The organism is Halohasta litchfieldiae (assembly GCF_002788215.1).
Taxonomy (GTDB): domain Archaea; phylum Halobacteriota; class Halobacteria; order Halobacteriales; family Haloferacaceae; genus Halohasta; species Halohasta litchfieldiae.
The window spans coordinates 1-55,889 of the sequence record NZ_CP024845.1 but is presented as its reverse complement, the minus strand read 5'-3'; the positions used below and the strand labels follow the sequence as shown (position 1 = coordinate 55,889).

The 55,889-nt window shown below is 58.0% G+C and carries 51 protein-coding genes, 4 tRNA genes, 3 rRNA genes and 1 pseudogene (1 of these 59 running past the window's edge); 29 read left to right on the top strand and 30 right to left on the bottom strand.

Annotation, left to right across the window (positions count from 1 at the left end):
* A protein-coding gene (gene guaB, locus HALTADL_RS00285) for an IMP dehydrogenase (protein ID WP_089673734.1) crosses the window boundary here: on the bottom strand, positions 1 to 1,281 show its 5' portion. It extends 210 nt beyond the left edge of the window; only the first 1,281 of its 1,491 coding nucleotides appear in the window; the start codon lies at positions 1,279 to 1,281; its stop codon lies off the left edge, out of view.
* Positions 1,282 to 1,580: 299 nt separating this feature from the next.
* Here guaB and HALTADL_RS00280 point away from each other — a divergent pair, with 299 nt between their 5' ends.
* The 9 genes from HALTADL_RS00280 (at position 1,581) to HALTADL_RS00250 (ending at position 7,795) form a co-directional block, all read left to right on the top strand.
* Entirely contained in the window at positions 1,581 to 1,775 is a 195-nt protein-coding gene (locus tag HALTADL_RS00280) for a hypothetical protein (protein ID WP_089673733.1), read from the top strand.
* Positions 1,776 to 1,781: 6 nt separating this feature from the next.
* Positions 1,782 to 2,804, top strand: a complete 1,023-nt coding sequence (locus HALTADL_RS00275; protein WP_089673732.1) for a DUF5794 domain-containing protein — start codon at positions 1,782 to 1,784, stop codon at positions 2,802 to 2,804.
* A 130-nt stretch (positions 2,805 to 2,934) separates the two neighbouring features.
* A complete protein-coding gene (locus tag HALTADL_RS00270) occupies positions 2,935 to 3,159 on the top strand; it encodes a DUF5795 family protein (protein WP_089673731.1) in 225 nt (74 codons plus the stop codon).
* A gap of 72 nt (positions 3,160 to 3,231) precedes the next feature.
* Positions 3,232 to 3,410: transfer RNA gene (locus tag HALTADL_RS17075), tRNA-Trp, on the top strand.
* A gap of 239 nt (positions 3,411 to 3,649) precedes the next feature.
* Positions 3,650 to 4,501 carry a hypothetical protein gene (locus tag HALTADL_RS00265; protein WP_089673730.1) on the top strand — a complete coding sequence of 284 codons (852 nt, stop codon included), beginning with the start codon at positions 3,650 to 3,652 and terminating at the stop codon, positions 4,499 to 4,501.
* A complete protein-coding gene (locus HALTADL_RS00260; RefSeq protein WP_089673729.1) occupies positions 4,494 to 5,852 on the top strand; it encodes a YcaO-like family protein in 1,359 nt (452 codons plus the stop codon). The genes HALTADL_RS00265 and HALTADL_RS00260 overlap by 8 nt, the downstream gene beginning before the upstream one ends.
* Before the next feature lie 2 nt (positions 5,853 to 5,854).
* The gene (locus tag HALTADL_RS00255) at positions 5,855 to 6,643 is read left to right on the top strand and encodes a SagB/ThcOx family dehydrogenase (protein ID WP_089673728.1); all 789 of its coding nucleotides are present in this window, start codon (positions 5,855 to 5,857) and stop codon (positions 6,641 to 6,643) included.
* 85 nt (positions 6,644 to 6,728) lie between these two features.
* A complete protein-coding gene (locus HALTADL_RS17070; RefSeq protein ID WP_143054190.1) occupies positions 6,729 to 6,929 on the top strand; it encodes a hypothetical protein in 201 nt (66 codons plus the stop codon).
* Between the two features lie 161 nt (positions 6,930 to 7,090).
* Positions 7,091 to 7,795 (top strand): thermonuclease family protein, encoded by a 705-nt coding sequence (locus HALTADL_RS00250; protein ID WP_245708519.1) that lies wholly within the window; start codon positions 7,091 to 7,093, stop codon positions 7,793 to 7,795.
* 85 nt (positions 7,796 to 7,880) lie between these two features.
* On the opposite strand, the gene HALTADL_RS00245 is transcribed toward HALTADL_RS00250, so the two are convergent.
* On the bottom strand, positions 7,881 to 9,488 hold the full coding sequence (locus HALTADL_RS00245) for a winged helix-turn-helix domain-containing protein (RefSeq protein WP_089673727.1): 1,608 nt from the start codon (positions 9,486 to 9,488) through the stop codon (positions 7,881 to 7,883).
* Positions 9,489 to 10,638: 1,150 nt separating this feature from the next.
* On the opposite strand from HALTADL_RS00245, the gene HALTADL_RS00240 reads away from it, so the two are divergent.
* Positions 10,639 to 11,844, top strand: a complete 1,206-nt coding sequence (locus HALTADL_RS00240; RefSeq protein WP_089673726.1) for a Cdc6/Cdc18 family protein — start codon at positions 10,639 to 10,641, stop codon at positions 11,842 to 11,844.
* A 99-nt stretch (positions 11,845 to 11,943) separates the two neighbouring features.
* On the opposite strand, the gene HALTADL_RS00235 is transcribed toward HALTADL_RS00240, so the two are convergent.
* Positions 11,944 to 12,504 carry a TATA-box-binding protein gene (locus HALTADL_RS00235; RefSeq protein ID WP_089673725.1) on the bottom strand — a complete coding sequence of 187 codons (561 nt, stop codon included), beginning with the start codon at positions 12,502 to 12,504 and terminating at the stop codon, positions 11,944 to 11,946.
* A 944-nt stretch (positions 12,505 to 13,448) separates the two neighbouring features.
* Here HALTADL_RS00235 and HALTADL_RS00230 point away from each other — a divergent pair.
* From HALTADL_RS00230 to rrf, 4 genes are all read left to right on the top strand, one after another.
* A 16S ribosomal RNA gene (locus tag HALTADL_RS00230) occupies positions 13,449 to 14,921 on the top strand.
* A 174-nt stretch (positions 14,922 to 15,095) separates the two neighbouring features.
* A tRNA-Ala gene (locus HALTADL_RS00225) sits at positions 15,096 to 15,167 on the top strand.
* Between the two features lie 332 nt (positions 15,168 to 15,499).
* Positions 15,500 to 18,421 (top strand): 23S ribosomal RNA (locus tag HALTADL_RS00220).
* A 120-nt stretch (positions 18,422 to 18,541) separates the two neighbouring features.
* A 5S ribosomal RNA gene (rrf, locus tag HALTADL_RS00215) occupies positions 18,542 to 18,663 on the top strand.
* Together the 16S, 23S and 5S rRNA genes with 1 tRNA gene alongside form the textbook arrangement of a ribosomal RNA operon.
* 316 nt (positions 18,664 to 18,979) lie before the next feature.
* On the opposite strand, the gene HALTADL_RS00210 is transcribed toward rrf, so the two are convergent.
* Positions 18,980 to 19,279: a hypothetical protein gene (locus tag HALTADL_RS00210; RefSeq protein WP_089673813.1), complete on the bottom strand. Its 300-nt coding sequence runs from the start codon at positions 19,277 to 19,279 to the stop codon at positions 18,980 to 18,982.
* A 162-nt stretch (positions 19,280 to 19,441) separates the two neighbouring features.
* Between HALTADL_RS00210 and HALTADL_RS00205 the strand changes: the two genes are divergently transcribed.
* Positions 19,442 to 20,632 carry a redox-regulated ATPase YchF gene (locus tag HALTADL_RS00205; protein ID WP_089673812.1) on the top strand — a complete coding sequence of 397 codons (1,191 nt, stop codon included), beginning with the start codon at positions 19,442 to 19,444 and terminating at the stop codon, positions 20,630 to 20,632.
* A 41-nt stretch (positions 20,633 to 20,673) separates the two neighbouring features.
* Here HALTADL_RS00205 and HALTADL_RS00200 read toward each other — a convergent pair whose 3' ends face one another.
* On the bottom strand, positions 20,674 to 21,210 hold the full coding sequence (locus tag HALTADL_RS00200) for a CinA family protein (protein WP_089673811.1): 537 nt from the start codon (positions 21,208 to 21,210) through the stop codon (positions 20,674 to 20,676).
* Positions 21,211 to 21,308: 98 nt separating this feature from the next.
* On the opposite strand from HALTADL_RS00200, the gene HALTADL_RS00195 reads away from it, so the two are divergent.
* Positions 21,309 to 22,772, top strand: a complete 1,464-nt coding sequence (locus tag HALTADL_RS00195; protein ID WP_162551637.1) for a carotenoid oxygenase family protein — start codon at positions 21,309 to 21,311, stop codon at positions 22,770 to 22,772.
* 4 nt (positions 22,773 to 22,776) lie between these two features.
* Here HALTADL_RS00195 and HALTADL_RS00190 read toward each other — a convergent pair whose 3' ends face one another.
* Positions 22,777 to 23,160 carry a winged helix-turn-helix domain-containing protein gene (locus tag HALTADL_RS00190; RefSeq protein WP_089673809.1) on the bottom strand — a complete coding sequence of 128 codons (384 nt, stop codon included), beginning with the start codon at positions 23,158 to 23,160 and terminating at the stop codon, positions 22,777 to 22,779.
* A gap of 160 nt (positions 23,161 to 23,320) precedes the next feature.
* On the opposite strand from HALTADL_RS00190, the gene HALTADL_RS00185 reads away from it, so the two are divergent.
* Entirely contained in the window at positions 23,321 to 23,770 is a 450-nt protein-coding gene (locus HALTADL_RS00185; RefSeq protein WP_089673808.1) for a halocyanin domain-containing protein, read from the top strand.
* Positions 23,771 to 23,776: 6 nt separating this feature from the next.
* Here the strand turns inward: HALTADL_RS00185 and aglM are convergent, their stop codons facing one another.
* Positions 23,777 to 25,072, bottom strand: a complete 1,296-nt coding sequence (gene aglM / locus HALTADL_RS00180) for a UDP-glucose 6-dehydrogenase AglM (protein WP_089673807.1) — start codon at positions 25,070 to 25,072, stop codon at positions 23,777 to 23,779.
* A 136-nt stretch (positions 25,073 to 25,208) separates the two neighbouring features.
* Between aglM and aglF the strand changes: the two genes are divergently transcribed.
* A complete protein-coding gene (gene aglF, locus HALTADL_RS00175) occupies positions 25,209 to 25,934 on the top strand; it encodes a UTP--glucose-1-phosphate uridylyltransferase AglF (protein WP_089673806.1) in 726 nt (241 codons plus the stop codon).
* 21 nt (positions 25,935 to 25,955) lie between these two features.
* Here the strand turns inward: aglF and HALTADL_RS00170 are convergent, their stop codons facing one another.
* The 3 genes from HALTADL_RS00170 to rdfA form a co-directional block, all read right to left on the bottom strand.
* Positions 25,956 to 26,474, bottom strand: a complete 519-nt coding sequence (locus tag HALTADL_RS00170; RefSeq protein WP_089673805.1) for a TspO/MBR family protein — start codon at positions 26,472 to 26,474, stop codon at positions 25,956 to 25,958.
* 64 nt (positions 26,475 to 26,538) lie between these two features.
* Positions 26,539 to 28,518 (bottom strand): archaea-specific SMC-related protein, encoded by a 1,980-nt coding sequence (locus tag HALTADL_RS00165; RefSeq protein WP_089673804.1) that lies wholly within the window; start codon positions 28,516 to 28,518, stop codon positions 26,539 to 26,541.
* A gap of 44 nt (positions 28,519 to 28,562) precedes the next feature.
* Positions 28,563 to 29,189, bottom strand: a complete 627-nt coding sequence (gene rdfA, locus HALTADL_RS00160; protein WP_089673803.1) for a rod-determining factor RdfA — start codon at positions 29,187 to 29,189, stop codon at positions 28,563 to 28,565.
* Between the two features lie 228 nt (positions 29,190 to 29,417).
* On the opposite strand from rdfA, the gene HALTADL_RS00155 reads away from it, so the two are divergent.
* Complete coding sequence (locus HALTADL_RS00155) at positions 29,418 to 30,308, top strand: ParB N-terminal domain-containing protein (RefSeq protein WP_089673802.1); 891 nt, start codon at positions 29,418 to 29,420, stop codon at positions 30,306 to 30,308.
* Here the strand turns inward: HALTADL_RS00155 and HALTADL_RS00150 are convergent.
* From HALTADL_RS00150 to HALTADL_RS00125, 6 genes are all read right to left on the bottom strand, one after another.
* Complete coding sequence (locus HALTADL_RS00150) at positions 30,295 to 30,507, bottom strand: YgaP family membrane protein (RefSeq protein ID WP_245708523.1); 213 nt, start codon at positions 30,505 to 30,507, stop codon at positions 30,295 to 30,297. The genes HALTADL_RS00155 and HALTADL_RS00150 overlap by 14 nt on opposite strands.
* A 96-nt stretch (positions 30,508 to 30,603) precedes the next feature.
* Positions 30,604 to 30,963 carry a hypothetical protein gene (locus HALTADL_RS00145; RefSeq protein ID WP_245708522.1) on the bottom strand — a complete coding sequence of 120 codons (360 nt, stop codon included), beginning with the start codon at positions 30,961 to 30,963 and terminating at the stop codon, positions 30,604 to 30,606.
* Between the two features lie 279 nt (positions 30,964 to 31,242).
* Complete coding sequence (locus HALTADL_RS00140) at positions 31,243 to 32,259, bottom strand: amino acid ABC transporter permease (RefSeq protein ID WP_089673800.1); 1,017 nt, start codon at positions 32,257 to 32,259, stop codon at positions 31,243 to 31,245.
* Positions 32,256 to 32,990 (bottom strand): amino acid ABC transporter ATP-binding protein, encoded by a 735-nt coding sequence (locus HALTADL_RS00135; RefSeq protein WP_089673799.1) that lies wholly within the window; start codon positions 32,988 to 32,990, stop codon positions 32,256 to 32,258. Before HALTADL_RS00135 ends, HALTADL_RS00140 begins: the two co-directional genes overlap by 4 nt.
* Positions 32,987 to 33,703, bottom strand: coding sequence for an amino acid ABC transporter permease (locus tag HALTADL_RS00130; RefSeq protein ID WP_089673798.1), 717 nt, complete (start codon positions 33,701 to 33,703; stop codon positions 32,987 to 32,989). Before HALTADL_RS00130 ends, HALTADL_RS00135 begins: the two co-directional genes overlap by 4 nt.
* 4 nt (positions 33,704 to 33,707) lie before the next feature.
* Positions 33,708 to 34,499, bottom strand: a complete 792-nt coding sequence (locus HALTADL_RS00125; RefSeq protein WP_089673814.1) for a transporter substrate-binding domain-containing protein — start codon at positions 34,497 to 34,499, stop codon at positions 33,708 to 33,710.
* A gap of 346 nt (positions 34,500 to 34,845) precedes the next feature.
* Between HALTADL_RS00125 and HALTADL_RS00120 the strand changes: the two genes are divergently transcribed.
* The 3 genes from HALTADL_RS00120 to HALTADL_RS17065 all read left to right on the top strand — a co-directional run bounded on the left by HALTADL_RS00120 (position 34,846) and on the right by HALTADL_RS17065 (position 37,610).
* Positions 34,846 to 34,916: transfer RNA gene (locus HALTADL_RS00120), tRNA-Gly, on the top strand.
* Positions 34,917 to 35,374: 458 nt separating this feature from the next.
* Entirely contained in the window at positions 35,375 to 36,541 is a 1,167-nt protein-coding gene (locus HALTADL_RS00110) for an ISH3-like element ISHla1 family transposase (protein WP_009486633.1), read from the top strand.
* A gap of 241 nt (positions 36,542 to 36,782) precedes the next feature.
* Positions 36,783 to 37,610, top strand: a complete 828-nt coding sequence (locus tag HALTADL_RS17065) for an AAA family ATPase (protein ID WP_162551636.1) — start codon at positions 36,783 to 36,785, stop codon at positions 37,608 to 37,610.
* A gap of 258 nt (positions 37,611 to 37,868) precedes the next feature.
* Here HALTADL_RS17065 and HALTADL_RS00105 read toward each other — a convergent pair whose 3' ends face one another.
* The 4 genes from HALTADL_RS00105 to HALTADL_RS00090 all read right to left on the bottom strand — a co-directional run bounded on the left by HALTADL_RS00105 (position 37,869) and on the right by HALTADL_RS00090 (position 42,325).
* Complete coding sequence (locus HALTADL_RS00105; protein WP_089673956.1) at positions 37,869 to 38,906, bottom strand: NAD(P)/FAD-dependent oxidoreductase; 1,038 nt, start codon at positions 38,904 to 38,906, stop codon at positions 37,869 to 37,871.
* Between the two features lie 105 nt (positions 38,907 to 39,011).
* On the bottom strand, positions 39,012 to 39,668 hold the full coding sequence (locus tag HALTADL_RS00100) for a helix-turn-helix domain-containing protein (protein WP_089673955.1): 657 nt from the start codon (positions 39,666 to 39,668) through the stop codon (positions 39,012 to 39,014).
* Between the two features lie 99 nt (positions 39,669 to 39,767).
* Positions 39,768 to 41,405 carry a hypothetical protein gene (locus HALTADL_RS17505; RefSeq protein ID WP_218143718.1) on the bottom strand — a complete coding sequence of 546 codons (1,638 nt, stop codon included), beginning with the start codon at positions 41,403 to 41,405 and terminating at the stop codon, positions 39,768 to 39,770.
* 200 nt (positions 41,406 to 41,605) lie between these two features.
* The gene (locus tag HALTADL_RS00090; protein WP_089673953.1) at positions 41,606 to 42,325 is read right to left on the bottom strand and encodes a class I SAM-dependent methyltransferase; all 720 of its coding nucleotides are present in this window, start codon (positions 42,323 to 42,325) and stop codon (positions 41,606 to 41,608) included.
* Between the two features lie 136 nt (positions 42,326 to 42,461).
* On the opposite strand from HALTADL_RS00090, the gene HALTADL_RS00085 reads away from it, so the two are divergent.
* Complete coding sequence (locus HALTADL_RS00085) at positions 42,462 to 43,547, top strand: NAD(P)/FAD-dependent oxidoreductase (RefSeq protein WP_089673952.1); 1,086 nt, start codon at positions 42,462 to 42,464, stop codon at positions 43,545 to 43,547.
* Here the strand turns inward: HALTADL_RS00085 and surE are convergent.
* Entirely contained in the window at positions 43,544 to 44,356 is an 813-nt protein-coding gene (surE, locus tag HALTADL_RS00080; protein ID WP_089673951.1) for a 5'/3'-nucleotidase SurE, read from the bottom strand. The genes HALTADL_RS00085 and surE overlap by 4 nt on opposite strands.
* A 121-nt stretch (positions 44,357 to 44,477) precedes the next feature.
* On the opposite strand from surE, the gene HALTADL_RS00075 reads away from it, so the two are divergent.
* Positions 44,478 to 44,792 (top strand): DUF5798 family protein, encoded by a 315-nt coding sequence (locus HALTADL_RS00075; RefSeq protein ID WP_089673950.1) that lies wholly within the window; start codon positions 44,478 to 44,480, stop codon positions 44,790 to 44,792.
* A gap of 9 nt (positions 44,793 to 44,801) precedes the next feature.
* On the opposite strand, the gene HALTADL_RS00070 is transcribed toward HALTADL_RS00075, so the two are convergent.
* The 3 genes from HALTADL_RS00070 to HALTADL_RS00060 form a co-directional block, all read right to left on the bottom strand.
* Positions 44,802 to 45,224: a CoA-binding protein gene (locus HALTADL_RS00070; RefSeq protein ID WP_089673949.1), complete on the bottom strand. Its 423-nt coding sequence runs from the start codon at positions 45,222 to 45,224 to the stop codon at positions 44,802 to 44,804.
* A gap of 41 nt (positions 45,225 to 45,265) precedes the next feature.
* Positions 45,266 to 45,874: an RAD55 family ATPase gene (locus HALTADL_RS00065; protein ID WP_089673948.1), complete on the bottom strand. Its 609-nt coding sequence runs from the start codon at positions 45,872 to 45,874 to the stop codon at positions 45,266 to 45,268.
* Positions 45,875 to 46,026: 152 nt separating this feature from the next.
* Complete coding sequence (locus tag HALTADL_RS00060; RefSeq protein WP_089673947.1) at positions 46,027 to 46,878, bottom strand: geranylgeranylglycerol-phosphate geranylgeranyltransferase; 852 nt, start codon at positions 46,876 to 46,878, stop codon at positions 46,027 to 46,029.
* Positions 46,879 to 47,002: 124 nt separating this feature from the next.
* On the opposite strand from HALTADL_RS00060, the gene HALTADL_RS00055 reads away from it, so the two are divergent.
* Positions 47,003 to 47,077, top strand: a tRNA-Arg gene (locus HALTADL_RS00055).
* A gap of 424 nt (positions 47,078 to 47,501) precedes the next feature.
* Here the strand turns inward: HALTADL_RS00055 and HALTADL_RS00050 are convergent.
* A complete protein-coding gene (locus HALTADL_RS00050) occupies positions 47,502 to 48,323 on the bottom strand; it encodes an IS5-like element ISHla2 family transposase (protein ID WP_100190860.1) in 822 nt (273 codons plus the stop codon).
* Positions 48,324 to 48,375: 52 nt separating this feature from the next.
* Positions 48,376 to 48,873 (bottom strand): annotated as a pseudogene (locus HALTADL_RS00045) (helix-turn-helix domain-containing protein); the annotation flags it as partial.
* A 143-nt stretch (positions 48,874 to 49,016) separates the two neighbouring features.
* Between HALTADL_RS00045 and HALTADL_RS00040 the strand changes: the two are divergent.
* Positions 49,017 to 49,616 carry a DNA-3-methyladenine glycosylase family protein gene (locus tag HALTADL_RS00040; protein ID WP_089673936.1) on the top strand — a complete coding sequence of 200 codons (600 nt, stop codon included), beginning with the start codon at positions 49,017 to 49,019 and terminating at the stop codon, positions 49,614 to 49,616.
* Positions 49,617 to 49,662: 46 nt separating this feature from the next.
* Here HALTADL_RS00040 and HALTADL_RS00035 read toward each other — a convergent pair whose 3' ends face one another.
* Entirely contained in the window at positions 49,663 to 50,475 is an 813-nt protein-coding gene (locus tag HALTADL_RS00035) for an RIO1 family regulatory kinase/ATPase domain-containing protein (RefSeq protein ID WP_089673937.1), read from the bottom strand.
* A 104-nt stretch (positions 50,476 to 50,579) separates the two neighbouring features.
* Between HALTADL_RS00035 and HALTADL_RS00030 the strand changes: the two genes are divergently transcribed.
* Both HALTADL_RS00030 and HALTADL_RS00025 read left to right on the top strand, forming a co-directional pair.
* A complete protein-coding gene (locus HALTADL_RS00030; RefSeq protein ID WP_089673946.1) occupies positions 50,580 to 51,722 on the top strand; it encodes an acyl-CoA dehydrogenase family protein in 1,143 nt (380 codons plus the stop codon).
* An 84-nt stretch (positions 51,723 to 51,806) separates the two neighbouring features.
* A complete protein-coding gene (locus HALTADL_RS00025) occupies positions 51,807 to 54,026 on the top strand; it encodes a histidine kinase N-terminal 7TM domain-containing protein (protein WP_089673938.1) in 2,220 nt (739 codons plus the stop codon).
* 56 nt (positions 54,027 to 54,082) lie between these two features.
* On the opposite strand, the gene eif1A is transcribed toward HALTADL_RS00025, so the two are convergent.
* The gene (gene eif1A, locus HALTADL_RS00020) at positions 54,083 to 54,367 is read right to left on the bottom strand and encodes a translation initiation factor eIF-1A (RefSeq protein WP_089673939.1); all 285 of its coding nucleotides are present in this window, start codon (positions 54,365 to 54,367) and stop codon (positions 54,083 to 54,085) included.
* A 153-nt stretch (positions 54,368 to 54,520) separates the two neighbouring features.
* Here eif1A and HALTADL_RS00015 point away from each other — a divergent pair, with 153 nt between their 5' ends.
* Positions 54,521 to 55,030, top strand: coding sequence for a metal-dependent hydrolase (locus HALTADL_RS00015; RefSeq protein ID WP_089673940.1), 510 nt, complete (start codon positions 54,521 to 54,523; stop codon positions 55,028 to 55,030).
* 108 nt (positions 55,031 to 55,138) lie between these two features.
* Here the strand turns inward: HALTADL_RS00015 and HALTADL_RS00010 are convergent, their stop codons facing one another.
* Positions 55,139 to 55,567 carry an HVO_A0114 family putative DNA-binding protein gene (locus HALTADL_RS00010; RefSeq protein ID WP_089673941.1) on the bottom strand — a complete coding sequence of 143 codons (429 nt, stop codon included), beginning with the start codon at positions 55,565 to 55,567 and terminating at the stop codon, positions 55,139 to 55,141.
* A complete protein-coding gene (locus tag HALTADL_RS00005; RefSeq protein WP_089673942.1) occupies positions 55,564 to 55,845 on the bottom strand; it encodes a toxin-antitoxin system TumE family protein in 282 nt (93 codons plus the stop codon). The genes HALTADL_RS00010 and HALTADL_RS00005 overlap by 4 nt, the downstream gene beginning before the upstream one ends.
* Between the last annotated feature and the right edge of the window lie 44 nt (positions 55,846 to 55,889).

Below are 55,889 nucleotides of genomic sequence, written 5' to 3'. Positions count from 1 at the left end.
TTCGACACCCTCCGGTACGAACTCTTCGCCCTCGTCGGCGTCCTTGAGATAGCGGTCACCGCCGCCGGATTTCATCGCGCCGACGCTGCCCATCCCGCGGTACTGTTTGTATTTCTTGCCGTTCATCGTGATGACCCGGCCGGGAGCCTCCTCGGTTCCGGCGAAGTAGGAGCCGAGCATCACTGCGTCCGCGCCCGCGGCGACTGCCTTGATCGCATCGCCGGAGTAGCGAATCCCACCGTCGGCGATCACTGGGACGTCTTCGGGTGCCGCGACGTCAGCGACCTCCGCAATCGCGGAGATCTGTGGCATTCCGGCTCCGGTGACGACGCGGGTGGTACAGATCGAGCCGGGACCGATGCCGACCTTGATCCCGTCGGCGAAGTCGACGACCTCGGCGGCCGCCTCGCGCGTGCCGACGTTGCCGACGACGACGTCGGCGTCGACGGTCTCCTTGATCTCGCGGGCCGACTCGATCACGTTGAGGTTGTGCGCGTGTGCGCAGTCAATGAACAGCACGTCCGCGCCAGCCTCGTCGGCAGCGGTTGCGCGGTCTTTTTCGAAGGGGCCGACCGCGACACCACAGACCAGCCGTCCGTGTTCATCGCGGGCGGCCTCTTGGTGTTCGCGGCGTTGGAGAACGCCCTGCATCGTGACGAGGCCGACGAGGTGGTTCTCGTCGTCGACGATTGGGACGCGCTCGATTTTGTACTCGTACATGAGTTCGAGTGCCTCGCGGGCCTCGACGTCTTCGGCGGCGGTGATGACCTCGTCGGTCATCGCCTCACGGACGCTGTCGGTCTCACCGACTTCGAGGAAGGGCCGGATGTCGGTGCCCGAAATAATGCCGAGGACAGTGTCGTCGTCGTCGACGACTGGGGCACCTGAAACGCCCTCTCGGCTCATCATGCGGTCGACCTCGCTGATCGTCTGCTGTGGGCTGGCAGTGACGACGTTGTCCCGCCGGATCATCAGTTCGTCGGCGCGTTTGACACGTTTGACCTCTGCGGCCGTCTCCTCGATATCCATGTTGCGGTGGAGGACACCCATCCCGCCCTCGCGGGCCATGCCGATTGCGGTGTCGCTTTCGGTCACCGTATCCATCGCTGCCGAAAGGATCGGGATCGTTAGTTCGACGTTACGCGACACACGTGTCGAGAGATCCGCGTCGTCGGGTTCGATGCGGCTCTCCATCGGGCGGAGCAACACGTCGTCGAATGTCAACGCCTCCGGCACCTGTAGCTTCTGCGAGAAAGACATCTCCGAATTTTCGTTCGCCATATAAACCGTCATCGCGGATCAAGCAAAAACGTTGCGAGTCAACACTCCTGTGTGGATACGACACACCGATCGCACGCAGGTATACATCCTTATGCACCAATCAATCACAGACAATCGTGTAGAAATGTCGTGTTTTGAAAATATGCCAGTAGCGTTTGTCTCACAATTGGAACAAAAATAAAATATATACGCATAAATTCGGCGTTAGGATATGTTTACCAGAACTATATCGGCAAATAATTGTGCGTGTTTCGCACACCCACACAACGCTTAAGCAGGTTGCACGTCTACCTACATCCATGAACTCCCAGTGGAACACCGCATCGCGTACGGCCGGCATCGAGCAGCAGCGCTCCGGCATTCGCTTTACACCGATGTGGACGAAGGCAGTATCCACACTGGGAGCCACTTTTGGTGGCTTCATCGGCGGGCGCGTCGACAGCGCTGCCGGAGGGTTACCCTATCGCCAGTTGGCCGATGGTGACGGCCACTAGTTCGGAATGAGTGTCTCACAACACCCGGTTGCGCTCCAGTTGGAGCGACGCGTCGGTGGTGCAGTTCGCCTGTTAGCCACGGTGATGGCGTTACCGTTGATCGACGGCATCTTCGTGGCGCTAATCTTGGCAGGTACCCTCGACACCGCCGTCGGCATGCTCGAAACGGGGCTGCTCATCTTCGGCGGCTCGGCTACCTTGGCCGTGATTCTCGCGGAGATGGACGGCAGTCCAAAGGAGATCGTGACCTCGATCCTGCTGATCGGTGCGGTGATCATACCGCTGGCGGCTCTGGAAGCCGTGTTCGCACTCACCATCGAGAGCGTGCTTAATATGGTCATCTTCGAGCGGTTTGCTGGGTTGGTGATCCTCGCTATCGCCGCCCAAACCGCCAGCTCGAAGATCGGTGAACTGTTGCCCAGTCCTGGCATCATCATCGCGCTCGGGCTCATCGCCAGCCTCCAGCCCAGTGGGTTGGTCGTCGACCTGCTGATCGATCCGGAGTTGATCGCCCGGGCGACCGCCACCGCAGCCATTGGTGTTGGCTTTGCGCTGCTGGTGGCGCTGACCGCGCCACAGCTCCGGGGCAATGTCGACATCGACCGCTTCCGATTCGGGAGTTCGGTCGCACTGGGCGTGCTTGCGCTGCCCATCTTAGGGCTGTTGGAGACCGACGCCCCAATCGCACTGGCAGTGTTGATCGTCACCGCGCTGTTTGCCTACAACCCCGATGCAGCCCCGGCTTCAGCCGCCACGACGGTCGACAATCACGATGGCTCGGCGGGAGACCGGACCGTCGACGGGAGTGCCGAACCGGTCGACGGTGTCGACCCGATTGGCAGCGGAAGCAGCTCGGAGTCGGCAACGGCCTCGGCAGTTGACGATGGCTCCGGCGGCAAATCGCCGGAGTCGGCCGTGATGAGTGCGAACGTCGACCGTGCAGAGGCAAACAAGGAGATCTCCGTCGAGGGCGGCGACGTGGGCTACGGCTATCCCAGCGAAGATAGCTCGCAGGCACCGTGGCTTTGAGACTCCCGTAGCGCTGAGACGGAGTCGGTATTTTTTGTGCCGTGGTCGGCGTGGTGAGTTGTCACATGGATAGAGTGGCCTCTAAGTCGAGTACGGGAACTTCTTAGGGGTTGGTCTCCGAATCGGAGGTATGAGCAACCGAGTTGTCGAGGGGCGGATGGTTACCTCCGAAACGTTGGCGGAAATGATTGAAGGCGAGCGCCCGATGGAAGCAACCGAGATCGAAGACGCCGACCGAGAGTGTCCAGAGTGTGGTGGCAACGTCATCAGTGTCGGGTATATGCCGAGTGTGACCGCGTTCGTGACGGGGTACAAATGCCAAGACTGCGACTGGAGCGAGAAAGAAGACCAGTAGCCGAGAAGGACGACGCCTGCTGGCAGTTGGGATCGAAACCTCTTTACTACCGATCACGCAAGTAGGAGGCGAGGGGACGTGGCCAAGCCAGGGATGGCGACTGACTCCAGAGGCCACGCGCCCGGGACGACACTCCAGACTGATATACCGAGCGACCGACTGATCATCGGCTCGCGTTGACGACCCTCTGGAGTTCCGAGGCGCAGACCGGAGATATCAGTCGATCGGGGGTTCAAATCCCTCCGTCCCCATCTCCGTTCTTTCGGTACTCAATTCCTTCGAGCAGCGGCTGTAGAGTAGTCCACACACGGATTGATGATGACGAACTGAGTCAGTACCTCACCGCTCTTCGGAGTGATTTCTGAACAGTCAGTGAGGATTCGTGGCACGGACCCTGTCGACGGTTACGCCGATTTCGGGGGTACAGACTCAATTTTCGACATTCGGTCGACCCCGGTATGTTATACCGATACATGAGAAAAGCGCGACGATGGACTCGCATCCAGCGGCCTACAGTCCAACAGGATACGGTCTCCACGACGGCGAGGCAGTTGTTCAAACACCGCAGACAGTCACAACGCTGCAAGGCGAGCGTATCGAGAGCATCATCGAGTTGCTAGCGACAATGGATGGGGAGACGGCGGCAGGTGATCTAGTCGACCGAATACCGGACGCGAAAGCGGAGTACATCGAACTACTGTACGAGAACACGCTCGCATACGATGGCCGTGCGATTCCGCCTAAACTGGAAGCCACCGAGAGTCGACGGCTACTCGAATCAGTCCTGCCGTCTATCCCACCGGCACGCCACCACGAGGTACCGGATCGACTTGCAGCTCTGTCGGTCGCTGTCTTCGGTGATCGAGACCCTATTTCGCCAGTTATCTCACGACTGCGTGCTGCTGGCGTCTCAGTGACTGACGGCCCTCGGGAGCCGGATGTAATCCTCTTGAGCGAACAGCTCGAACGCAGTGGCTCGTGGTCGACAGCCAACGAGCTGTGGGCCGAATCCGAGTCGACACTCGTTAGAACGCGGCTAACCGAGCGGGGGTGGCGACTCGGCCCCGTGCTCACGCCGGATGCACCGGCCTGTTTGAACTGCCTCTATGAACGAGTGGATGCGAACAAAGCGGGCGGACAGCTGTTTACCGAAACGCTCGGTGGTGACCCGCCATATGCTCGGGCCTACGTCGACACCGTCACGGAGCTACTGTTCGGCACGTTGCTGAAACAGGTGCCACGATATCTGGACGAACAGTTCGTCGTTTACGATCACTACGAGCAGGAGAGACGGACCCCACGTGTGTTCGCACTGCCACACTGTGAGGTGTGCAATGTCTGATGCGAACGAGATCACCATCACCGAATGGGACAGTGATCGCGTGTCGACCGAAAGCAAAGACCGCAGTGTCCTCGCGCGGCTCCGACAGATCGAGAACCCGACAACGGGCATCATCACGGGCCTTCAGCGGGTGCCGGTGCCACCGGGCGAGCCAGCTATCGAGAACTACGTGGTCGACCGAGAGGATTTCACACCGTTTACCGACGGAGAACCGATGGCCCACGAAGAAGGCGGCTGTGCGTTCACGAAATCGAATGGGCTCATCGCAGCATACGGTGAGGCCATCGAACGCTACTGTGGCTGTGTGTTCCGAGAGGAGGCGTTCCGCACAGCCTCATATACGGACATTGTCGACTCGGCCTCGGCCATCGATCCAACAGCGGTTGTGAACTTTTCATCACAACAGCAAGCGTCGATGGATAGTTCCAGTCTCTGTGGCGTCGACGACGAACTGTCGTGGGTTGTTGGTGAGGACCTCGGTTCGGGATCCGAAACGCACATTCCGGCTCAGTTAGTGTATCTGTCGTATCCGCCGGATGCAGAGCCATTCATTCGGAATCCGATCTCGACGGGGCTGGCGACAGGCTCCTCTCGGGAGATGGCGATCCACAACGGGCTGTCCGAACTCGTCGAGCGTGACGCGTTCATGACGTACTATCTGACGAAAACTGAGTTGCCAGTTATCGATCCAACCACAGCCTCGCCACGAATCCAGCGGTTGGTCGACCGCGTGACTGGACACGGACTTGAACTGACGCTACTGGATGGAACGACCGATCTCGGTGTGCCGGTTGCAATCGCGGTGTTGGTCGACCGAAAGAGCACTCCCGCGGTTACCGTGGCTGCTGCAGGTGGTACAGACGCGACAGCGGTAATTGAGAGTGCGCTCGAAGAAGTGGTCCAGACGCGACTGTGGACGCTATCACTGCTGGCGGATACCGAACGGGCTCCCGCGGATCTCGAACTCGAAGCGATCAACTCCTATGCCGAGCGCGGCCTGTTGTGGTCGGTTCAGGACCGTATCAGTGACCTTGCATTCTGGATTGAGAGCCACCGAACCACGACCGTCGACGAGTTCGACAGCGATCTCCCCTTCGGTGAGATCGTCGACCGAGTCACGGCGGCGGCGGGATACGACTGCTACGCGGTCGACGTCACGACGCGAGATGTTTCGAATCTGGGGTTCAGCGTCCAACGAGTAATCGCCCCGCGGCTCCAGCCGCTGTATCTCCTGGAGCGATTGCGCTATTTCGGCGGAGATCGGCTCACGGAGACGCCGGTCGAAATGGGGTATCGGGAGCGGCCACCGACCGAGGCAGCACTCAACACGGTTCCACATCCCTTCCCCTAACGATGTCACGAAATTCACCACTCGACGGAAATTCACCACTCGACGACGAGTTCGAATATCTCTATGAACTGTACCACAAGAATCTCCCACCGCTGGTATCAGAACCGACGCTCGCGCCGAAAGAATCGTCGTCGCCCGGGTCGCCCACGTCAGGATATAAAACATACCGGCGGGCAGCAACCACTCCGCTTGCTGATACCGCGGACTCGGACTTCTTAAAACGACTCCAGCAGCGGGCATCGTATACGCCCCCAACAGAGCGACGGCCAATACCCAACACGGAGTTGTCGACGCTGCTGGCGTATTCGTACGGCGAAATCAGGGAAGCAGGTGGAGACCCCCGTCGACCCGTGGCCTCCGGCGGTGCCTGCTACCCACTGGAGATCTATCCAATCGTGCTCGATTCGCCGGACGTCGACTGCGGGATCTACCACTACAACGTCCGCGACGACACACTCGAACAGCTCCAAGAAGGCGACTACAGCGAGTGGGTGCGGACCAACTGGACGTGGATCACTGCCGCGGATGCGGTTGCAGCAGTGTTTGTGATCACTGCCATTCCGGAGCGATCAGCCGACAAGTACGGCGAGATGGGGTACCTGTTCGCCGGGCTCGAAGCCGGGAGCGTCATCCAAAATTTGCAGCTCGTCGCGACGGAACTCGGTATCGGCAGTCGACCACACAATGGCCTCGACTATCGCGCAGTTCGGCACCAGTTGCAGCTCCGAGACGACGAGTATCTCCTGTCGACGGTCGCCTTCGGCGGCGCTACACAGGTCGGCAGCGACTGACCGCAAAGCGAGAGCAGGCACCGACTGTGTACTCCAAACACACAACGCCCCTACACTTTTGAGCCGACACACCAACGATCCAATAATGTCGAAGGGTATCAAAATTATAAAGGGAATCTCGAAATGGGTCCGTGAGTCAGTCGGCCCGGACGCCGAGAATCGAGGGCCGGACAGTACGGAGAACGATGAGTCCGAAGACGAGGACAACGGACAGTCTAGCGACCACGACTCTCCCGTCTGCTGTTCGGCTTCGAGTAATTCCGAGTTGACAGTACTTGACCCATAACTTGTTTTTGGACCAGTTGAATCGCTCTTACTGATCGAACTGTCGACCCATCTTGAGCGCCACAGCTCTCCAACCGACCCCTTCTTGTGAGTGTGCCCTGATATGTGTTTATGCGACGTCGTCACTCTATTTCCATTTTTCTTGTAGTCTTATTTACTTTTATGGCAGGTTGCAGCGGTGTTATCCCGGTCTCAGATGTCGACGGTGGCAGTGCCGCACAGTCCGATGAGGTGACCGAGTGGACAGTCACCGTCACTCGCGTGATCGATGGCGATACCGTCGAAATCCGGTATGCAAACGGTCAAACCGATACGCTCCGACTGTTGGGCGTCGACACCCCCGAGACGACGCTCGGCCGCGGGTCTCCCGACGAGTTCGAGGGAATCCCTGACACGCCAGCGGGTCGAGACCACCTTTATAACTGGGGTCAGCGGGCAACGCAGTTCGCCGAGGCCGAGCTGGCTGGTGAGGAGGTCCGAATCGTCGTCGACCCTACAGCGGATCGGCGCGGAAGCTACGGCCGGTTGTTGGTATACGTGTATGTCGACGGCGAGAATTTCAACAAGCGGTTGCTGTCGGATGGTTATGCCCGGCTGTACGACAGCACGTTCTCACAACGCGAGCCATTCGCTGCGACCGAACGGGATGCCCAACGCAACTCAATTGGGCTATGGGAGTTCGATGGTTCGGATACTGACTCGTCGACCGAGGGTGTCGACGTGCCACCCCTGCCGCCAGATGGCGACTACGACTGCTCGGATTTCGACACGCAGGCACAGGCCCAACAGGTTCTCGACGAAAGTTCCGGCGACCCACACCGTCTCGACGGGGATAGTGACGGTTTTGCTTGCGAGACGCTTCCGTGACATCGAATAGTAAGTGTCAAAATGGGTTCGTGGTTCGGTGCGGTGATCCGATGAAAGACTCGTCGATATGAGTCCAGTACCGCAATCAGATGACGCCCAGTCCGGCTGCGACACCAATTGCCAGCAGCAGGACAATCAGTATCCCTACCATCAGTCCTCCATTCCCCCCGCCGGCTTCGGCAGCAGGTGTGGCGGCGTCGCCAGATTCGGCGGCATCGGTTCCCTCGGACTCGGTCGACTCGATTTCGCCCGCAAGGTCGTGGTCGCCGTACTGCTCACGTGTATCTCGAACGAGCGTGATCCGAGCGCCGGTTTGGTCGGCGATCTCACCGTTGGTTTGTTCGGGATCGGCTGCAACGGCATCGAGAATCGTACGCTGTTTTGCGGTTGGTTCCGATGCAGTTTCGGTCTGGGAGGCACTGGCCCCGGTGTCGGTGGCCTCCTCAGAGTCTTCAGCAAGGTCGACTGCCTTCTCGTAGGTGGCTCGTGTATCTCGCACGAGCGTGAGCCGTGTGCCGGTCTGATCGGCGATCTCGCCGTTTGTTAGATCGGGGTTTTCAAGGGCGGTTTCGAGGATCTCGCGCTGTATGTCGGAGAGCAGATCGGAGGCTGTCGTCTCCGGCATCTCGATGGTCTCGGTTGTCGAGGTCGTTTCGCTTTCCGTCTCGTCCTCGGAGTCGTCGACTGGCTCCTCGTCGAGATCTTTGTCCCACGGCTTGTCATCGTATTCGTGTTCGTGGATCGTATCCCGAACAAGCGTGAGCCGTGTGCCGGTCTGTGCGGCGAGCTCGCCGTTGGTTAGCTCCGGGTTGGCGAGTGCGGTTTTGAGAATCTCGATTTGGGTCTCGGAGAATGCCTCGGTGTCGATTGCCGATGGGATCTCGTCGCTGCCACTGTCGCTTTCGGTGTCAGTGTCGGTCGACTCCTCGTCGTCGGACTGGTAGTCCGCAATCGTATCTCGGACGAGCGTGATCCGAGCGCCGGTCCGGTCGGCGATCTCGCCGTTGGTCAGATCCGGATTCTCCAGCGCAACTTCGAGGATTTCGAGTTTGATCTCCGAGAACCCATCGGCGTCGACCGCTGCCGATCCGCTGGCAGCATCGGTGTTGGGGTCGACGGCTCCGCTGGTGCCGTCGAACTCGTTGAGTGTATCTCGGACGAGTGTGATTCGAGCGCCTGTCTGCTCGGCGATGTCAGCGTTCGTCATGTCGGGATTCTCCGAAGCGAGGTCGAGGATTGCGGCCTGTGTATCGTTCGGTTCGGAGACCGTGTCCTCGTCACCCTCGTCTTCGTCGGCGTCGGCGCCGCTTTCGGCCGCTGTGTCGACAGCGTCCCCGTACTGGTCGAGCGTATCACGGACGAGTGCGATCCGCGCGCCGGTCTCGGCAGCGATATCCGCGTTCATCATCGTCGGATCGTTCGCCGCGGTTTCGAGAATCGCCTGCTGTGTCTCGCTGAGCTCCGCGGCCTCGACCGTCACCGAGTCTGCGGCACTTCCAGCGTCGCTCTCGGCGACACCCTCGGCGAGTTCGACATCGTCTTCGTACTCTGCTCGTGTGTCCCGCACGAGCGTGATTCGCATACCCGTCTGTTCGGCAATTTCGGTGTTCGACAGTTCAGGATTCTGTAGCGCTAGTTCGAGGATTTTGCGTTCCGTCTCGCTGAAAATAACGGAATCTGTGTCTTTTGGCATTAGTAGAGTCTCCGATTTGTCAGTGAACGTCTAACTGTGTTGCTACTGCGACCGTCGCTGGCGGATTCTCTCCCATCGAATCCAATCATCATACAAGTTTTTCACTCTAACCTACAGTAATTAATCTACCCCTTCATACATGGTTTTGCCCACAGAAATAGCCCATATTATCTCCAAATACCCAAACAGTGTCTAGACAATGATAGTAATTGCTCACTTTCTCTGAATAGATGCCACCTATTGGGTGTCTCTTGTTGAACCTGCTACATTTCGGTCGAGGGAGACTACGGAACAATCCGACCCACACCGCGTTTCCGATGAAACAGGAGACTGTTACGAGCCTGCATATAAGATGACACTGAGCCAGCTACCCACACCGCATTTCCGATGAAACAACTACCTGTCTGGCTCGAATTCACACTACGTTTCCAGTGAAAAGATCGGTTGTGACGATGAGTCTCACACCGTATTTCCGGTGAAACAATGATATCTCTCCAATTTTGTATCTGAGCTCGGTGAGCGTCGACTCCGAGCACGAAGGACCGACCACAAGTAGGGATGGTCTCGGTCGACCATGATCGAGCGATCTGCCAATAGGTGAGCAGTCGGTCAAGTCGTTGCTCAACGTGTCCTCACACACACCGTGTTTCCGGTGAAACCAGCCACAGAGGTGGCTTTGTCTTCAAACACACCGCCACAACACCTCTGTTTCTTTGGCCTTTATACTGGAAGAAACATAACTTAATTCAACTACATAGATACAATTATATACTAAAACGCCTAAAAGTCCAGTAAACTACTCGCATACAGCAAAAGTAGACTACTCAGTTAGTATCGAGTCGAAGCGTTTCTTTTCCGGTTTCGGTTTCCGTGTCGTGGTTTCGTCCTTTATTTTAAGCTCTGTACGAGCGACACCCGTCGACAGAGAGCTTAGCAGCACTGTCTTTCGTAACTAATCTATACTCATTTCCCCGATTAGTACTCATTTCCCCGATTAGCTCTCACCGCGCACGTATCGATTGCTTGCAGGAGGTCGACCACCGTTTCAGGTCGACCACCACCCTCGATCCGGGTTTCACCGGAAACGTGGTGTGTGTGTCTCGACGGTCAAAGGGAAACCCATTTCACCGGAAACGTGGTGTCTTGGGGTATGTCTGAGACTGCGGACGATCTATTTACTCGTGAGGACCCGATTTTCGCCACCAAAGAACTCTTAGAGATCAGCCACCTGCCCGGCGAGGGTCGGATCGTCGGCCGAGACGACGAGATCTCCCAGCTCGCCACGGCGGTCAACCCCGCTATCTTCGGGCAGAGTCCGAGCAACGTGTTGATCTACGGCAAAACGGGTACCGGAAAATCACTTTGTGCGAAATACGTCTCCCGTCGACTCATCGAGACCGCGGGCGATGAAGGTGTCACCGCAACGTTCGCCTACGTCGACTGCGCCCAAGACACGACCGAAACTCAGGCCGTCCAAACCATCGCCGATAGCGTCAACGATGTGGAGGCGACCGATATCAACATCCCCGACAAGGGACTCAGTACGTCGACCTACTACAAGCGACTCTGGCGCATCCTCGACCAACGGTTCGACGTGGTGGTGATCATCCTCGACGAGATCGACAAACTCAGCGACGACGACATTCTCATGCAACTCTCGCGTGCGGGCGAGGCAGGCAAGATCACCGACTGCAAACTCGGCGTCCTCGGGATCAGCAACAAGATCCAGTACAAAGATCGAATGGACGAACGCGTCAAATCCAGCCTCTGTGAACGGGAGTTCGTCTTTCCGCCATACGACGCCAACCAGCTCCGGAACATCATGGAGGCCCGGAGCGACGCCTTCCGGGATGGTGTCCTCGAAGCCTCAACGATCCCGCGCGCAGCCGCGTTGGCAGCCCGTGAACACGGGGACGCGCGCAAGGCAATCGACATTCTGCGGTACGCCGGCGAGATCGCTCAGTCAAATGGGTCGACAACCGTCAGAGAACAGTTCGTCACCCAAGCCCGCCAACGGGCTGAAACCGACCGCTTCCGGGAACTAATCCGTGGCTCGACGCCCCACTCGCGGTACGTCCTCCAGGCCCTTGCGGTGCTGTCGCTGTCCAATCCGCAACAGGAAGGGTTCCGAACGAGTCGCGTCTACGAAATCTACGAAAACATCTGTCGACAGGAGGGCTCCGAGAGTCTCTCACTGCGGCGTGTCCGTGATCTCCTGAAAGAACACGCGTTTCTCGACATTATTGAGCAGTCGAAACACAGCGGCGGCAGCGCCGAAGGCAGCTACACGAACCACCAACTGCTCGAAGATCCCGAAGTCGTCAAAGACGTGCTGACCGAAGAAAGCACGTCGTAGACGCCACCCCACGCACCGCTGTTTGACACAGGATACGGCAGAAATCCACTCGGCGTAGGGTTGAACCCTCACACCGACTGGTCAGTTGGTCGACCGCGTTTAGCCCAGCAGGCCGAGGTCTTCGATCCGCTCGACGATCTGCTCGACGGCGGCGGTTGCGTCTTGGGTCTGCTTGCCACCGGTAATGACGATCTTCCCGCTGCCGAACAGCAGGATTACGACTTCTGGTTCGTCCATCCGGTAGACGAGGCCGGGGAACTGCTCAGGTTCGTACTCGACGTCTTCGAGCCCAAGTCCAATCGCAAGCGCGTTGAGATTGAGGTTGTGGCCGAGGTCGGCACTCGACACAATGTTCTGGACCGTAATCTCGGGGTCTTCCTCGACGGGGATGCTGAGTCCACGAAGCTTTTCGAAGATGATGCCGAGTGCTTCGTGCACGTCATCGATGCTTTTGGCACCGGTACAGACGATCTTCCCCGACCGGAAGATCAGTGCGGCGGCTTTCGGCTCCTGGGTCCGGTAGACGAGACCGGGGAAGTTGTCCGGATTGAAGTCCGCCCCCGGAAGGTCCTCGGCGAGTGCCTCAAGATCGAGTTCCTGACCGATACCTGTCGATGCGACCACGTTCTGGATTTCAATGGAGTCTGCCGGCGCTGTCATCTATACTACCTTATATACAAGCCTCCCTTATAAACCGACCCGTTATAAACTACTTTCGCCGGTTTTATATTATTGCTCTTGTGGGAAGCCAACCACAAACCACACAGACAGTGTATCAGAGCCTAAGTCGTTCGTTCTGTACTAGCTCGACTCTCTACCAACTGCTTTTTGTCTTTATTGGTTCGTGGCCCCGTGATCAGCTCGTTGGCAGCTGCTCGTATTTTCAACCACATGTACTCTTGTCGACCCGCCGGGTCTGGTCGTCCCTCGGTTGGTGAGTTCCGTACTTTTTTGATCGCCAATCCAACTGAGACCATCTGGGCATTTTCTTGGATCCGTTTTTGTTTTCGCGCACGTGCGTGTGCTTCAATCAGACTCTGCGTCGACGTAATCAGCAACCTGTCGTTGAAAGATGGTACGCAATCGCATCCACACGGCATGAAACCGCATGACGTGGCGCCTTTGGTTCGACGGGGTTAAGTATTCGACCGGCATTCGTTGTAATGCGAAGGTCGGTCGGGTCACTCCGGCCGACACCCGCTGTCGGAATCGCCCGACGGCGGCCATCTCGAAACAATGCCCTTAAGTGTATAAGGGCATTCGGATGGAATGCAACAGACAACATACGAGATTGCAAGGCCGTTCAATTCGGCCGGCACTCGTGGAGCGGATCGAAGCTAGTTCGGATCGCCCGAACCTAGGTCGAGTTCGACGGGTTTATACCCGTGACTCACCTTCGATCTAATCCGAAGAAATGGGGATCCCGCCCCTGCGGTACGCCGTACAGATGGGATCCGACGTTAGCCTTGGTAGTTCGGTGTCACCCGATTGCTCGGAGGATGCCGAACTCGGACCATGCAATGAGACACATTTTGGTGACCAATTTCCCTTCAAGGAAATTGTTCCCGCCAACCCCCAACTGTCTCTTCGAGACAGTTGGACACATTCCGGTTGATCCTGCCGGAGGACATTGCTATTGGGATTCGATTTAGCCATGCTAGTCGTACGAACTTAGATTCGTGGCGAATAGCTCAGTAACACGTGGCCAAGCTACCCTTCAGACCATAATAACCTCGGGAAACTGAGGCTAATGATGGATACGGTATGCACGCTGGAATGCAGCATACTCCAAACGTTGAGACGCTGAAGGATGCGGCTGCGGCCGATTAGGTAGACGGTGGGGTAACGGCCCACCGTGCCAATAATTGGTACGGGTGATGAGAGTCAGAGCCCGGAGACGGAATCTGAGACAAGATTCCGGGCCCTACGGGGCGCAGCAGGCGCGAAACCTTTACACTGCACGGAAGTGCGATAGGGGAATCCCAAGTGCGAAGGCATACTAGCCTTCGCTTTTGTTGACTGTAAGGAGGTCAACGAATAAGAGCTGGGCAAGACCGGTGCCAGCCGCCGCGGTAATACCGGCAGCTCGAGTGATGTCCAATATTATTGGGCCTAAAGCGTCCGTAGCTGGCCAGCCAAGTTCGTCGGGAAATCCACCTGCCCAACAGGTGGGCGTCCGGCGAAAACTGTCTGGCTTGGAACCGGAAGGCTCAGAGGGTACGTCCGGGGTAGGAGTGAAATCCTGTAATCCCGGACGGACCACCGATGGCGAAAGCACTCTGAGAAGACGGATTCGACAGTGAGGGACGAAAGCTAGGGTCTCGAACCGGATTAGATACCCGGGTAGTCCTAGCTGTAAACGATGCTCGTTAGATGTGGCACCCACTACGAGTGGGTGCTGTGTCGTAGGGAAGCCGCTAAACGAGCCGCCTGGGAAGTACGTCCGCAAGGATGAAACTTAAAGGAATTGGCGGGGGAGCACTACAACCGGAGGAGCCTGCGGTTTAATTGGACTCAACGCCGGACATCTCACCAGCCCCGACATCGATAATGACAGTCATGTTGACGACATCTGCTCGAGTCGATGAGAGGAGGTGCATGGCCGCCGTCAGCTCGTACCGTGAGGCGTCCTGTTAAGTCAGGCAACGAGCGAGACCCACGTCCTTAATTGCCAGCACCGGCCCCGGCCGGGTGGGTACATTAGGGAGACTGCCGCTGCTAAAGCGGAGGAAGGAATGGGCAACGGTAGGTCAGTATGCCCCGAATGGGCTGGGCAACACGCGGGCTACAATGGTCAGGACAATGGGTTCCAACCTCGAGAGAGGACGGTAATCTCAGAAACCTGGTCGTAGTTCGGATTGCGGACTGAAACTCGTCCGCATGAAGCTGGATTCGGTAGTAATCGCGTTTCATTAGAGCGCGGTGAATACGTCCCTGCTCCTTGCACACACCGCCCGTCAAAGCACCCGAGTGAGGTCCGGATGAGGCCACGTTCCCGTGGTCGAATCTGGGCTTCGCAAGGGGGCTTAAGTCGTAACAAGGTAGCCGTAGGGGAATCTGCGGCTGGATCACCTCCTACAGATCGAGATCTGCCCACTTCGGGCAGACTCACCGTTCATACTCATCTGCGGTCCGACGTTGACTCTCTCTGAGTCAACGCGATTCCACTCGGCGTTTCCGTGCCATCGGGCACCTTCGAACTACCAAGGCTAACATTTCATCTCGACTCGGTCGGCTTTGCCGACCGAGTTGGGCTCATAGCTCAGCGGCAGAGTGCCTCCTTTGCAAGGAGGATGCCGTGGGTTCGAATCCCACTGAGTCCATCGTTGCGCATCCATGAACCGTGCCCCTTATACGGGTGACGGCATTCGGGTGTAATACGCAGAAACCGATGCACCGTCCCGCGTAAGCGTGGATGGGAAGGGTAGAACACACCGGCGTACCACCTCGGTGTGTGATGATATCGTGTGTACGTGCAATCCAGGCGTCCACTGGACCCAGTACGTTAGAGACCATTGTGGTCTCACCGGGTACAGTGAACATACATTCGAGACACGTCGTGTGTCTCGATCTTCGAGACAGTCTTAGACTGTCTCATCACGAGGCAATCTCCTTTGGAGATTGTCTCAACCATGAGACGATTCAGTTCGTCTCAATCAACTGGCTACTGTGCCAGCTGGTGAATGGCTCGGCTCGAGAGCCGACGAAGGACGTGCCAAGCTGCGATAAGCCTACGGGAGCTGCATGGAAGCAAAGAACGTAGGATCTCCGAATGGGAATCCCTCTCAACAATTGCCTTGCGCAATAGGGAACGTCGGGAACTGAAACATCTTAGTACCGACAGGAAAAGAACGCAACTGCGATGTCGTTAGTAACGGCGAGTAAACACGACACAGTCCAAACCGAATCCCTTACGGGACATGTGGTGTACGGACTGACACTCATCGACCGAAACTTTCTGAGAAGTCTTCTGGAACGGAGCGTGATACAGGGTGACAACCCCGTATCAGAAATCAGTACGTCGTGCGTCAGATCCAGAGTAGCGTGGGTCGGATATCCCTCGTGAAAAATCCCCGGGCATCCCCCGGGAAGACTAAACACTCCTCGAGACCGATAGCGAAAAAGTAGCGTGAGCGAACGCTGAAAAGCACTCCACAAAGGATTGTGCAATAGAGCCTGAAATCAGTTGGCGATAGAACGACGTGGTATACAAGGTCTCTGTCTTAATGACCCATCCGCGAGGATACAGTAAGACGACAGAGAAGCCGATATTGCGTCGTACGTTTTGAAAAACGAACCAGAGAGTGTATCTCTCCGGCGAGTCTAATCTGTGTATCAGAGTAGACGTAGCGAAAGCGACATGGCCGCAGCCTCTTTGAGGCCAGGGCCGCCGTCCTTCAGGGCGGGGAGTCGCAGGGATACGACCCGAAACCGAGTGATCTATGCGTGGGCAGGGTGAAGCGTACCGAAAGGCACGTGGAGGCCCGTTAGAGTTGGTGTCTTACAATACCCTCTCGTGACCTACGTATAGGGGTGAAAGGCCCATCGAACTCGGCAACAGCTGGTTCCGACCGAAACATGTCGAAGCATGACCTCAATCGAGATAGTTCGTGAGGTAGAGCGACCGATTACAAATCCCGCCTCCGAGAGGAGTCGGCTTTGTTGTCAAACTCCGAACTTACGAACGTTGTAGACATTGGGAGTCCGGTGTGCGGGGTAATCTTGTGCACCGTAAGGGAGACAACCCAGAGCTAGGTTAAGGACCCCAAATATGGATTAAGTGCGATCGAAGGTGGTCTCGAGCCCTAAACAGCCGGGAGGTGAGCTTAGAAGCAGCAACCCTCTAAGAAAAGCGTAACAGCTTACCGGCCGAGGTTCGAGGCGCCCAAAATGATCGGGGCTCAAATCCATTTCCGAGACCCAGCAGCATCCCGTTAGGGATGACCACGTAGGTCGGCGTTCTGATCGGGTGGAAGCTCGGGCGAGAGCTCGCGTGGACCGTTCAGAAACGAAAATTCTGGTCACAGTAGCAGCTATAGTCGGGTGAGAACCTCGACGACCTTATGAGCAAGGGTTCCTCAGCACTGTCAATCAGCTGAGGGTTAGTCGGTCCTAAGTCTATCCGTAATTCGAAATAGACAACAGGGAAACTGGTTAATATTCCAGTACCGTCACCATTCAACGCCAACGCCTTGGGAAACAACGAGCCGGGCAGTCGCCCGGTCGAATCGAGGAACTCCGTGGAAGCCGTAACGGCACGAAGCGGACGAATCTCGAGATAGAGAAATTCGTTGGTACCTAGGGCCCGTGAAAAGGCAAGTGTGATGTCCGTACCAAGATCCGACACAGGTGCTCTGGCAGCGAAAGCCAAGGTCTGTCGGGATAACCGGCGTTAGGGAATTCGGCAAGTTAGTCCCGTACGTTCGCAAGAAGGGATGCCTGCTCCGGAATGGAGCAGGTTGCAATATCTCGGAAGCTCCGACTGTCTAATAACAACACAGGTGACTGCAAATCCGCAAGGACTCGTACAGTCACTGAATCCTGCCCAGTGCGGGTATCTGAACACCTCGTACAAGAGGACGAAGGACCCGTCAACGGCGGGGGTAACTATGACCCTCTTAAGGTAGCGTAGTACCTTGTCGCTTCAGTAGCGACTTGCATGAATGGATCAACGAGAGCTTCACTGTCCCAACGCTGGACCCGGTGAACTGTACGTTCCAGTGCGGAGTCTGGAGACCCCCAAGGGGAAGCGAAGACCCTATAGAGCTTTACTGCAAGCTGTCGCTGAGACGTGGTCGCCATTGTGCAGCATAGGTAGGAGTCATTACACAGGTACCCGCGCCAGCGGGCCACCGAGACATCATTGAAATACTACCCGATGGTGACTGCGACTCTCACTCCGGGAGGAGGACACCGGTAGCTGGGCAGTTTGACTGGGGCGGTACGCGCTCGAAAAGATATCGAGCGCGCCCCAAGATTTCCTCACTCGGGTCGGAGACCCGAGGAAGAGCGCAAGAGCATACGGAAGTCTGACAGTGACATTCCCAACGAGTGTCGCTGACGCGAAAGCGTGGTCTAGCGAACCTACGAGGCCCATTGATGGGGCCCGTAGATGACAGAAAAGCTACCTTAGGGATAACAGAGTCGTCACTCGCAAGAGCACATATCGACCGAGTGGCTTGCTACCTCGATGTCGGTTCCCTCCATCCTGCCCGTGCAGAAGCGGGCAAGGGTGAGGTTGTTCGCCTATTAAAGGAGGTCGTGAGCTGGGTTTAGACCGTCGTGAGACAGGTCGGCTGCTATCTATTGGGGGTGTTACGGTATTTGACGTGAACGATCGTATAGTACGAGAGGAACTACGATTGGGCACCACTGGTGTATCGGTTGTCCGTCAGGGCAGTTGCCGAGTAACTACGTGCCACGGGGTAAGAGCTGAACGCATCTAAGCTCGAAACCCACATGAAAAAGAAATACCACAGAGGTCACTCATAGAAGATGAGTTCGATAGATTCGGGGTGTGCGCACCGAGGCAACGAGGTGTTGAGCCCACGAAAACTAACAGACCAAGCCATAATCATACTGCACTGACCCATCGTATTGGGTCCAGGCGCTTACTGGATTGCACACTACACACGAATTAGTACATACCGTACTGACTGATTTGGATTTACAACGGTTCGATTCCGTTGATCAGCCTTACGGCGGCCATAGCGACGAGGTTCCACCCGTACCCATCCCGAACACGGAAGTTAAGCTCGTCTGCGTTCCGCGCAGTACTGGAGTGGGAGACCCTCTGGGAGTCGTGGTTCGCCGCCCCTATTCATATTCGGTGATTCGGCCGGAATCACCCCTCATTCATTAGCCTTCGAGCGACAGCACTGCTGTTGCTCGGGGCTTTTTGTATTTATAGAGCGACAGCGATCTCCGCTGTTGCTCTCCAATTCATATTGGAGCCCAGAGCAGCCGCGCTGTGCAGTCAACCTACTTCAGGGGCATACGTCCTCCGTAGCTGGGCCTCGTCGACAACGTGACCCTCTCTGAATTTCTGAAGCTCGTTTGTTGGAGCGGAACCACTGTCGAACCTCAAGATGGTATCGACGTGAGTACGCGTGGTGGCCACTCACACAGAAAAAGCCTACTCGTCGTCCAAATCAGGCGAGGATAGATCGTGTGAGACGACCGTCCCATCCGTCATAAGCCGTACGCTACCGAGCATCACGGTATCACCGGGTGAACCCGCTGTTGCAATCGTTCGGAGCGTCGACTCCTGATCGAGCTCCTCCCATGTCACGTCTGCAACGAGCCGTTGAAATTCCTCGGGGTCGGTCCATCCGGAGTCGATATCGCTTGGAACACGAACGACGAACTCCAAATCCGACTCAGTGAGATGGATGCCGACCAGAAATCGGTCGCCCTCTATCTTGTCGGTGGTCATAGCTCTGCTTGGACCACGAGCGACAAAACGACTGTGGCTCGGTCGACGGTTCATCCGGTGTAGCAAGCAACTACTCTCCGGTAGCCCATGGTTAACGGTAGCATAGACCTCTGTAGACGGAGGTAGAACGGCTTTTGACCAACGGGAGGCCACAGTGGTGTAATGAGCTACAAGATCGGCTTGGTGGGGAAACCATCGGTCGGTAAATCCAGTTTTTTCAATGCGGCGACGATGAACGAGGTCCCTGAGGGGGCCTATCCGTTCACGACAATCGATCCCAGCGTCGGCGAGGCCTACGTCCGCGTCGACTGTGCGGCCCCCGAGTTCGACCAAACCTGTACGCCAAACGTCGGTGTCTGCCGGGATGGAACCCGATTCGTCCCGACGAAACTCGTCGACGTCGCCGGACTCATTCCCGGTGCTCACGAGGGTCATGGCCTCGGTAACCAGTTCCTAACTGATCTCAACGAAGCCGATGTCCTGATTCATATCGTCGACTTCTCGGGGAAAACGGACATCGAGGGCGAAGCAACCGAGGGCCACAATCCTCGGGACGACATCGATTTCTTGGAAAACGAACTCGACATGTGGTATCTCGGGATCTTGGAGTCGGGAATCGAGAAACACGAGACCAAATATCAGGGTGCGGATGCCAAAATCGAGGTCGACCTCGCCGAGCAGATGAGCGCGTTCAAAACGAACAAAGACGAGATCAAACAGATCATTCTGTCCCTCGGGCTCGAACTCGACACCGAGGAGTGGGACGACGAGGATCGAGAGGACCTCGCCCGCGAGATCAGAAAACGAACGAAGCCGATGTTGATCGCAGCCAACAAGATGGACACCCCGGAGGCACAGGCCAACTGGGAGGAGATCACTGATGATCCCGACTACGACCATCTCACGTTCGTTCCGGCGAGTGCCCATGCCGAAAAGGCGCTCAAAAATGCCGACGAGTCGGGTGTGATCGACTACATGGCCGGATCAGACGGTTTCGAGATCGTCGACGACATCTCGGCCGACCAGGAGGCCGGACTCGAACAGATCCGGGAGTTCGTCACCGAGTACGGCGGCACCGGTGTTCAGCAGGCCATCGAAACGGCCCTCTTTGATGTGCTGGGCTGTATGGCGATCTTCCCCGGCAGCGCCAACGGGAGCGCCGACGAGAAAGGGGTGTTCCGAGACTGCTTCATTCTCCCCGAGGAGTCGACAACCTCCGACTTCGCCTACTTCCTGCATTCCGACATCGGTGATGGTCTCTTACACGGGATCGACTGCCGGAGCCAGCGACAGGTCGGCGCGGATCACGATCTTGAACATCGGGATGTCGTCGAGATCATCTCGACGAACTAGGGTCAGTTCGGTCGGCAACAGGGTCGACTGTAGTACTCAACTCACTGGTCGACTGTCTCAAGCGCGTCTCCGAGTGCGATCAGTGCTTGGGTTGCACTCTGCTGGGTGACAGCCAGTCGGTCACCGTCGAAGACGTGTCGGTCGACGCGGGTAAATGACGATTCGCTCCCCCATGGGCCAGCGTAGGCCACCCCGATGTAGACCAGTCCGACCGGCTTGTCGGCCGTGCCACCCGTTGGTCCAGCGATCCCGGTCGTCGAGACTCCCCAGGTTGTCCCGGCGGTGTCGCGGATGCCGCGGGCCATCTCGCCGGCGACCGACTCACTGACTGCACCATCAGCGTCAAGTGATTCGCGTGAAACGGAGAGTTCTGTCTGTTTGGCGTCGTTGGAGTAGGCGACGAGTCCGCGGTCGAAGTAGTCGCTTGCGCCGGGGATATCGGTTAGCCGAGAGCAGATCAAACCACCTGTAAGCGATTCGGCGACTGCAAGGGTCTCGCCTCGTTCTCTGAGCTGGTTGCCGATTGCTTCCTCGCTCACCTCGCCGCCGGGAGGCAGATCAGGCTGGTCAGTCGACATATAACTCCTATGTGCGGCCCGACCTTGAACAACCGGGGATGAGAGCAGTGGAGTGTCGCCACCCACAGAACTACCTTACGAGCCGTCGACAGTGGGGTATGGAGCCACCCTACACAGCCGGGCTCGAATCGGTTGGCCGGGAGTTCGACCGAGTCGAGTGTCCTGTCGAGGGAACGATTCCGTCGTGGCTTTCGGGGACGCTGTTTCGGAACGGGCCGGGCCGCTTTGAGGTCGACGACCAATCACTGAACCACTGGTTCGACGGACTGGCGATGCTCCGCCGGTTTCGCATCGAAGACGGCACTGTCAGCGTCTCGAATCGGTTTCTTCGGAGCGAAGAGTACGAACACGTTAGGCGGGAAGGCGAACTCAAACACGACCAGTTCGGCACGACCGCGCCGTCGTCGGTGTGGGATCGACTGACGGGGCTGATGAATCCAGAGCTTACCGATAACGCCTCGATCAGCGTCGACCGGATCGGTACCGATCCGATTGCAATCACCGAGACGCCACGTGCGGTCAAATTCGATGCCAAGACGCTGGAGACAGAGGAAACAGTTGAGCACAACGATGGGCTGTCGATCACTGGCAGTCTGGGCCATCCACACTACGATTTCGGGACTGAGATGGTCGTCAACATGGGCATTGAGTTCGGCCGGACAAGCGAGTACGTGCTGTTCGAGCGACCGACAGACAGCCATATTCGCCGCAAAGTCGGTGGGTTCGAGGTCGACCGCCCCGCCTATTTCCACTCGTTCGGTCTCACCGAGCGGTATGCGATTTTGATGGAGTCACCGCTTAGACTCTCGCCACGGTCGTTGCTTCGGGATCGTCCGTTTATCGAGAACTACTCGTGGGATGACGATCTCGCCAGTCGGTTTCTGCTCTTTGATCGCCAGAGCGGCGAGGTCGTCTCGACACCTCGCGTCGACCCCTGTTTCGTCTTCCACCACGTCAACGCCTTCGAGGAGCCAGCCGAAAGCAGGGTTGTGGTCGATGTGATCGCCTTCGAGGACAGCGATGTAATCCAGTCGTTGTCCCTCGACCGACTCCGAAGCGGTGAGGAGCCGGTGCCGGGCGGCGAGCTACGTCGGTATCGGCTCCCCCTGAAGGACGGGGGTATCGCGGAGCAGTCGCTGTTTCCGGGGCCCGTTGAGTTCCCGATGATCAACTATCGGGCGGTCAACACACGTTCCTATCGGTATCTGTACGCTGCGGGTCACAGTGGCTCGGTAGCGACGGGGCTGTTGAACTGTCTCCTAAAGTATGATCTCGAAACCGAGAGCCACACCGTCTGGAGCGAGCCGGGTGTTTATCCCGGAGAGCCGGTCTTTGTCGCCCGCAGGCCAGCCTCCGAACCCGGCATAGGAGAGACCGATGAGGACGATGGCGTGGTTCTGTCGGTGTTGTTGGATACCCGCGTCGACCGCTCTGTCCTCCTGATTCTCGACGGCTCCTCGTTTTCGGAACTGGCCCGCGTCCAGCTACCGACCGTGTTTCCGTTCGGCTTCCACGGTCAGTGGTATCCCGACGACGAGCGGCCGCATCGAACAATGCCGTAGTCCCTCAGGTGCCTTCGCGGATCTGTGCCCACAGCTCTTCGAGCCGCTGGTCGGCCGTCGACTCCCGTGCCGGGCGGTCGATCTTTGTCGTCAGCGTATGCTCCTCGGAGAGCTGGACTGCGATTTCGTCGAAATCCAGCTCGTAGCGGGTCGTATGCTGACCGCTCTCTCGGATCTGGGTCGATTCAGTCACCAGCGAGGCCTCGGTCAGCTGATCGAGTTTGCGGTACATCGTCGACTGCGGGATATCACACGCCTCCGAGAGCTCGGTTGCGGTCATCGGCTCGGAAAGCGTTTCGATGATCGTTCGTGTTGGCTCATCGCCGAGCGTACTGAGGACGTCCTCACTCAGATACTCGTCATCCCGCGCCGACGGGTCATGAACCATTGTTCCACGGTATACCCGACTTGCTGATAAATATACTGTTGAGGCGGCGCAACGAGACGCCGACTCATGATCCCAACTCTCTCGGCGTGTCGCTATCGATTTGCTGCAGTTATCCCCATCCGTTTTAGGTGCTCCTCTCCCTACCTGTCTATGAAAAGAAATGACTGCGAGCGGTCTGCTTCGTCGGCGACGATTCGCCCGGTACGCTGGTACAGCCCTGACGATCAGCCTCACTGGCTGTACGGGCGGTGAAGATGAGTCACTGCCGGAGAGCGACGACACCGCGTCGACGGCCGAGGGGCTGGTCGACCGCACTGGACAGGACCGTGTGACGGTCGAGGTCGGTGCGGGCGCGGATGGGGTTCAGTTCGCCCCGGCTGAGATACGGATTTCGGTCGGCACCACCGTGATCTGGGAGTGGACGGGCCGGGGTGGCGGTCACAACGTTGTCGAAGCCGAGGGAACCTTCGTAAGCCACGAGGACCGCGGCACCACCGATGAAGCGGGCTACACGTTCGAACACATGTTCGACGAGACCGGGAGCTACGAATACGTCTGCCAACCCCATGCGAAACAGGGTATGAGTGGTTCGGTCGACGTCATCGCGTAGGCTCTCTTACCAAGTGAGTCCTTCGTAGATGATCCCATCCCGTCGTTCGATGATCCGTCGACCGTCGACGACGACCGGCGAGGCCATCTCATCGAACTCGCCGTCGAGATCGGCGAACTCGGGCCAGTCGGTCACGACGAGTGCGCCATCGGCGTCGTCGAGTGCGGCGGCCGCACTGTCTGCGTACTCGATATCTGGGTAGTTCTCACGCATGTTGTCGGCCGCAACGGGGTCGTAGGCGACAACCGATGCCCCCTGATCGAGCAATGACTGAATCAGTGGAATCGCTCGCGAGTTGCGGATATCGTCAGTGTCGGGTTTAAATGCGAGACCGAGCACGGCGATCCGTTTACCGGCGGGGTCGACGTGGCTGGTCAGGAGGTCGACCAGTCGACCGGGCTGGCGGTCGTTGACGCCAACCGCCGCCGACAGGAGCTCCGGCTCATACCCCTGCTGGCGCGCGGCGGCGATGATTGCGGCGACGTCCTTCGGGAAACAGGAGCCGCCCCAGCCGACGCCGCTCCGGAGGAACTGCTCGCCGATCCGGTCGTCGAGCCCGACTGCGTCGGCCACTTCGTAGGCGTCGACGCCGTACTCCTTGCAGATGTTGCCCAACTCGTTGATCAGGCTGATTTTGGTTGCCAGAAAGGCATTGTTGGCGTACTTGATCATCTCAGCCTCGCGAATCCCCGTCCTGACGACCGGCGCGCCAGTTTGCTCGACCAGCGGGGCGAACACTGCGTCGAGTGTGTCGACACCCCACTCGTCGCCCGCTTCGGTGCCGAGGACGATCTTGTCGGGATCGAGGAAATCGTCGACGGCGGTCCCCTCGCGGAGGAACTCGGGATTCATCCCGAAACTGATTCTCTTCGACCGGTCACCTGCGGCCTCGCGGACTGCGGGGGCGATCTCGGTTTGGGTGGTACCGGGTGTGACGGTGCTTTTCGTGACGACGAGGTGGCGATCCGTTTTATTGGCCAGCGCTTCACCGACGGCTTCAGCCGCTGCGAGGATGATCGAGGTATCGATGCTTCCGTCCTTGTTGGAAGGGGTAGGCAGCGCGAGGAAGGTGACTTCCGTGTCAGTGATCGCACTGTAGTCGGTGGTGGCAGTTAGCCGGTCGCCGACGTGGTCGGCCAACAGTTCGTCGAGTCCCGGCTCGTGGATCGCGGCCTCGCCCCGATTGAGACTGTCGACGACCGACTGGTCGATGTCGATGGCAGTCACCTCGTGGCCGAGATCGGCGAAACAGGCCGCAATTGTCGTCCCTACGTAGCCACTGCCGACAACGCTGAGTTTCATTGGGTCTGTAGAGTTGCTCGTCTAATTTGACTGTTGTGTCGTATCATATCCTGATATCGGCTCTGTCCCATTTTTGGATCTCATAATAGATTATCTAACGTGAAAGTATTTAGCCGCGGAGCAGGAACGCCGGGTAATGAAAGCAGTCGTCCTCGCAGCAGGGAAGGGAACTCGGCTTCGGCCTCTGACCGACGATAAACCGAAAGGCATGGTCGAGGTCGACGATAAGCCGCTGTTGACCCACTGTTTCGAACAGCTGAAAGAACTGGGTGCCGACGAGTTCGTCGTCGTGGTTGGCTACATGAAAGAATCGATCATCGAACACTACGGCGACGAGTTCGACGGGATTCCGATCACCTACACCCACCAGCGCGAACAGAAGGGGCTGGCCCACGCCCTGCTGATGGTCGAAGAACACATCGACGACGACTTCATGCTGATGCTTGGCGACAACATCTTCAACGCCAATCTGCAGGACGTGGTTCGTCGACAGCGTGAGGACCGGGCTGATGCCGCGTTCCTTGTCGAGGAAGTTCCGTGGGAAGATGCGGGCCGGTACGGCGTCTGTGAGACCAACGCCTACGGCGAGATCACCGATGTCGTCGAAAAGCCCGACGAGCCGGAGTCGAATTTGGTGATGACCGGATTCTATACCTTCTCGCCCGCAATTTTCCACGCCTGCAAACTGGTCCAACCCTCGAACCGCGGCGAGTTCGAGATCAGCGAGGCAATTGACCTGCTGATCCGCAGCGGCCGAACAATCGACGCGATCAAGATCGACGGCTGGCGAATCGATGTCGGCTACCCAGAGGACCGCGACGAGGCCGAAAAACGGCTCCAAGAACAGACACAGACGCCGTAGGTCGACCGTTCCGTTTTTATCTCAGTTGAGCTGCCAGATCGAGTAGTTGAGTAGCGCCGCGAAGCTCACCCACGCGAGATACGGAACCAACAGAAGTGCCGCCCGACGGTCGACGCGGGTGAACGCCCACATCGTTGCGGCAATAAGGCCCCACAGGAGTCCAATCACCCCGAGTGCCAACGGTGGATTCTGGAGTTCGAAAAACACCGGCGACCACGCGACGTTGACCACCATCTGGAGACCGAACAGTCCGAGTGCGATCCGGACTGGTCGACGCTCGGGTCCCTGCCGGTAGATCAGATATGCGGCACAACCGATCAGTACAAACAGCAGCGTCCAGACCAGCCCGAACGCCCAGGTCGGCGGATAGTACCACGGCAGCGTGAGTGACTGAAACCATTGGCTATCGGGTGTGGTGACGACCGAGCCACTGGCACCGACGAGTGTGACGAGGACGGCCGTGATGGTCGCTCCGATGAGATCACGACGGCTCAGATTGTCGATAGCAAGTGTCGACTTCACGCGCTGACGCAGGGACATACTGAACTGTGAACCTCTAGTAGAATGAGCCTACTGGCCAGTAGATGGTGGCTACCGGTAGAGACTAGATCTCGGTCACACGGTGGTGGCTGTCGTCGAGTGCTTGGGCGTCCTCCGGAAGGAGCGCCACCACAATCGTCTCGACGTAGTCGCTGACGTAGTCGACCAACGCGGCGATCCGCTCGGCGTCGATGGCCTCCAGCGAGTCGAGCAGCATGAACGGGACGACTTCGTGGACTTCATGAACGAGGTAGCCGGCCAGTGCGAAAACGAGTCCCGTCACCTCGCGTTCGCTCTCGCTGAGGTGGTCGATGGTATCCTCGTAGCTCCGCCCGTCATCGGCTCGGCGGACGATATGGAGGCGAAACACCGATTGGTCGACGTGGCGTCGTCCCTCGCGGACGGTTTCGGTCGTCCGTTCGATCCAGATCCGCTCGATGTTGTCGTAGCCCAGTGTCTCCAATACGGCCGCCATATGCTCGTTGAACGCCTCGACCGCGTCGGCTTCGAGTTGGTCGACCTGTGTCCGAAGCTCAGTGAGCCGCTGTTGGAGTTTCTCTCGGTCGGCTTCGAGTTGGTCGCGTTCGGCCAGTTTGGATTCGACCGTGTCGATGCGGGACTCGATTTCTTGGCGGTCGCTCTCCCGGCGGCCGAGATCGAACTCCAACTGATTGATCTCAGTGTGCTGTTCGAGCACGGTGCTATCGGTCGACTGCTCGTGGTCCTCGATCTCGGCTTCGAGCGTCGTTGCCCGCTGTCGGAGCGCTTCGAGGTCGTCTTCGAGGGTGTCGATCCGGTCTGTCCGGGATTCGATTTCGGCGCTCGTTCGCTGGAGGCGTTGTTCGAGATCGCTCCGGCTTTCGTGGGCGGTTTCGAGCGATTGCAGTCGGTCAGTCAGCGCTTCGATCTCGCTGCGAAGCTCACGGCGTTCGGCCAGCGTCTCCTGTCGAACCCCCCTGAGTCGGTCGAGCGTCGACTCGATATCGCGCTGCTCGACCTCGCTGCCGCAGGTCCAACAGACGACCGACTCACTGTCATCGACGAGTTGGTCGGTCAGTGCCTCAGTTCCGGAGCTGTCGGACTCTACACCGGTTGCTGAGGGTTCATCTCGGAGTGCCTCCGCAATCGCCGTGTTCGTTCCCTCCAGCATCTCCTCGTTGAACTGAATGACGCTCTGGAGTTGGCTCGTGGTCGAATCCAGCTGTGAGCGTTGCTGGCGGAGATCGGCAAGTTGGCTTTCGATTCGGTCGCGCTCGTCGGTCGACGTCTCCGGGAGTGCGTCGAGTTCGGTTTGGATCTCCTCGCGTTCCTCGCGGAGCGTCTCGACGCTCTCGCGTTCGGTCTCCCGTTGGAATCGCGTCTCTTCGAGCTCCGACTGGACCGACTGAAGCTCTTCGAGGCGCTCGTCGAGGGCCTCTTGCTCGGCTTGGTTGGCGTCGACGGTGCCATCCATCGCGTCGAGATCCGCACGTTTGGCCTCAAGTTCGGCCTGTAGCTCCTCGATATCGTCCTCGATTGCGGCCTTCTCGGTTTCGTGCTCGGGAAGCTTGGCGTCGAGATCACTCAGTTCGTCGATCCGGTCGTCGAGCCGGCGTTTTTCGGCATGGGTCGACTCGATTTCGGCGTTGATCTCCTCGACGTCGACCGGGCGCATAATGAGTTCCCGAAGGTTCTCGCTCCGACTCACTGTGCGACGAGCCTCGTTGGACTCCAGTAGAAAGGCAAACAGATCCGCCAGCATCGGATCGTCGAGATACGGCGAGCCCGAATCAGTGACCGTGCCGTTTTGTCGTTCGAGCCGTCGGCTGTAGGTCCCATCGGCCATTCGCAGTGTCACCTCGCCGACCTCCGCATCCGCCTTCAGCGAGACGCCGTCGCTGCCGAGTGCACCCATCAGTGCCCGAAGAAACGATGTTCGGTTGGTCGCGTTCCGCCCCGACAACACGTTGACTCCTGTCCGGAGCCGCACCGTCGACTCGTCGATCCCCCCAAGATTCCGAACTGCAACGGACAGCTCCGTCTCACTCATCTGTGACTGTCCCATGGGTGCCGTTGTCGGTTGGGATGGTTAACAATTACCACTTATTGTCACTCCTCCGAATCGGTTCCGTCGGTTGGTGTCGAGTCACACTGACAGCCACCCCGTGTGAGGAGCTCACCGATCTCGTACTGCTGTCCACACTCCTCACAGAACACCTGCACGTCGACGAGCACACTGAAATCTCCGATATCGATACTGTCGGCCGTGTTGAGTCGACCGATTGTGTCGTCGGTCACCGCCTCCAGACGGCTCTGGAGCCGCTGGATCGTCTCGCGGTCGCGGTCGAGTCTGTCGGCCGCCGACGTCTGATTCTCGGGTGGGTCGACTTCTCGATCCTTGGTGAGGTAGGTGTGAATCGCCTGGTGGGAGACGAAATCTCCCAGTAGTTCCTCGGGGTCGACCTCCTCGCGTTCGAGGCGGCGGCGAGCTTGGGTCTCCATCCCTGCACTCACCTCGTCGTCAGTCAGCAGCCGGTAGGTGTTGTCGACCTCGCCATCTAGTGGTGAAAGTCCCGCTGACTCCATGTTGGCGGCCAGCAGACGCCTGTTGAACCGGTCGGCGAGCGCACGGAGACTCTCCCGTTCGTAGCCGTCTCCAACCCACCGGTCGGCGAGCTCTTGGCCCACAGTCGACAGCTCATACGCTTCGATTAGCCGCCGGACCTTCGTCACCATCGACAGTTACCTCCTGTGGGTGCGTCGGCTCCGATCATTGTTCGGTGATTTCGGTGTGGCTATCTGTATCTATCGGCTTCGACACTCGCTTCGACCTGTCGCTCTGCATTACAGCCACACAATACCGATTTCGAGACCATCTTTATTCACAGAATTACCTTTATTTGCTGACAGACACTTCCGTTACACTACTCGTCGACTGGTCGCTACTGCTGCTTCCCTCCAGCCATGATTCAGGAGACCTATCACACGCTCGTCCATCGGTTTCGGACCACTGCCACGGGGTTTATGAAGAAGCATCCAACCGTCGAACCCACACTGTACCGACTGCGGGACGGCTGTGCGAAGCTGATCGTTGATGCGGCTCGTCTCCAGACTTGGCTTCGGCATGACGCTCCGACCAATCCTTACCGCGTCTACTGGGTCGACCCCACCGAGATCACCGATTCGATCTCGTGGCAGGAGTTATCGGGCGACTGCAGTACGGCGATTCCCGACCGGTTTACGCTCCCGAACTACCACTTTGCCGGTCGCGTGCTCGATGGCGATTGGGACACCGGGCGTCGACCCTTCTCGGAGTCGGTCATCTATCGGTCATTTCAGTCTCATTTCGAGGAGGGGGTGCGGTGGCCCGAGACCGATCTCTACGCACAGTGTCTCGACGTTATCGAGGCGGGTGGCGATCCTTGGAGATGTCGCTCCCGTTCGGATCTCGACCGGCGCTGTCAGGGGATCGATGCGCTTTACAGTACCGTTGAGGCCGATGGATACAGTACACAGGCGGAGCTTCAGGCGTCGACCGCTAATCCGTTCGATCACGCCCGGTCGAATACGTACGCTCAAACGGTCGACGGCGAAATTGCGCTGATGGTCGGTCGGGATGGTGAACTGCTGTTTTACGACGGACGGAACCGGCTGGCGATTGCCAAACTGCTGGGGTTGGAGGCGGTGCCGGTCGTCATCCTCGTTCGGCACAGCCAGTGGCAACAGGTTCGGGACCGAGTCGCCAGTGGGTCGACCACCTTGGAATCGCTTCCCGACCGGCTTCAATCGCACCCGGATCTGGCCGGATTGGCGTCGACCGAAAACGAAGAACAGAGCGTCGCTACTCTTCAGTAGTGTCGATGCCGAGTGCTTCGTTCAACCCGCAGAAACAGGTGACGGCGTTGAAACCGAGACCGATAGCTCCCAGTCCGGCACTCAAAAGTAGGTAGTAGTTCCGTTTCCGGATCGCAGTAACTGCGAGGACTGTGAAGACGACTGCGAATGCTGCGCGGAGGAGTCGATCCGTGCCGCCGACATTTTGTTCAGGGATCATACCTGCTCGTTGTGGGGACTGTAATATATGGGTTGTCCAACACGATCCATCTCATTGGAATCAACACGCCCACGAATATTTCTCAGTTTAAATGATTCAGTCACCGATATTGACTGGTATATGACTCACCCTGTCAGACTGCTCGGTCGGTTCGACCGCAACCACGCGCCATGCATCACCCCGCGAGCCGAGCGCGACGAGTCGGACCGTAACCGTCTCGCCATCGACACCATCAGCCAACGCCACTCGGAGGTCGTCGGTCGCGTAGTCGACGATCTGAAACGTTCGTTGGCCATCGGCAGCCGACAACCGCAGTGCGCCGTGACTGTTCATTGGTCGCTCAATTCGTGCGTTAATTCGAATATACTGTCGACTGTCGCCGAACTCACGCTGGCGGTGTTGGCTGTTAGTGTGGGCCAAACGTCTGTTGGCAGTCGAATCCGAATGGAGGGCCATACACTGCAGATTGGGAGGCTATACTTCAGTATGAATTAGCTACCACTCTGTAAGAGCTAGTATAGAGTTCCTACTATACGTCTGTAGCCAGTATGCATTGCCTACTTCGGTAAAACCGTGATTGGTGACCGGCCTCTGTCGACTGAAAGCCGGTTGTCCTCAGTCGACTCTGTTGTCTGGATTTGAGCTTGGGCCACGAGCTGGCTTAGGTCCTCCAATAGCCCACCGATAGCTACGATGTCGGCCGAAACTTGCTCCGTTCAAGCGAGACGGCGGTTGTTACTCTCGACCGGCTGACTGTCCAACGCCCGGCACGGCAAGGCGGTCTTCGAGTCGATTCATCAGCATCGCAGTCGTGATCACTAAACCGAGGTAACAGAGCCCGACGACGACGTATATCTCGGTGTACTGGAACGTATCCGAGCCGATATCGCGGGCCCGCCGGAACATCTCGGGGACCGTAATAAAGGCGGCCAGCGAGGAGTATTTGATCAGGTAGACAAACTCATTGGTCCACCCTGGAATGGCGAACCGAAGCCCCTGCGGGAGGACGATGTGGCGAATCCCCTTCCGTTTCGAGAGGCCAACCGCGCGGGCGGCCGTTAACTGCCCTTCGTCGACCGATTGGAGGGCAGCCCGAATGTATTCGGCCTGATACGCCGAGGAGTTGATCGTAAAAGCGATGATGGCCACGACAGCCGCGGCCCGTGGCATCCCGGAGAGTTCCATGATCCCGAAGCTCCCGATGATCCCCGCCAGCGGCAGCCCGAAGTAGAAGAAAAACAGCTGTGCCAACAGCGGCGTCCCGCGAATCAACTCGGTGTAGGCCATCGAGAGTCGACTGCTGACCGGTCCCCCGTAGACACGCGTCACTGCAAGCGGCACCGCGATCACGAGTCCGAAGACCATCGAAAACACCGTCAGATAGACAGTGATGAATGCCCCTTCAGCCAGCGCTGGTCCGGTCGACGTGGCGAACGCCGCGAGCTCAAAGGGCCACGCTAGCCACTCGAAGAGGAAGTTCGCCGGGCCAACCGCGGCCGCAATACCACCGATAGCATCGGCAACGGCCTGAAACGGCGCTGCCGGAATCCACGGCTCCCGGACCCCGACACGCACCTCCGAGTGGACGAGGTCCGGAAGCCCGATAGCAGTAAATATGCTGTCAAGCAGCGTGTTATGGACAGCCCACCGTGCGAGCAGCCACAGCCACAGCGCCCCACCGACAACCCCGGCGACCACTTTTTTCCGACCGCGGATGGTTCCGACGGCCGAGTCGACTGTTTCGGTGCTCATCGGTTGAGGTCTGTCAGTTCGCCGAGGAATGTCCGTGTGCGGTCGTGTTCGGGGTTTTCGAACAGCTGTTCGGGTGGCCCTCGCTCGATGATCTCGCCATCATCGAGGAACGTGATCGTGTCGGCGGCCGAGCGGGCAAAGCCCATCTCGTGGGTGACACAGAGCATTGTCATCCCCTCCTCGGCGAGGTCCTCCATCACCGTCAGCACCTCGCCGATAAGTTCTGGATCAAGCGCACTCGTCGGCTCGTCGAAGAGGATGAGTTCTGGGTCCATCGCCAGCGCGCGGGCGATCCCCACTCGCTGTTGTTGGCCACCCGACAGCTCTGCGGGATACGACTTGGCTTGGTCCGCGAGGCCGACCCGGTCGAGATAGTCGTCGGCCTTCGCGTTGGCCTCCTCCGTCGAGAGCCCCAGCACTTCGCGTAGGCCGAGTGTAATATTACCGCGAGCGGTGAGATGGGCAAAGAGGTTGAAATCCTGAAAGACCATCCCGACCCGGCGACGGAGTTCGTTTTCGTCGACCGAGTGAATCTCCTCGTCGTCGAGATAGATCTCGCCGCTGTCGATCTCGGTGAGCCGGTTGATACACCGGAGCAGCGTCGACTTCCCCGAGCCGCTGGGCCCGACGATGACTTCGACCTGCTGGCGGTCCATCGCGAAGCTCACATCGTTCAGTACCGGTTCGTCGCCGTAGGATTTGTCGACATTGTCGACGCGTAGTAAACTCATGAGTTGCCACCTGGAATCGCATACCGACTGTGGACGTAGTCGAGTGCTCGGTTCGTCGTGAACGTGAGCACGAAGTAGATCATACTGATCACGATGAGGACCTCGATCACCGCGGTATCGCGGCCGGGCTGGAGATAGAGTCGCTCGGCACGGGTCAACAGTTCGGCCAGCCCGATCCCAATGGCGACGCTGGTGTCTTTAAGAACGATAGTAAACTCGTTTTGGAACCCCGGCAGCGACCGACGGACCGCCTGCGGAAAGACGACGTGCCTGATCGCCTGTCGTTTACTCATGCCAACTGATCGGGCAGCCTCAAGCTGGCCCTCGCTGATCGACTGGATCGATCCTCTGAATACTTGGCCCTGATAGGCCGCACTCCGCAGCCCGAGAGCCAGCATTGCCGCGACGAACACGGCGAGCTTCATGTCGATCACCGGTACGGTCCCCAGCTGTGGGATCGGCAGCCCGAAGTGGAACAGGAAGATCAGCACGACGATCGGCGTCCCGCGCAGGACGATCCCGGCAGTGTTGACGGTCGACGCAAGCCAGCTATCGCCGTAGACCTCGATGGCCCCAGCAGGAAAGCCGAGGGCAAAGCCAAGGGTAAGACTCGTCGCTGTCAGGAGAACGGTGACGACGACACCCAAAAGCAGGGTCTGCCGATTGGCGAAGATGAACTGCCAATCGGTCGCCTGCAGGACTCCCGGCTCCATCGTGTTATTCGAACCACTCGGTGACGAGCTCGTCGTAGGTGCCGTCCTCCTGCATTTCGGCGAGCGCGTCGTTGATATCGGCGAGTCGGTCGTCGTCCTGTCGCATTCCCATCCCGTAGACCTCGCCGGTCTCGATGGTGAAGGCGATGGTGACCGCTCGTCCGTCGGCGAAGTTCTCCGCCACGGGGATGTCGATGATCAGTACGTCGACGTTACCGTTTTCGAGGTCCTGTACGCCGAGGGTGTAGTTGTCGTACTGCCGGACATCGTCAGCAGCAACAGTGCCGTCGTCGACTAACGCTTCGACTTCGTCCTGACCGGTCGTCCCGGACTGGGCTCCGACGACCGCGCCCGCGAGGTCGTCGACGCTTTCGGGGCTGAGATCGCCGCCTTCCCGGACGAGGACGGCCTGATCCGATTCGTAGTAGGGGTCGGTGAAAGCGATCTGCTGTTGTCGATCCTCGGTGATCGTCATCGCCGCGGCGACGAGGTCAACGTTACCCTGTGTCAGCGAGGGGATCAGCGAGTCGAACTCGATTTCGGTCCACTCGCCGACCTCGTAGCCCGCCCGCTCGATGGCCGCCTCCGCGAGGTCGACGTCGAAGCCGACGAGTTCGCCGTCCTGGGTGTACTCGAACGGCGGGAAGCCGGGTGCTGTGCCGGGATTGATAACGTTGTTTCCGCCGTCGTCGCTGTCGTCGCTGCCGCCCGTACAGCCTGCGAGTGCGCCACTCGCGCCGACTGCACCGACCGCCTTCAGGTAGCTCCGTCGATCTATATTGGCATCAGGTGTCATACTACGGTACTTGTAGCTATCGGTGTTTAACGTTTCGACACAGAGAATGTCGACGGCCACACAGTATCTGGGCTGTTTTCAGGTACTTGTTCTGAATTGTGGGTTCCAATTACATTTTCCCGCATCTCTGTGAGCGTCCGTCGACTGGGGTGGATGGGACACCTACTCGGGTCGACTGGTGGTGTATTCGCCAGCGAGTTAGATAGAAAGTACCGACCGAGATTCGAACTCGGGCCATCTTGCTGCAAGAAGGGAATCCGATACCTGCGACGCCGAATTATGCTGCTCTCAGTCACCGATAGCGAATGGAAAGTGATTTGTTAGGCCACCGGCAATCCAGTATTGCGTGCGGCTGGTCTAATGGTAAGACTCTAGCCTTCCAAGCTAGCGATCGGGGTTCGATTCCCCGGCTGCACATCTCTGCTTTCTCACGCTGATGCCGGGTTGTCGTCCTCGTCGAGCATATCCGCGGCGGTAGCCAGCTGGTCAGAACCAATACCACTGTGGACATTCGCTGATCGTGGATTACTGAACCGTTCTGGACATGGCGTCTCTATCAGTACTGACCACGGAGCGCAGTATATCGACGGTGAGGTCGACGCCCGCCATGATCGTTGAGGACAAACAGTTCCGAGACCTCCAAGCGTCCGAGGCCCGAGTTCGTGAGCGGTGTCGTGAACTAATTATGCGGGAGCTTGTTGGGGCAATCCACAGAGAAATGTATGAAATTACGGCGTGGGGTGTTGCATATCTCCGAGGTGATTTAGACGCCGAAATGCTTCGACGATGGGATAATCGTTGAATGTATCACGCACATTTATCAAATCTCAGTACTTCACAAAGCCGCTTAGTTAGAACGTCTGCTTGCTGAAGGTGTGTCTAAAACCAAACAAGCAGACGGTGAGATCCACGAGGACCAGCTTCTTAACTTTCTCGTCAACCGCCTTGACGAGGAAGTTTCGCTCTCGTTAGCCAATAACGCTGAAATCACTGCTGAAGACATCTATGAGGTCCTCGTCGGCGCTTGCGCCGACGGGACCTCTGTCTCTACGCTCTGTGCGTCGAGCCAGAACTCACCCGCTGGGAACACGGTCCTCTACCATCTTCGGACGAAGTTCGAGCCGGAACGGCTCGAACGAGTCGCTAACACGCTCCTGCGAAAGGATCTCGATGAATTGCTCCCCGAACAGGTGGAGGTCTGCGCAGACCTCCACCTGCGGCCCTACTACGGTGACGAAGACGACACAGACGGCCTCTATCACTCGGTAGCGAAGCGTGGAACCACTGCGTTCCACGCCTATGCCACACTCTACGCGCGTGTGAAGAACAAACGCTACACGCTGGCGGTACGCCGTCTCAAAGACGGCGATACCGCAAGTAGTGTCCTCGCTGAGTTCTTCGGTGTCCTCGACGGCCTTGACGCCGGGGTCAAGGCCGTCTACCTTGATCGCGGATTCTACGACAGTAAGTGTCTCACGCTGCTTCAGGCGCACAATTACGCGTACGTGATCCCGATCATCCGGTGGGGTGAGGCGATTCAGCAAGAGCTCTCGGAAGGATGGAGTCGCGTCATTCAGCATGATCTGACGGGGAAACTCGACGGTCACAGCTGGACCGTCGATTTTCCCGTCTACATCGACTGTACGTACCTAAATGGGAAGTATGACGAGAACGGTGTGGCGCGTCACGGCTACGCCGCTGACGCGCCGTTCATCGACTCACCACGGGACGCTCGATACCACTACTCGAAACGCTTCGGTATCGAGTCAAGCTATCGCTTGTTTGAGCAAGCGATAGCGACAACGACAACACGAGATCCAACGGTACGGCTGCTGTACGTGGTGGTGAGTCTCCTCTTACAGAACGTCTGGCGGTACCTTCACTACGAGTATGTGGCGACGCCCCGCCGAGGCGGGCGTCGCCTCTGGTGGTGGCCGTACAAGGAGTTCGTCAATATGATTCGACGAGCTGCGTGGACGGCCCTCGCGGTGCGTCGGGCCGTCCCCGCGAATCGGCCACCTGACGACCGATTCCACCGCTAACCACCGACCGAGCAAGCCAGCGGAGTGAGTGGCGACGCTGTCGCGTCGGCGGCTGACCGCCGCCGACAGCGACAGCTCTCCGTCGATCCGTCCGTAATTCTCTCGTCGAGACCGTCAGTACAACCGCTTCGACACAGAACTCAGGCCGCAGAAACAGCTAGCCGAGGATGCTTTGTGAGGTACTGAATCTAGGTGTGATTTCAATGTATGTATTTGTTGAATGACGGTAGTGCTGAAATAGGTGGTTAAAGTGACTAGTAGCAAAGAAGAATTGGCTGAACTAATACATCAAAGAGAACAGTTAGAACAAGAACGTCAAGAGATCATCAATAATGAAACCAATGATGACAACATAAATAAAGTAAGAGAAATAGATAGAAAAATTGAAAATATAAATTACGAACTTCATGGTTCTAGAAGTTCTAATTATTCACTCAGAACGCATAAAAATAAGTTAGAAAATCAAGAACAAGAATTTATACATAAATTAAACAAATTAGATGAAAAACAAGATGAGATATTATCAAAAGAAGAGAAAATTAGACAGCTAGAAGAGACTGCTAGAGGATTGATTAAGAGAACAACTAGTGCATCGTTAGGGAAACAATTCTCGGAGAGAAAAGACCAATTAGAACAAAATTTGGAATATTGGAAATATGCATCAATAGGAAGTATATTAGTTCTACTTCTTTTTGCAGGCTTCATATATTATGACATTTCCACAAGTACTACTACCACAATAGATACAAATATAGCAAAAGTGTTTCTCATATTATCTGTATCTGTAGCAGTTTGGTTTACAGTTTCAAATTATAGGAGGCAAAAAATACTCATGGAAGAATATGAATTCAGAGCAAGAATGGCACTATCTCTAGATGGTTATAGAGAAATATTAAGAGACGAACAGATTAGCGAAGATAGTGAAATAGTTGCTGAATTTGTTCGTGATACAATGGATAAAATATATTTGAATCCTCAAGAGAATGCATTGAACCTTGACGAAGGTGGAGATGATTCTCTAATTGACCGGCAAAGACCATCTAGAAGCATTCTTCCGTGGCTACGGTAACAAATTGTAGACTACGTACGAAATCACACGGCCTCAATTTTAGGAGCGATAATACCTCCATGCGGTCGACAAACCATCCACAGGATGACCTACTGATCGTCGAGGCACTGCATGGTCACGGTCACGAGATTGAAGACAGTAGATCACTAGCGCACAAAAACGTCGACCGCGGCAATCATCGCGTTCCAACGCCGCCTGATCGACGTATACACTCATTCACGACACGCCATTAATTACCTTACCGTTTCCCGCAGACGCTTAGTCGTCGCCGAAACTCCGCGCCGCGGCCTGAATCTCAGCCGAGACGCCGGGCACATCGCTCTCGGCAACCGGCCCCTCGGCCTCCAACTCTTCGAGGGACTTGGGGAACGTCCGTAGTTCTTTGTGAATCGCCAGCCCCGCTTTCGCACCCTTGCCCATCGCCACCGGCACCTGATTGTGCCCCGGCGTGATGTCGCCAACCGCGTAGATCCCGTCGACGCTGGTCTGCCCGTGGTCGTCGACAACGATTGTCCCGTCGTCGTTGAGATCACAGTCGAGTGCCTCGGCCAACTCGGTGTTGTAGTTCGAGCCATACAGCGCAAAGCCGCCCTTGTACTCCCGAACCGTTCCATCCTCGAACTCGAAGCTTTCGAGCCAGCCGTCGTCGGACTTGTTCATCCCCGTCACGTCCTCGTGGATCACGTCGACCGGGTGGCCGTCGACCAGCTTTTGGGTCTCGTCGCTCCACTCGATTTCGTCGCCGCGAGTGAGGATGTCGACCTCGTCGGTGAAGTTGAGCATGATCATCGCAACATGGGCCGCCGAGTCGCCGGTGCCCATCACGTACACCGACTCGTCGATGAACATGTAGGCATCACAGTGGAGACAGTAGTGGAGTCCCTTGCCCGTGCGCGGCAGCGGTGGCTCGGGTCGCTCGTCGGAGAAGCCGACGCCAAGCACGACGCGGTCGGCAATGACCTCAGTGGAGTTCCCGCTGAGCCGGAACCGACCATCCGGTTCGCGCTCGATTTCGGTGACGAAGTCTCGAATCACGTCACCACCGTACTCTTCGACCTGATTGCTCGCGGTGCCGAGGAACTCGTTGCCCGACACGTCCTCAGTAACCCCGATTACGTTGTGCGTATCGAGCATCATTGCCGCTCGGCCGCCGCCGCGGTCGATCACGACGGTGTCGTGACTCAGGCGTGTCGTGTACAATGCTGCCGACAGTCCAGCCGGACCCCCACCGACAACCGCCACCTCGTAGACCTCTGTGTCCGACTCTCCATCCCCATCTCCGTCACTCTCACTCATATTCGAAAGTAAGACTGCGGCATACATAAGTGGCAAGCAGTCGTTCGCGTTGGGCGCACGTCCGGATCGTTGTCTCCAGTTCCAATTGAGTCGACAGACCGGCGATTACTCGGACCGACAGGACTCTTCGGAGAGCAGCGTTTGCTCGATGAGCCCGGCTATTCCACGTCGGATGCGCTGGGAATACGCGCTATCGCTGATACCCTCTCTGTCGGCGAGTGCAACGAGGGTCGTCCGGCGCGGGACTCGAAAATACCCGTGGTCGTATGCTGTCAGGAGCGTCTCCCGCTGGATCGTCGAGAGCCCAGCCCCATCCCCACGAGGGGTGGGGTTGTAGATGTGCCGGAGCGTGACAGCAATGTTGTCGGCTGTGAGTGCCATATTAAACGCCGATAGCTCGCTGTGTGAACCGAATCGGAGCCGGAAATCCCACGTTTTGTCGGTCCCGCTTGCTTCGAGGATCTTCCCTCGTGTGTCGACGAGCGCGCCGACGAGTCCGTCGGTCTCGGTCGTCCAGTGGACCTCAAAGAGTGTCTTGCCATTCGTGGTCGTGAGTTGGTCGACGGCTATCGTCCGTGGATCGTCAGAAAGCACGTCTTTGATTACTGCTGGGTCGGCCCCAGAAATCCAGAACAGCGGCATGACGGTCTCACGGAGTGGGACGATACGTTCGAGTTCAGTCTCGATGCCAGTGACGTCACTCAAAAGACGGCCGAGTGCGAAACTGTCGGCGGGGAGGCTAATATCCGCGATAACTGTCATGTGGGGCTCCGAGACCACCGCTGGAGTCGGGCGACGATGCTGGCGGGCCGTTCGTTCTTTGCGGTCGACCGGCAAAATAGTGGTGGGCGATTGTACCGTTTACTCGTCGGACTCTCCTGAGTCACCCGAATCCTCGGAATCCTCATCTTCTGAGTCATCTGAGTCTCCAGCGTCCTCGGAGTCACTCGAACCCTCGGACTCGTCCGGTTCTTCTGGCTCCTCGGATTCGGGTTCATCCGGCGCTTCGGGTTCTTCGGGTTCGGCTGGTGCTTCCGGAGCCGAAGGACCATCAGGATCTGCAGGTCCTTCGGGCTCAGCAGGTGCTTCAGGTCCGACTGGTGCTTCAGGCTCAGCAGGTGCTTCAGGTCCGACTGGAGCTTCGGGCTCTGCAGGTGCTTCAGGTTCGGCTGGCGCTTCAGGCCCTGTTGGCCCACCGGGGGCTTCGGGCTCCGTCGGTGCCTGCGGACCGTCCGGAGCATTTGGATCGTCGGGCGCAGGTTGCTCACCATCCGGCTCTTCGGGCTGTGCCTCTTGTTCGACCGTCGTCTCGGCATAGTCGACGATCGTCGTCGAATCCTCGACGTCGTACTCAACGGCTGTTTGAACCGTCTCAACCGCCACCTGCTCGGTTTGGATCTGGATCTGCTCGACGGTGACCTCCTGTTGCTGTGTGAGTGTCGCCGCCCCCTGACTCGCACCCTGTGCGGCCGACTGGATCTGGACGACAGTTGCCTCCTGATACTGGGAAATCGCACCGGTCGCCGCGCTCTCGGCGATCACCTGAACCTGGCTGACGGTCACTTGCTGATGCTGTGAGAGCGTCCCTTCAGAGGCCCCGCGGGCGGCCCCTTGGATCTGGACGACGGTTGCCTCTTGGCTCTGTGTCAGTGACCCTTTGGCAGCCGACTGTGTCGTTCTGAGGACTTTCTCGCGGTCGGCAACAGGTGTTTCGGCGCCGCCGCTCGCACTGCCAAAGGCTGCGGCCATGATTTGTTCGACGCTAACCGATTGGACCCCTTCGAGCGCCCCTTCGGCCCCGCCTTGGGCAGCGACCTGAATCTGTTCGATTGTCACCTCTTGAGACTGCATCGCACTGTAGACGGCCCCGGCGGATGCACCGACAGCGGCGTACTGGAGTTGCGTCACGTCGGCCTGTTGATGCTGGGAGAGGCTCCCGATGGCCGCACCGTAGGCCCCGTTCTGTATCTGCTCGACGCTGGCTTGCTGATGCTGTGAGAGCGTGCCGACACCACTGCCGTAGATCCCGGCCCGGAGCTGGTCGGTATCGATCTCTTCGCCTTGAATGACCGCTCCGTGAACCGCTCCTCTGTTGGCGGCTTGGACCTGTTCAGCAGCTGCGTCCGGATACTGTGCGGCAGCGTGCAGTGCGGCTTGCAGTGCTGCTTGTTCGCCCTCGGGTGTCGGTTCGAAGCCGTCAGCTCGGGCGAGTTCGATCCCCTCTTGGACACCCGTTTCAGCGGCTGCCCGTTGTTCTTCGGAGACCTCCGGCTCGGTTTGGAAGTCGACCTCGGCGGCGGTCACCAGCTCGTCGCTAAGTTCTTCATAGCCGGGGGGTTCGGACTCCTGTTGGTCAGCTGACTGGCCAACTGCGGTCCCCACAGTGATGATTCCGAACGGGGCGACCACGAGGCCGAAGACGAGGCTGAAGACGAAGAGAAATCCGAGAGTCTGTCGAATCCGCCGACCTGCCGATTTATTTGTTATTATTCGATTCATTTGTCTCACAAGAAGTATGTCGGCCAGCTATACACCCGTTGCCTTCGATACCATCTGTCAGCGTGGTTCGGTGAGAGTGGCCTGTCGGACACTAACAACCCCGTATCTGCGGTCAGCCTTCAGTTTTGGACCTCGGAGGTGGCCCCGGCTTCGAAGTCGAACCACGGTCCATGTGACAGTCGACGGTGCCGTGTCGTCGACTACGACACGTCGGACGATGACTCAACGACCGCATAGCAGTTCCCACTCGACACACGAACGTCGACAATCTCGACCGACGCTGCCTCCAAATCCGCCTGGAACTCTTTGGGGTCGTAAATGTGGTAGTAGCGCCCGACCTGTTTCCCACCGGGCAGCGTCCAGTCGACGGTCGTATCGAACCCCTCGGTAGCATCAAATCGGTCGTGGGCCGTACTCCACGCCGAGACGAGGGCTCGACCACCGGGAGCCAGCACCCGGCCGACCTCCGAGAGACTCTGCTGCCGGGCCTCGCGCGTGCGAAGATGGTGGAGTGTTGCAACGTAGACGATCTGCGAGAATCGGTCGTCGACAAACGGGGGTCGCGAGGCGTCGCCGTGGACGAGGCCGACACCGAACCCACCCTCGGCGGCTCGCTCCCTCGCTTCCGCTAGGAGGCCCCGACTAACATCCAGCCCGACGACGTCGCCGCCCGCATTGGCGAGGGTTTCGGCATGTCGACCGTTGCCACAGCCGAGATCCAGTGCCCGGCCGAGAGAACCACAACGGTCGACTTCGCTGTCGACGAACTCCTCGACCTCTGGCCACGAATACTCACGGGTCTGCGAGAAGTGTGTCGCGATTCGGTCGTAGACCGCCTGCAGATCCTCGGCGGCCGGCTGGTCGACTGACTCCTCATCGCCCACCGGCTCGTCGGCTCGGCCCTCGCGGTCGGCTGTCATTGTCACGACTCTGCAGCGCGCGATAAAAGCGTCTGTGGATCACGTCGGCGTCGACTGGTGTCTCACCGCGCCACAGCTACCGGCACGTTCGGGACACAGCACAACCTACATACGACTCGTCTGCCTACGCGTAGCCATGTCAGCAGACTCCGATGCGGTCGTCGAACACCGGCCATTGGTGATCGCCGGAACCGGTATTTCGGGGCTTACGGCAGCGATCTATGCCGCCCGTTCGAACAACAACCCACTCGTGCTTGAAGGCGACGAGCCCGGTGGCCAGCTCACACTAACCACCGATGTCGAGAACTACCCCGGCTTCCCCGAGGGCATCTCCGGGCCGGAGCTCATCAACAACATGAAAGAGCAGGCCGAGCAGTTCGGTGCAGATACGAAAAACGGCGTGCTGGAATCAGTCGACGCCGAAGGCGAAGGAACTGATCGCTTGTTCCGGATCACGCTCTCGAACGGCGACGTCTACACCGCCGATGCCGTGATCGCCGCCTCCGGTGCGAGTGCCCGGACACTCGGTATTCCGGGCGAGGACGATCTGATGGGCTACGGCCTGTCGACGTGTGCGACCTGTGACGGAGCCTTCTTCCGCGACGAGAAGATCGTCGTTATCGGCGGCGGCGACGCCGCGATGGAGGAAGCTCACTTCCTCACGAAGTTCGCCTCGACGGTCTATATCGTCCACCGCCGCGAGGAGTTCCGCGCCGAGGACGTCTGGATCGACCGCATCATGGACAAAGTCGACGCGGGCGAAATCGAAATTATGCGCAACACCGAGGCCACCGAACTCCACGGCAGCCGTGAGGAAGGCGTCGACTCGGTGACGCTTGTGCGCCATCCCGAGGGCCACCCGACCGCCAAACTCGACGATCCAGAGACTGAGGAGTTCGAGTTCGATGCGGGTGCGGTCTTCTACGCTATCGGTCACACGCCGAACACGGGCTACTTGGAGGACATCGGTGTCGACACCGACGATGAGGGGTATCTGAAGACAGAGGGCGGCGAGGGCGGCAACCAGACTGCAACTGGTGTCGCGGGGTTGTTCGGCGCGGGTGACGTGGTCGACTTCCACTACCAGCAGGCAGTCACTGCGGCGGGTATGGGTTGTCAGAGCGCGATGGATGCAGATGCGTATCTCGAAGAACTCGAACGCACCCGCGCCAAGACCGCAGCAGCCGACGCCGACACCGCCGCGGCCGAATCCGACGACTAACTGGGCCCTTCGTTTTCGACCCGATACTGTTCTGCGAGGCTATCGAGCGCGTCGTGGTGTTTTGTCGAGTGAGGCGCGGTCAACGGCGAGACGCTGATCTGTCCCTCGGCCACGGCTCGGCGGTCGGTTCCTTCTGGGTCCGTGATCGACCCCGAACGCATCATCTCCCAGATGTTGTCCTGCAAGTCGACCTGCTCGCCGTTTCGCTCGGCTCCCATCTCGTATCGCGTCGACGGATGGGTGACCACCATCTCGCTCGGCTCGATGCGTCCTGATTCGGTCTCGATATAGGGGACGTTCACGTTCAGGTAGTCGGCGGCCTCGAAGACGCCAGCCTCGCCCGCGTGGTCGACGAGATACCGGGTTGCAGCGGTCGCATGGCGGAAATCCGCGGGGTCGGTCGCGAGCTGCTGCCAGTCGTCGCCCGCGTCAATATATAACGAGACCGAGATCGCAGGCACGTCAAAAAAGGCGGCTTCGACAGCCGCACTGACGGTTCCGGATCGACCGAGGACGTAGGCTCCGATGTTTGCGCCCTTGTTACAGCCCGAGACGACGAGATCGACATCGGGACAGAGGGTCCCGAGGCCAGCGATCACGCAGTCGACCGGCGTCCCTGCTACCTCGTAGCCGAGTTCGTGGTCGCGGACGTCGACCGCCCGCGAGATCGACCGCCCGACTGAGCTTTGATCGTCGGCGGGCGCGACCGCGATCACGTCGCCGAGCGTCGAAAGGCCCTCGTAGAGCGCGCGAAAGCCGACGCTGTCGATCCCGTCGTCGTTTGTCAACAGAATCCGTGGCCCATCCATACAGGGTTCCAACACGGGCGGGACGAAAAGTACTCGGCTCCAGTCCGGTTCGAGAGGGGTTTCGGTAACGTTGGGACGACCAAGCCACAAAGGACACAAAGCCTGACACTCATGGGTCAGTATGGGACTCGGAAGCACGACAAAGAAAATCCAGATGCTTGCAGATACCGCCGAAAAGATGTTCCACCGGCTCAACGAGGTCCGTGAGCAGGTCGACACGACACAGGAGACTGTCCAGAACACCGGCGACCGGGTGCAGACGCTCGAAACAGAGATCGTCGAACAGCGGGCGATCATCGAAGCGATTGCGACCGAACTCGATATCGATCTCGATGCAGTCTCGGCGGATGCACATATTCTCGACGCTGAGGCCGAGGCTGGAGCCGTCGACGAATCGGAGTCAGCTGACACGGACGATCCGGAGACCGAAGCCTAATTCGAACGATTACTCCATCAAACGCTGGTGTTCGACTTTCATACACCGATCTTCGACCACGGTCAGTCCGGCCGCTTCTGCTTTCTCGACCGCCGCATCGTCATGAATACCCAACTGGAGCCAGATCGCCTCGACATCGCCCGTTGACTCCGTGCGGTCGAGCGTTTCGTCGACGATGCCAGCAACCTCTTCGCTGGGGCGAAAGACGTCGACGAGATCGATTTCGTTTTCGATCTCACTCAGTGAGTCGACGGCCTCCCGACCGAGAATTTCGTCGGCAAATGGGTTGACGGGGTAGATCTCGTACCCCTGTCGCTGGAGATAGGCAGGGATCTCGTGGGCGGCTTTGCCTGGCGTGCTCGAACAGCCAACAACCGCGATTCGATTCATCCCGAGCAGTTCACGAAGGGTGTCGTCATCTGAGACAGCCATAGCTACGATGTCGGGCGGGAGTTGCAAAAGTATTGAGTCAGTTATTGCTGGAGTCGGACTTCCGGCGGCTCGTCTTCCTTCATCCGAATCACGCCGTCAAAGAGCTGCGTAAGGGTGTTCATCGCCTGATCGTCGTGGGACGTCGAGTCGATACAGAAGACGCCCAGCCCGTCGACGCTCTGGATGCGGCCCGTAAAGACGTGGAGGAATCGGAAGACGGTCTGGAGATCGGCATACATCAACAGCGTCGACAGCGAATGGACCATGATCCGGTTGTGAGTGATTCCCTGATCCTGATGGAACGCCTGCAGGAACTCGGAGAGTTTGATCCCAATTCCGGTCATGTCGACCGGCGAGGAAGTGTATTTGATGCGTTTGTCCTCCCGTACTTCACCAACGCCCTGCTGGCGGGTGACACAGTCGACGACCGCGACCGGTCGACCCTCGTACTTGGTGCGTCGTGCAAAGTCCTCCAGTACACGGGTTGCACTGTCCTTTGTCGTGACGATAATCGCACCCTCGCCTTTTTCGACGCCGTTGGCGAGGATATCGAGCGCAAGCGACCGTTTTCCTGTCAGTGGTGGTCCGGAAATCAGTATATTCGTTCCCGGTAGGACTTCCTCATCGAGATCCGCAGTAAGCTCATACATTATAACTGCTCCCGAGTCGTGCAGTGGCACGGCTGATGTCCACTCGAATGTCGATCCGGCAGTCCGGGACTCATCGGCTGCATGGATGATACCGGTTGCGGGTAATATTCTTTTTGATTATGCCAGTTGGATTCGGGGGGTATACTACCGGTTTATGTCCCGATTACCACCACCGCTCGGCCAGCAACGAACGCCACTGCGGCCAACAACATCCCACGTTTCAGCCATCGCTGGCCCGTCCGCGGTGCCGTAAACGCCCGTACCGTCGCGCCGAGCATCACCAGATCGGCCGGAATCACAACCGCGAGATAGACGACACCGAACGTCCCCGTGAGATACGGCCAGCCGCTTGCGGCGACCGCGAGGACCATCACAGCAACTCCGATCAGTAGCGCGCGGCGCTCACCGATCACAATCGGTAACGTCCGCAGTCCCTCCTCTCGGTCGCCGGCGATATCTTCGACATCTTTGACGATTTCGCGGGTGAGCGTTGCGATGGCCGCGAGTCCGAACAGGGTGACCGCACCGAGCGGCCTGTCGACTGCTGCGCCGCCAAAGAGGAATGTGCTCCCGGTCAGATAGCCGACCAACGCGTTGCCAACCCCTGGCAACCCTTTAAATAGCTCCGTGTAGGCCACCAGTGCGATGAAATTGAAGACGGCGATGGCGATGGCGACCGCCGGGAGCGTCAGTGCGGCGGCGGTGGCGATCCCGAAGAGTACGAGGCTGAACCGCAGTGCGCCGCGCGCGGAGATGTCACCCCGTGGAATCGGTCGCTCGGGCTGGTTGATCGCGTCGATCTCCCGGTCGAAGTAGTCGTTGATCGCGTTGCCGCCGCCGGTCGCGGTGAGCGTTGCGATGACTGCAGCTCCCACAGCCGCCGGCGCACCACTCACACCCCCAGCGACGAACGCACCGGTAAACGTGAGCAGTCCCGCAGCTATCGCGTTCCCCGGCCGCGTGAGGTCGAGACAGGCCCGCCCACGAACCGCCAACGTTGCCATACATCCCGATGGTGAGTGTCACCGAATAAAGGACGCGGATCCTCAATCACGTTGTGTGTGACCGGTCGACTGGGTGCGACGAGACCGACGCCCTTATTATTGGAGCTTCGGAATAATCGAGTGCGGGCGCTTAGCTCAGCCTGGACAGAGTACTTGGCTTCGGACCAAGCTGCCGCGGGTTCAAATCCTGCAGCGCCCACTGGTTTTGGAAGTATAATCGCCAGACGGCGCCGGTTTTCCTACTGGAACGGGGCCTGATCTTGCTTTCGTTCCATGACAGAACGATGGTGTATGTATATCACCAGGCTTTGTTGAAATCCTATTGAACTAACACTTTTAGCAGTGACACAGCTGCTACGTAGATGTGGGAATTGGCTGTTTCTTGAGCGATTACTCACTTACAACCCGTTTTTTATAGACTAGATATGCTAATGGAAGCATTAGAACATAGATGACGGTAGTCATGGCTAAAAATAGCTCACTAGAATCTACTGCTAAACTGTAGAATAGACCGAGTCCAACGAGACCATATGCTACAGCAAGTGTCCAAATTACTTTTGACATACATAATGGGTTAATGCCTGATGAGATAACGATTGTGGGACCTTTGCTCTGTACTGATCTTAGAGGGCTCGGTCGATATTGTAGACAAGACATCTAAGAACGAGTTCACGGAACTGTTTCCACCATTGTCGGGAGCGAACGAAGGCACCGTACTTTCGTTTGAGCGTTGAGTTGACCGTCTCTGATTGACTTCTCTGTCCGTAGAGATCAGCGTCTAAGCGTGCGTTCCATGCCTTGTGGAGAGATGTGAACTCACGATGCTTAATCAGTGGCCGAACCTCGTGGTGACGGGCAAGTCGTCTGATCTTCTGGTCGTCGTAGCCTTTGTCACCGAGCAGAATGTCGATGGTCTCGGGGTTGCGTTTGATCAACGATGGAGCGATCTGACTATCGTGTTTTCGTGTCGTCGTCACGTGCAGATCGAGAATTGCGTTCACTTTCGTATCTACCAACAGCGTCACTTTGAGCTGCTGAATCGTGAGTTCAGCCCGTTTCGTGTAATGTTTTGAGGCGTGACTGCGGCCGAACCCTGACGCATCAACTCCAACGATTCCACTCGTCGGAAGTAGCGTCGCTGAGAGAGTCAATACAACACGCCATACAGCCATATCAAGCCGATTGAACGCCTTACAGAGCGTTGATGGCGTAGGTAGTTCAGTTAATCCAAGAGCTTGACGAATGCGTGGCATCTCGATCAGTTCGTCAAGCAGACCACGATAGGTCGTGTTCTTCCGAACTTTGAGACACAGTAGAACAACGTGCTGCGGGAGTGTATAGCGGTGTTTAGAAAACTTCGAGGAGTATCGAGAGACTGCTCGGCGTGCTAGGTGGATCGCCTTCTCAGTAAAACGGAGAATCTGCGACTTCGGGAGGGTCTTCATCTCATGGAATTACACGACAAACATGTAAATCTTCAAGGATTTCAACAGAGCCCTTGACTTCGATATCAGCACCGGCATCCTCCCGAACACCGTCGAGCGAGGGCTCGATACTGGGACGGTTGCCGGCGAAACACACCTCCCACACTTCCCGTCCGTTTTCGATACGGACTGGGGCACTGTGGACAAAGCCGTGTTCTAACAGCACGGGACAGACCATATCTCCGGGTTTGTATTCGAGGAAAAACTCTCGGACCACGTTGCCCGGCGCGGCGTGTCCGGCTCCAAACCGTTCCTGGAGTTCCAGCAGTTCACCGCTGTGTGGTGAAGCGTCGATCTGGTCAAGCAACGCTTCGACCTCGTCGACAGTGTCACCAAACGCAGTAAAAAGTCCGTTAACTGACGCTGAACGCATATCTGTCGTGGGTGTGTTGTAGATTGCATGGGCCAACACACCTCCTGAAACTTCGGTTGTTGCATCAATCGCCCAGCAGTTCGGGTGCCACAGATCGAGTGTGAGTCGTGTCCCTGCCCGGGAATCCGTCTGGCTCATTAGTGTGGGTTACGTTACCAAGAGGTATAATTTCTGTTGTTCTGTTGTTTGATTCTTACTTTATTTTGTTCTGTCATTTTTTCTTACCAACATTAGATGGCTCACGACACAATCGATTTCTGTGCTCGACACCGAGCCCACTCGTGGTCGACGTACACGATCAGTTGCGGCAGACGGAGCTGGAACCCCTTGTCGAGAGCTACGGTGAGTTGACCCTTGAGCCAGCCGAGGACCTGTTCGAACGACTGGTCATCTCGATTGTCAACCAACTCATTTCGACTGAAGCCGCCCGAACGATTCGCAAACGCCTGTTTGCCGCGGTCGACATCACGCCGGAAGGAATCTTGGCCGCCGAGGAGTCGACGCTCCGCGAGGCTGGGCTCTCACCACAAAAAGTCGAGTACGTGCGGGCGGTCGCTACGTGGTTCCTAGCAGAGGAGGTCACTACCGACCAGTTTGCTGGCCAAAGCGATAGCGCCGTTATCGAGACGCTCACCGAGATCTCGGGCATCGGTGTGTGGACCGCAAAAATGACGCTCATCTTCGGACTGGGCCGTCCCGATGTCTTTCCCGTCGAGGATTTGGCGGTTCGCCGCGGGATGACCGCTCTGTTCAGCGATGAGTCCCGACCCGAAATGCGAGCGCGTGCCGAGGATTGGGCTCCGTATCGCTCGACTGCAACACTGTACATTTGGGAGTACTACGTCGACGAGAATTCGACTGTCGACAGCATCGTTAGCTAGGTATCTTAAAAAGAGCGTTGGGAGGACTGCTGGCGACCGCAGCTACTCAGGCGCGCTGACTATCAGTCGCCCGTTTTTCGATCTCACTCGTCAGCGCGGCGGCCTCGAAATCATGGTCAGGGCGGATTTTCACGAAACTCAGGAAATCCATCGCATTGAGCAACTCGTCGACCGAGTAGACCGCCAGCGCGGCGTCGACGGCCTCCCGCGCACCGATTAGCGGTTCAAGGGCGGCCAGTCCACAGGCTAGATCGTACCATCGAATCGAATTGTTGCCTTCGCTGTTGACGTTCGTCGCGTCGATAAAGAACAGTTCGGCGTCCAAAATGAGGACGTTCTCGGCCCGCAGGTCGCCGTGGGCCAACCCGGCGTCGTGGAGCGTTTTCAAGGCGTCGAACAAGTCGACTGCCAGTCCCAACTCGCTCTCCGGATCGAGTTCGTCCAGCGGTCTGAAATCGGGGAGATATTCGAGCACCACGACCCCGAAGCCGTCGACCTCGAACGCCTCGACCGGTTCGGGGGTGTTGATGCCGAGTTCGCGCATCTCGCGGGTCGCCTCCAGTTCGTGGCGGGCCATCTCGTAGGGTGTCTGGAAGGACTCAAAGAAACCCTCAGTCCCGGCTGAGAAGGCCCCGATATTCCGCCCGGTCGTGAACAGCGCATGGACCATCGTGTTCTGCTTGCTGATGACCTTCACGAACAGGTCCTCGTCGACGACCATCGGCGTCGACAGCCAGTTATCAGCCTCCAGAAACCGGACGCTGACCTCATCGCGGTCGTACCGCTCGGCAATGGTTTTGATGACAGTCTCCAGTTCGGGCCAGTCGATCCGGCCGCGGACCAGGCGGCGTAGACGCATTCGACCGTACGCACGACCGCGACGTATATAAACAACCACCCGATTGTTCAGTAATTATTATGGTTGTTCGGGATGTTTATCTGTCGGCTGATCCACTGTTCGGTATGGATTTCGAGCTATCCGCGGAAAATCAGGAGCGACGCGAGGAGGTTCGGGCGTTCTGTGAGGCGGAACTGGCCCCCATTGCCCAGAAAATCGAGGACGACCGACGGTTTCCGGCCGAGATCTTCGACGAACTCGGCGACCGTGGGCTGTTGGGCGTGCCGATCAGCGAAGCCTACGGGGGCCGAGGGGCTGGCCAGCAGGCCTACTCGCTGGTCGTCGAGGAGCTTGGCCGTGTCTCCGGCGGTACTGGCCTCTCGTATGCGGCCCACACCTCACTGGCCTCGAAACCGCTCGACGCCTTCGGCACGGAGGCCCAGAAAGAGCGCTGGCTCGAACCCCTTGCACGCGGCGAGTCGCTCGGCGCGTGGGCGCTCACCGAACCCGAAAGCGGTTCGGATGCCTCCAACCTCCAGACACAGGCCGTCAAAGACGGCGACGAGTGGGTGATAAACGGCACAAAGCAGTTTATTACGAACGCCAACGTCGCCGATTCGATCATTCTGAAGGCCGTCACTGATCCCGAGGCAGGTTACGACGGCATCTCGACGTTTATTCTCGATCCCCACGCAGACGACGGCTTCGAAATTACCAAGATTTGGGACAAGATGGGTCTCCACAGTTCGCCGACGTGCACGTTCACCCTCGACGACGTGCGGCTTCCCGAGGACCGACTGCTGGGTGAGACGGGCGAGGGCTGGACACAGACGCTCACAACGCTCGACGGGGGTCGAATCTCGATTGCAGCCCTGTCGACGGGGCTAGCACAGGGTGCCTACGAGGCCGCCAAAACGTACGCTGGCGAACGCGAGCAGTTCGACCAGCCGATAGCGGAGTTCGATGCCGTTCGGGATCTGATCGTCGAGATGTACCGCAAAACCGAACGTGCGCGACTGCTGACTCGGAAAGCCGCGTGGAAATACGACCGCGGGGAGTCGACGACGAATGCGGCCGCCTTGGCAAAGCTTGATGCCTCGGAAGCCGCCCGTGAGGTCGCCGAAAGCGCGATTCAGGTACTCGGCGGCCACGGCTATATGACCGAGTACGCTCCACAGCGGTTCTACCGGGATGCGAAGCTGATGGAGATCGGCGAGGGAACCAGTCAAATACAGCGACTGATAATTGGACGGGAATTATCGCTTTAAATTGTCTACAGTTCTCAAAAAGAATATTCGCAACCAATGCATTAATAACTGGAAAGTAAGATACAGTGAAGAGAGACCAGATTCATGTACTCGATGCTCCCGGTATTTCAACTCGCAGTACTGTCGGGACTTCTTTCGACGGTGCTTGCGGTCGTTTCCTACCGGGTGTGTGAGACTCAATCGAAGTTAGTGCAGTACTCGTTTGTTGGCGTTGCGATCTCCTGTGCGCTCTGGGCTTTCGGCTATTCGATCTATCTCATAGCGTCCCCTGCCGAAAGTTACAACGCACTGCGCTGGCTGTGGCTCGGGTTGATTCCCTACAGTACGCTGTGGTTCGTCTTCGTGGTTGCCTACACCGACCAGAAGTCCCTCCTGACACGACCGGTCCTCGGGCTCTTGGCTATCGAGCCCGTGGTCATGTTGGGAGCCGCACTGACGATGCCGGCCCACCGACTGTTCGTCAGCGGCGAGACGACCGGGATGGTCGGCAGCCAACTCGTCGTCCTCCCGACACTCGAACCGATCTTCGCCTTTCATCAAACCTATATGTTTCTGCTGGGGGTGTTGTCGATACTGTTCCTCATTCGCACCCTCGGCGACACCGACCCGGCCTACCATCCACAGCTGTTGGTGTTGGTGGCAGCCGGAGCCGTTCCACTGCTCGGCCCGGTCCAACAGCTGTTTAATTTTGAGCTGGCCGCAATCCACGGACCGCCGTTGGTGTTGAGCCTGTTTAGTACGCTCATTTTGCTCGGCAGTGCCCGCTACCGGCTGTTCGACATTCTACCGACCGCCCACGGCCGTGTGCTGTCGACGATGGAAGACGGCGTCGTGTTGGTCGACGACGAGGGCCGAATTCGCATCGCAAACACTGCTGCCCGTCGCCAACTCTTGTTGCCCGATCCGGTGATCGGTCTTGATGCGGCCTCGGTACTCCCCGGTGGCGAGCAGTTGCTCCAGTTCAGCAATCGAGATGATCTCCCAGACAGCGAGTCTCCGGCCGAGTCGGAGGCGGCTCAGCGGACCGATGGTGGCGAGGCCCAACTCCGGCCCCATCCATCCGGTGTCGAACTGTGTCTCGACGACGGGAGCCAGTTCATCGTCAGCACCGAACCGGTCCCAGCCGAACTCTCGGTCGAGGGCCAACTGCTGGTGTTCCGGGATGTCACGGCCCAACGCGAACAGGAGTTGGAGTTCCAGGCGGTAATCGAACACACGAGCGACATCGTGACGATTGTCGACCCGGACGGCCGGATTAGCTACGTGAGTCCGTCGGTCGAGCCGGAGTTGGCCTACACACAGCTCGAACTCGTCGGCCGGGACCTCAGTGAACTGTTCCACCCCGACGACATCGAGCCAATCGAAGCCGAAATGGAGGCGGTCGCCGACAGTGATCGGACGATCAACTCCCAGTACCGTGTGCAGACCGACGATGGCGACTGGCGGATGGTCGAAACCACCGTTCGCGGCAGTCACTCGACACCGGCAACCGACGGTGTCATTATCACGATCCGTGACATCACCGACCGCTATCAGAATCAACAGCGTCGACGGGTGATGAACCGCGTGCTCCGCCACGACCTCAGAAACGATATGAACGTCGTGGTCGGCCACGCCGAAATCCTTACCGAGACGCTCGATGCCAAGCGCGGTCGACATGCCGAGACCATCGAACAGAAGGCGAGCAATCTGGTACGCCTCGGCGAAAAAGTCCGGAAGATCGACCAGCGGCTCCATGGCCGTGATCAGGAACTCAAGCGGATCGATCTCTCGCGAATCGTCGAAGACGAGGTGCAGTCGATCCACGAAACGTATCCGGACACCGAGATTCGAACCCGGGTTGAGAACGCTTCGATCCTAGGTGATACGCTGATCCGGTCGGCGGTCACCAACCTCATCGAGAACGCAGTCGAACACAACGACAGCGAGACGCCGGAGGTCGACGTTGTCGTCACTCACTGTCCGGAGACCGACCGGGTCGAACTCACCGTCAGCGACAACGGCCCGGGGGTTCCCGAGGCCGAACAGCGAGTGATCACTGCTGGCATCGAGACACCGCTCGAACATATCAGCGGACTGGGGCTGTGGCTCGTCAAATGGATTGTCGAGGGGATGGACGGCGAGCTGGCCATCGAGAACACCGACCCCCGTGGTTCGGTCGTGACGCTGTCGTTCCCATCGCTTGCGGATGCCAACGCTGCGGCTGCCGACCGATCCGCGACCGCCAGCGCATCGAGGACCAGACCGATGGGTGGCGACAGCGTTGGCGCACCGATTCAGACGACGACGCGTAGCGACGAGTAAGGAGTCAAAGAGCCGGGGCTCGACAGTTCGACGTGCAGTAGAACGACAACGGAGTATTAGTTGATGTGACCTTCTTCGCGGAGCTGTTGGGCGTCTTGGCTGTCGTAACGCCACTCGACGTCGGCCTTCTCGTCTTGCCAGTCCCACGGCTCGATGAGCACGACATCGTCCTCGTTGATCCACGTTCGGAACCGCATTCGTCCCGGAATGCGGCCCATGCGTTCTTTCCCGTCGTTACACCGAAGTCGGACCCGGCCAGCGCCGAGCATGTCGGTGACGACTGCAAACATTTCGTCATCGTTTGGCATGCGGAGGTTCTTCCTCCCTGATTCTTCAGACACACACGTAGTACGCACCGCCAACAGTTAAAGAGTAGCATCCTGCGTCGGTCTCGCATGTCGACTCCCCACATAGCACAGTGCTGGCTGTCGATTCGGGCACCTCATCCATCCCGGAGTCGAACTGCTTTTACTGAGTGACTGATAGCCGACTGTATGTATCGGAAAGGCCATCTTGGCGTCTCGATGCTCGTGTTCGCGCCGATTGGCTACGCGCTCGTCGGGGTCGGCTCGCCCATCCTCGCAGCCATCACCGGCGGCGTGATGATTTGGTTCGCGATGTTGCCCGACGTCGACCATCGTCTCCCGTTGATCGAACACCGTGGCCCAACCCACTCGCTACTGTTCGCCGCTCTCATCGGTGGCATCGGCTGGGCTATCGGGTTGATTGCCGAGCGTGTTGTCGCGCTCAGTTTCGACCTCGGTCTCGGAGACGGGTTTGGACTGCCCGAAATCGGCTTTGCCATTGGCGCACTGACCGTTATCGCCCATCTGATCGGCGACACGCTGACTCCGGCGGGCGTGAACTATTTGTGGCCGCTGTCGAAGCGGACGTTCTCGGTCTCGCTGGCACGGGCCGACAACAGACTGGCCAACAGCGGACTGTTCGGCCTCGGTATTCTCGTGACCACTGGCTGGGTTGGCATGGCGCTCGGCGCTTTCTGATCGCGTCGACTGGAACACTACCGGGCGAAAATCTACTAGTAGCCTCAATGGAAGTGATATTTATTGCCTGATTGGTCCAGACCTACGGATATCAGGCAATCGAATGTACTACGCAGATACACCCGAAATCCCACTGCGATCCGTAGACCGAGGAAAGCGAATCGAGAAATCAATGTTCTCGGTATCACCGCGGAGGATTGGTTTCTTGCGCGACCCGTCGTCCTTGAACTCGATTACGCCAAGCGATTCAAGCTCACCGAGGTTGCGATGAACTTCCCGATAGTCGCGGTCGACAGTCTCAGCTAATTGGCGGATACTTGCTGGCTCCGCAGAGACAATTGCCTCAATAAGTTCAAGATTCGACGTACGCATGAGTCGGGCGATATCGTCGAACTCTTCGAAATTGATGATGAAGCGCGCGTCCTGGTCTACCGCACCGTCTGTGTCACCGGCTTCGGCTCGGCGCAACCGTTCACGCGCCGCTTGGCGATGCTGTTCTGCCTGCTGAAACGTGATTTTGAGCGTATTTTCGGTCATGGTTGGTCTTTGATTTCGTCGATGAATCGGTCACGGAGTTCCATCATCCCTGGAAACTCGATTTCGGTGACGCCGTCTGACGTATGGCACTCGTGTCGACCGACGGTTTCATTCTCGTTGTCGTAACGGAGGATGGTACCACGTCCGTCTGTGTAGCCGTAGTGGAACGCGTAGCGGTACCCACTTGCATACTGTGAGTCATTGGTCTTGATGATCTTCCGTCGGATGATACGGTTTTCAATACGATCCTCAACATCTTCGATGACCGAATGACTCATCAACACCCTATGGTATTAGTCCCATCATGATAAGGGTATGGGAA

What these genes read in the sequence shown, in the direction of transcription:
- HALTADL_RS00025 (WP_089673938.1), top strand. Translation starts at nt 51,807, where the DNA reads ATGTACTCGATGCTCCCGGTATTTCAACTCGCAGTACTGTCGGGACTT.
- surE (WP_089673951.1), bottom strand. Translation starts at nt 44,356, where the DNA reads ATGGATGGGCCACGGATTCTGTTGACAAACGACGACGGGATCGACAGC.
- HALTADL_RS00130 (WP_089673798.1), bottom strand. Translation starts at nt 33,703, where the DNA reads ATGGAGCCGGGAGTCCTGCAGGCGACCGATTGGCAGTTCATCTTCGCC.
- HALTADL_RS00245 (WP_089673727.1), bottom strand. Translation starts at nt 9,488, where the DNA reads ATGCCAAAAGACACAGATTCCGTTATTTTCAGCGAGACGGAACGCAAA.
- HALTADL_RS00270 (WP_089673731.1), top strand. Translation starts at nt 2,935, where the DNA reads ATGAGCAACCGAGTTGTCGAGGGGCGGATGGTTACCTCCGAAACGTTG.
- HALTADL_RS00015 (WP_089673940.1), top strand. Translation starts at nt 54,521, where the DNA reads ATGTATCGGAAAGGCCATCTTGGCGTCTCGATGCTCGTGTTCGCGCCG.
- HALTADL_RS17505 (WP_218143718.1), bottom strand. Translation starts at nt 41,405, where the DNA reads ATGAATCGAATAATAACAAATAAATCGGCAGGTCGGCGGATTCGACAG.
- HALTADL_RS00205 (WP_089673812.1), top strand. Translation starts at nt 19,442, where the DNA reads ATGAGCTACAAGATCGGCTTGGTGGGGAAACCATCGGTCGGTAAATCC.
- HALTADL_RS00165 (WP_089673804.1), bottom strand. Translation starts at nt 28,518, where the DNA reads ATGGGACAGTCACAGATGAGTGAGACGGAGCTGTCCGTTGCAGTTCGG.
- HALTADL_RS00240 (WP_089673726.1), top strand. Translation starts at nt 10,639, where the DNA reads ATGTCTGAGACTGCGGACGATCTATTTACTCGTGAGGACCCGATTTTC.
- HALTADL_RS00195 (WP_162551637.1), top strand. Translation starts at nt 21,309, where the DNA reads ATGGAGCCACCCTACACAGCCGGGCTCGAATCGGTTGGCCGGGAGTTC.
- HALTADL_RS00105 (WP_089673956.1), bottom strand. Translation starts at nt 38,906, where the DNA reads ATGAGTGAGAGTGACGGAGATGGGGATGGAGAGTCGGACACAGAGGTC.
- HALTADL_RS00100 (WP_089673955.1), bottom strand. Translation starts at nt 39,668, where the DNA reads ATGACAGTTATCGCGGATATTAGCCTCCCCGCCGACAGTTTCGCACTC.
- rdfA (WP_089673803.1), bottom strand. Translation starts at nt 29,189, where the DNA reads ATGGTGACGAAGGTCCGGCGGCTAATCGAAGCGTATGAGCTGTCGACT.
- HALTADL_RS00265 (WP_089673730.1), top strand. Translation starts at nt 3,650, where the DNA reads ATGGACTCGCATCCAGCGGCCTACAGTCCAACAGGATACGGTCTCCAC.
- HALTADL_RS00150 (WP_245708523.1), bottom strand. Translation starts at nt 30,507, where the DNA reads ATGATCCCTGAACAAAATGTCGGCGGCACGGATCGACTCCTCCGCGCA.
- HALTADL_RS00170 (WP_089673805.1), bottom strand. Translation starts at nt 26,474, where the DNA reads ATGTCCCTGCGTCAGCGCGTGAAGTCGACACTTGCTATCGACAATCTG.
- HALTADL_RS00140 (WP_089673800.1), bottom strand. Translation starts at nt 32,259, where the DNA reads ATGAGCACCGAAACAGTCGACTCGGCCGTCGGAACCATCCGCGGTCGG.
- HALTADL_RS00060 (WP_089673947.1), bottom strand. Translation starts at nt 46,878, where the DNA reads ATGGCAACGTTGGCGGTTCGTGGGCGGGCCTGTCTCGACCTCACGCGG.
- HALTADL_RS00010 (WP_089673941.1), bottom strand. Translation starts at nt 55,567, where the DNA reads ATGACCGAAAATACGCTCAAAATCACGTTTCAGCAGGCAGAACAGCAT.
- HALTADL_RS00235 (WP_089673725.1), bottom strand. Translation starts at nt 12,504, where the DNA reads ATGACAGCGCCGGCAGACTCCATTGAAATCCAGAACGTGGTCGCATCG.
- HALTADL_RS00065 (WP_089673948.1), bottom strand. Translation starts at nt 45,874, where the DNA reads ATGTATGAGCTTACTGCGGATCTCGATGAGGAAGTCCTACCGGGAACG.
- HALTADL_RS00255 (WP_089673728.1), top strand. Translation starts at nt 5,855, where the DNA reads ATGTCACGAAATTCACCACTCGACGGAAATTCACCACTCGACGACGAG.
- HALTADL_RS00200 (WP_089673811.1), bottom strand. Translation starts at nt 21,210, where the DNA reads ATGTCGACTGACCAGCCTGATCTGCCTCCCGGCGGCGAGGTGAGCGAG.
- HALTADL_RS00155 (WP_089673802.1), top strand. Translation starts at nt 29,418, where the DNA reads ATGATTCAGGAGACCTATCACACGCTCGTCCATCGGTTTCGGACCACT.
- HALTADL_RS17070 (WP_143054190.1), top strand. Translation starts at nt 6,729, where the DNA reads ATGTCGAAGGGTATCAAAATTATAAAGGGAATCTCGAAATGGGTCCGT.
- HALTADL_RS00030 (WP_089673946.1), top strand. Translation starts at nt 50,580, where the DNA reads ATGGATTTCGAGCTATCCGCGGAAAATCAGGAGCGACGCGAGGAGGTT.
- HALTADL_RS00085 (WP_089673952.1), top strand. Translation starts at nt 42,462, where the DNA reads ATGTCAGCAGACTCCGATGCGGTCGTCGAACACCGGCCATTGGTGATC.
- HALTADL_RS00145 (WP_245708522.1), bottom strand. Translation starts at nt 30,963, where the DNA reads ATGGCCCTCCATTCGGATTCGACTGCCAACAGACGTTTGGCCCACACT.
- HALTADL_RS00260 (WP_089673729.1), top strand. Translation starts at nt 4,494, where the DNA reads ATGTCTGATGCGAACGAGATCACCATCACCGAATGGGACAGTGATCGC.
- HALTADL_RS00185 (WP_089673808.1), top strand. Translation starts at nt 23,321, where the DNA reads ATGACTGCGAGCGGTCTGCTTCGTCGGCGACGATTCGCCCGGTACGCT.
- HALTADL_RS00090 (WP_089673953.1), bottom strand. Translation starts at nt 42,325, where the DNA reads ATGACAGCCGACCGCGAGGGCCGAGCCGACGAGCCGGTGGGCGATGAG.
- HALTADL_RS00035 (WP_089673937.1), bottom strand. Translation starts at nt 50,475, where the DNA reads ATGCGTCTACGCCGCCTGGTCCGCGGCCGGATCGACTGGCCCGAACTG.
- HALTADL_RS00210 (WP_089673813.1), bottom strand. Translation starts at nt 19,279, where the DNA reads ATGACCACCGACAAGATAGAGGGCGACCGATTTCTGGTCGGCATCCAT.
- HALTADL_RS00070 (WP_089673949.1), bottom strand. Translation starts at nt 45,224, where the DNA reads ATGGCTGTCTCAGATGACGACACCCTTCGTGAACTGCTCGGGATGAAT.
- HALTADL_RS00135 (WP_089673799.1), bottom strand. Translation starts at nt 32,990, where the DNA reads ATGAGTTTACTACGCGTCGACAATGTCGACAAATCCTACGGCGACGAA.
- HALTADL_RS00005 (WP_089673942.1), bottom strand. Translation starts at nt 55,845, where the DNA reads ATGAGTCATTCGGTCATCGAAGATGTTGAGGATCGTATTGAAAACCGT.
- HALTADL_RS00050 (WP_100190860.1), bottom strand. Translation starts at nt 48,323, where the DNA reads ATGAAGACCCTCCCGAAGTCGCAGATTCTCCGTTTTACTGAGAAGGCG.
- HALTADL_RS00125 (WP_089673814.1), bottom strand. Translation starts at nt 34,499, where the DNA reads ATGACACCTGATGCCAATATAGATCGACGGAGCTACCTGAAGGCGGTC.
- HALTADL_RS00280 (WP_089673733.1), top strand. Translation starts at nt 1,581, where the DNA reads ATGAACTCCCAGTGGAACACCGCATCGCGTACGGCCGGCATCGAGCAG.
- HALTADL_RS00190 (WP_089673809.1), bottom strand. Translation starts at nt 23,160, where the DNA reads ATGGTTCATGACCCGTCGGCGCGGGATGACGAGTATCTGAGTGAGGAC.
- HALTADL_RS00075 (WP_089673950.1), top strand. Translation starts at nt 44,478, where the DNA reads ATGGGACTCGGAAGCACGACAAAGAAAATCCAGATGCTTGCAGATACC.
- aglM (WP_089673807.1), bottom strand. Translation starts at nt 25,072, where the DNA reads ATGAAACTCAGCGTTGTCGGCAGTGGCTACGTAGGGACGACAATTGCG.
- HALTADL_RS00250 (WP_245708519.1), top strand. Translation starts at nt 7,091, where the DNA reads ATGGCAGGTTGCAGCGGTGTTATCCCGGTCTCAGATGTCGACGGTGGC.
- HALTADL_RS00275 (WP_089673732.1), top strand. Translation starts at nt 1,782, where the DNA reads ATGAGTGTCTCACAACACCCGGTTGCGCTCCAGTTGGAGCGACGCGTC.
- aglF (WP_089673806.1), top strand. Translation starts at nt 25,209, where the DNA reads ATGAAAGCAGTCGTCCTCGCAGCAGGGAAGGGAACTCGGCTTCGGCCT.